We start from the raw sequence: 55242 nt of genomic DNA, 5'->3' as shown, positions 1-55242 counted from the left end.
GGATCGCCTTCCTGCTCGGACACGAGGTGTGGCAGGCGGGTCCGGACCGCTCGCTGAGCGTGGCGCCCGTCGGTTCCGCGGCCGGGACGACCCTGCGGCCGGCGGCGATCGTCGTGGCGACCGGAGCCTACGACCGGGTGGTGCCCTTCCCCGGCTGGGAACTGCCCGGCGTGATCACGGTCGGCGGCGCGCAGGCCCGCTACAAGAGCTTCGGCGAGCTGCCCGGCCGGCGGGTGCTCGTCGCCGGGAGCGGGCCGTTGCTGCTCTCGCTCGGGGTGCTGCTGGGCGACGCGGTGGTGGCCGTGGCGGACGAGGTGGGCCTGCTGCCGTGGCTCCGGCATCTGCCGGCCGTGCTCGGCGCGCCGGCGAAGATCGCCCAGGCGGCCGGCTACCGGTCGCGCCTGCTCCGAAGCCGGGTGCCGGTCTGGAGCGGCTGGCGCCTCGTGTCGGTGTCCGCCGTGGACGGTGGGCTGAAAGCGCTGCTGCGCAAGGGTTCCCGGGAGCGCTCGGTCGAGGTCGACGCGGTCGCGGTCGGCTGGGGGTTCACACCGCAGACGGAGATCGCCGCCGCGCTCGGCTGCACGCTGGGCGTCGACGAGCGGGACGGCAGCGTGATCGTGACGGACCGTCCCGCCGGCGTACACGTGGCCGGGGAGATCACCGGCGTCGGCGGTGCGACCGCGGCCGTGGCCACCGGGACGCTGGCCGGTCTCGCGGCCGCCGCCCACCTCGGCCGGCTGGATTCCCCGACCCATCGGCGCCTGGCCCGGCCGTGGCTGCGGCGGGCGGCCGCGGCGCGTCGGTTTGCCGGCGCGCTGCACGACGTCCACCGGGTACGCCCGGTCGAGCAGGCCGACGAGACCGTCCTGTGCCGCTGCGAGAACGTCACCTACGGCGTGGCCCGCGCGGCGATGGCGCTCGGCGCCGACGACCCCCGCGCCCTCAAGCTGCTCACCCGCGTCGGGATGGGCCGGTGCCAGGGCCGCCTGTGCGGTTCGGCCGCGGCCGGCCTGCTCGGCTGCGACCCCACCCCGTACGCGTACCGGCCCGTCGCGGTGCCCGTACCCCTCCGGCTGCTGCTGGCGGCCGGCCGACCCGAGGAGGACTCATGAGTGCCCGTCCCTGGCACGGCGTACTGGTCGCCGTCGCCACCCCGTTCCGCGAGGACCTGTCGATCGACTTCGACCGACTGCAGGAGCACGTCGCCTGGCTGGCCGCGAACGGCTGCCACGGGATCGTCCCCAACGGGTCGCTCGGCGAGTACCAGACGCTCACCGACGACGAGCGCGCCGACATCGTCACCGCCGTCGTCGAGGCCGCCCCGGCCGGGGTCGCGGTCGTGCCGGGGGTCGGCGCGTACGGCGGGCATCAGGGGCGGCGCTGGGCGGACCAGGCCGCCAAGGCGGGTGCCACCGGCGTCATGTCGCTGCCGCCCAACGCGTACGCGGCTTCACCCGACGAGGTCGTCGCGCACTTCGAGGCCGTCGCGGGGGCCGGGCTGCCGGTGATCGCGTACAACAATCCGTTCGACACGAAGGTCGACCTGACCCCGGAACTGCTGGCCCGGCTGTTCGAGCGGGACCTGATCGTCGGGGTGAAGGAGTTCTCCGGCGACGTACGCCGCCTGCACCGCATCCATGAGCTGGCACCCGGCCTCGACGTGCTGGCCGGGGCGGACGACGTCCTGCTGGAGCTCGTGACGCAGGGCGCGGTCGGCTGGATCGCGGGTTTCCCCAACGCGCTGCCCGAGCAGTCCGTACGCCTCTTCGAGCTGTGCCGCTCGGGCGACCTCGCGCACGCGCTGCCGCTGTACCGGCAGGTGCACGCCGCGTACCGGTGGGATTCGCGGCCGCTGTTCGTGCAGGCGATCAAGCTGGGCATGGAGCTCGCCGGCCGGTACGGCGGACCCTGCCGGCCGCCGCGGCTGCCGCTCACGCCCGAGCTGCACGCGCAGGTGACGGCCGACATGCTCCGGGCCCTCGGAGAAGACCATGTTCAGTAAGCGCGTCTTCGCCGCGGTCGACTCGCACACCGAGGGCATGCCGACTCGGGTGATCACCGGCGGGATCGGGCCGTTCCCCGGCGCCACGATGGCCGAGCGCAGGCTTTACGGCATCAAGGAGCGCGACGACCTGCGCCTGCTGCTGATGCGCGAGCCGCGCGGGCACTCGGCGATGTCCGGCGCGATCCTGCAGCCGCCCACCCGGCCCGACGCCGACTGGGGCGTGCTCTACATCGAGGTCTCCGGCTGGCTGCCGATGTGCGGCCACGGCACCATCGGCGTCGCGACGGTCCTGGTCGAGACCGGCATGGTCGAGGTCACCGAGCCGGTCACCACCATCCGTCTCGACACACCCGCCGGCCTGGTGGTCGCCGCCGTCGAGGTCCGCGACGGCCGCGCGGTCGCCGTGACCCTGCGCAACGTGCCCTCCTTCCTGTACGCGACGGACGTGCCGCTCGCCGTCCCCGGCGTGGGCGACGTCACGGTGGACATCGCGTTCGGCGGCAACTTCTACGCCTTCCTGCCCGCCTCGGCGCTCGGCCTGCCGGTGACCCCGGCCGCCCTGCCGGAGCTGCTCGGCAAGGGGCTGCGGATCATGGACGCGGTCATGGAGCAGGCGCCGCCCCGCCACCCGCTCGACCCGGCGATCGACGACTGCCGGCACGTGATCGCGTACCAGGACGGGACGGACGGCGCCGACGCGAAGGCGGCCACGCTGATCCATCCCGGCTGGGTGGACCGGTCGCCGTGCGGGACCGGGACCAGCGCCCGCATGGCCCAGCTGCACGGACGCGGCCGGCTCGCCCTGGACACCGACTTCGTCAACGAGTCCGTCCTCGGTACGCGTTTCACCGGCCGCCTCGTCGAGGAGACGACGGTGGGAAACCTGTCGGCGGTGGTGCCGACGATCACAGGGCGCGCCTGGATCACGGGGATGGGGCAGTACCTGCTCGACCCGACCGACCCCTTCCCGGCGGGCTTCGCCCTGTGAACCCGGGGCGGTTGAACCCGGGGCGGTGATGCCGGGGCGGTCCGGTGGGAGGATCGGACCGCCCCTTTCCCGCTTCGACGGCCCTCCCGTTTTCGCAGCCCTTCCCGTTTTCGCGGCACGGACCTACCCTGTGCCGGTCAACCATCAATGGGGAGGGAGATCCACTGTGCGGATGGCGGACTGGATCGGATTCACCATGGCCTTGCTCGGCGCCGTCCTGGTGCTGGCCGGCTCCACCCTGATCTTCCTGCACGCGCGCGGGCGTTCAGCCGCGTACGCGCCGGAGGCCGACACGGTCCCGGTCGAGCAGAGCTTCGCCAAGCGCGTGTTCGGCGCCGTGCGTACGCTGCCCGAGGCCGACCGGCTCATCGTCTGGGGTCTCGTGCTGCTGTTCCTCGGCGCGCTCGCGGCCGGCGCGATCCGGTTCGGGTTCGCGTTCGAGCTGGGCACCTTCAACACGAACGTCACCCGGTAAACAACGTTTGCGCAGGTAGGTGGCCACGTGCCGGGGATCGCTGCGGCGAGTCCCGGCACCCCACGCGTTCGGGCGGCGCGTGGGGGATTATTCTGCGTCCGTGGTACGCCCCGCTGATCTTCCCCCGGCTGACGCCGGTCGCACGGGCGCAGAACAACTTCAGCTGGTGAACAGCACAGGAGGCCGCTCGTGACAACCGTCGCACCGAAGCCGATCGCGACCAGGCCCTGGCCGGTCCGTCCGCAGACCAAGGGGTCGGCGTTTTCGCGCATCCTGCGCACGACGGACGCCAAGCAGATCGGGCTCATGTACCTGATCACGTCGTTCGTCTTCTTCATGGTCGGCGGCCTGATGGCCCTGCTCATGCGGGCCGAGCTGGCCCGGCCTGGACTGCAGTTCCTCTCGGCCGAGCAGTACAACCAGCTGTTCACGATGCACGGCACGATCATGCTGCTGTTCTTCGCGACGCCGATCGTGTTCGCCTTCGCCAACTTCATCGTCCCGCTCCAGATCGGCGCGCCGGACGTGAGCTTCCCGCGGCTGAACGCGTTCGCGTACTGGCTCTACCTGTTCGGCGGAACGCTGGCGATGTGCGGCTTCCTCACGCCGGGCGGGGCCGCCGACTTCGGCTGGTTCGCGTACGCGCCGCTGAACGACGCGATCAACTCGCCCGGGCCGGGCGGTGACATGTGGATCGTCGGCCTGGCCATCTCCGGTCTGGGTACGATCCTCGGCGCCGTCAACATGGTCACCACGATCCTGACCCTGCGCGCCCCCGGCATGACGATGTTCCGCATGTCGATCTTCACGTGGAACATCCTCGTGACGTCGCTGCTGGTCCTCATGGTCTTCCCGCTGCTGGCCGCCGCCCTGTTCGCCCTGCTGGCCGACCGCCGCCTCGGCGCGCACGTCTTCGACGCCTCGACCAACGGCCCCATGCTCTGGCAACACCTCTTCTGGTTCTTCGGGCATCCCGAGGTGTACATCGTGGCGTTGCCGTTCTTCGGCATCATCTCCGAGGTCATCCCGGTCTTCAGCCGCAAGCCGATCTTCGGCTACAAGGGCCTGGTGGCCGCGACCCTGATGATCGCCGCGCTGTCGATGAGCGTCTGGGCGCACCATATGTTCGCCACCGGCCAGGTGCTGCTGCCGTTCTTCTCGTTCCTCAGCTTCATGATCGCCGTACCGACGGGCATGAAGTTCTTCAACTGGATCGGGACCATGTGGCGCGGCCAGGTCACCTTCGAGACGCCGATGCTGTTCGCCATCGGCTTCCTGGTGATCTTCCTCTTCGGCGGCCTGTCGGGCGTGCTGCTGGCCAGCCCGCCGATCGACTTCCACGTCTCGGACACGTACTTCGTCGTGGCGCACTTCCACTACGTGCTCTTCGGCACCATCGTGTTCGCCGTGTACTCGGGCGTCTATTTCTGGTTCCCGAAGATGTTCGGCCGGATGCTGGACGACCGCCTGGGCAAGGTGCACTTCTGGCTGACCTTCGTCGGCTTCAACTGGACCTTCCTGGTCCAGCACTGGCTGGGCGCGGAGGGCATGCCCCGCCGGTACGCCGACTACCTTGCCTCGGACGGCTTCACGGGCCTGAACACGTTCTCGACGATCGGCTCGTTCATCCTCGGCCTGTCCACGCTGCCGTTCCTCTACAACGTGTGGAAGTCCTACCGGGTCGGCGAGCTGGTCACGGTCAACGACCCGTGGGGCTACGGCAACTCGCTGGAGTGGGCGACGAGCTGCCCGCCGCCGCTGCGCAACTTCGACACGATGCCGCGCATCCGCTCCGAGCGGCCCGCGTTCGACCTGAAGTACCCGAACCTCGCGGTCGACACCAGCCCGGCCCCCAAGGCCGTCGAAGGTGCTTCCTCGCACTGATCCACCTGTACGCGAAAGGCCGCCCCGGTTCTCCGGGGCGGCCTTTCGCTTGGGTCCTACGTTTCCTGGGGGCTACGCGGCCACCGGCTCCAGTTCCGGCTCGGCCGCCGGCAGCGCGGCGGCGCCGGACCGCCGGTACCACGGCAGCACCACGAGTACGCCGATCCCGGCGACCAGTCCGACGGCCGCGAACGCCCACGCCGGGCCGGCCTGGTCCACCACGAAGCCCGCGAACGGTGCCCCGAGGCTGACGCCGGCGGTCATCGCCGAGCCGAGCAGGCCGAGCGCCTCCCCGCGCGAAGCGGCCGGCACCAGCCGGGACAGCGTCTCGTTGCCGGAGGTGATGCTCGGCGCGCACAGCAGCCCGGTCGGGATCAGGACCAGGCAGAGGACCAGCCAGTTCGACGCGAGGCCGACCGGGACCGTCAGCAGGCCCATGACGCCCACGAGGGTCAGCGAGGACACCGGCTTGCGCATCGCGCCGTAGATCAGGGCGCCGACCAGCGAGTAGACGCACCACAGGGCGATCACCAGGCCGGTCCAGCCGGTGGCGCCGGCTTCGCGCAGCGTACTGACCACGGACAGTTCGGTGCCGCTGAGAATGAAGGTCATGAACACAGCGGTCGCCAGCACGGCCAGCACCGGGCCGCGGAACCACTCGCGCCGCGGCGGAGCCTGCTCGGCCGTGCCCTCGTGATCGGCGCGCATCGGCGGGTTGATCACGAAGACGCCGATCGCCCCGGCGACGATCGCCGCACCCAGCACCCGCAGGCTCAGACCGCTGTCCAGGGTGGTGGCCATGGCGACCGCCACCGCCGGCCCGACCATGAAGGACAGCTCGGTACCCATCGAGTCCAGGGCGAACGCCGGTCGCCGCTGGTCGTCGGGGACCAGCGCCGACACCGACTGCCGGACCAGACCGAAGATCGGCACGGCGAACAGCCCGGCGAACGCCGCGACCACGAGCAGGCCGGCGTATCCGACTTCGGGCGCGATCGCGTACACGAGGATCTGGGCGACACCGGTGATCGCCACGGCCGGACGCGCGCCGTGGCGGTCGAGCACCCGCCCGAGCAGCGGCGACGACACGGCCGCGGCGATCGTGTAGACGGTGGTGACGATGCCGGCCTGGGCGTAGCTGCGGTGCAGCGCGTTGACTGTGTGCAGGGTGAAGCTGATGCCGACGGCGGTCATCGGGATGCGGGCGACGAGCCCCAGCAGCAGGATCGCGCGTACGCCGGGAAGGCGGAGAACGTGTCGGTAAGGTGCGAGGCTCATAGTGGGCCTATCATGCCCGGCCCCTGTGACACGGCGGAAGGTGATTACCATCGCGGTATGGGCCGAGCGCTGATCATCGTGGACGTGCAGAACGACTTCTGTGAGGGCGGTTCGCTGACGGTGACCGGGGGCGCCGCGGTCGCCCGGGACGTGTCGGCGGCACTCGCCGCCGGCGGCCGCTGGGAGCACGTCGTGGCGACCAAGGACTACCACGTCGATCCGGGAATCCACTTCCAGGAATGGCCGGTGCACTGCGTGGCCGGCACCTTCGGCGCGGAGTTCCACCCGGAACTGGAGACCGAGCGGGTCGAGGCGATCTTCCTCAAGGGCGCGCAGGCGGCGGCGTACTCGGGGTTCGAGGGGGTCAGCAGCGGCATCGGGCTCGCCGCCTGGCTACGCGTGCACGACGTGACGGCCGTGGACGTCGTCGGGATCGCCACCGACTACTGCGTCAAGGCGACCGCGCTCGACGCCGCCCGGGAAGGCTTCGACACGACCGTCCTGCTGGACCTGACGGCCGCCGTCGCCCCGGAAACCCGCACCGCAGCCCTGGACGAACTCCGCACCGCCGGCGTGACGATCTCCTGACCTTCGCGCCCCGCCCTGCGTCGGGCTGCCCCATGATCCGGTTTGGATCAGGGTTTCGCACGTAATCATGGGCCATGATTCGGGTGATTTCCCTGATCCAAACCGGATCTTGGGGCGCTCGTGGGCAAGCCTTGCGGGGTCGGGGTCAGATGTAGGTGACCGGGATCGCGGGATCGCCGGCGGACAGCTTCAGCCCCTCCCACGGGATGGAGACGAGGTTCTGCCGCAGGTGCTCCCGTGCGTCCTGCAGATCCGGCAGCTCCGGCACCGTCTTGCCGGCGCGTACCAGGGGGATCTGCAGCCGCCGGTCGTTCGGCTGCGCCACCGGCTCGCCCTTCGACGAGATGATCTCCTCGGTCGCCGTGCCGGTCGGCTTGTGCCGGCGTACGGCGGTCTTGCGGCCGCCCACCGTCGCCTTGTTCTCCGACCGTTTCACGACCGGCCGCCCGTCCACCTCGACCAGCTTGTAGACCAGGCCGGCCGTGGGCGCCCCGGAACCGACCACGACCGCCGTACCCGCGCCGTAGATGTCGACCGGCTCGGCGGCCAGGGCGGCGATCGCGTACTCATCGAGGTCACCGGAGACGATGATCTTCACGTCCTCCGCGCCCAGCTCGTTCAGCTGCTCGCGGGACTGGGCGGCCAGCACCGACAGATCCCCGGAGTCGATCCGGATCGCGCGCAGCGACGGCCCCGCGACCTCGACCGCGTTGCGGATGCCCTGCGCGATGTCGTACGTGTCCACCAACAGGGTGGTCTCGGTGCCGAGCGCGTCCACCTGCGAGGCGAACGCCGTCTTCTCGTCGTCGTGCAAGAGCGTGAACGCGTGCGCCGCCGTTCCCGCCGTGGGTACGCCGTACCGCAGCCCCGCGGCCAGGTTGGAGGTCGACGCGAACCCGGCCAGGTACGCCGACCGGGCCGCCGCCACGGCCGCCTCCTCGTGCGTACGCCGGGAGCCCATCTCGATGATCGGACGGCCGCGGGCCGCCGTCACCATCCGGGCCGCCGCGGCCGCGATCGCGCAGTCGTGGTTCAGCACGCTCAGGATGACGGTCTCGAGCACGACACACTCGGCGAAAGTGCCCGACACGGTCAGGATCGGGGAGCCGGGGAAGAAGAGTTCGCCTTCGGCGTACCCGTCGATGTCACCGGAGAAGGTGTAATCGGCGAGCCAGGCGGCCGTCTGGTCGTCGATGACCCGGCGCTCGCGGAGGAAGGCGATCTCGAGCGGGTCGAACCGGAACCGGGTGATCAGTTCGAGCAGGCGGCCCGTGCCGGCGACGACGCCGTAACGCCGGCCGTGCGGCAGCCTTCGCCCGAACGCCTCGAACACGCACGGGCGGTCCGCGGTGCCGTCCCGCAGGGCGGCAGTGATCATGGTCAGTTCGTACTGATCAGTGAGGAGAGCTGGTGATCCGTGCACGCTCACAGCGTACGGGGAGAACTCGTCCGCCCGGCGGCCATCATCGGGACGGTGAGTTTGCCGGATCGCGTGGCAGGATGGGGGGCATGACCACACCCCAGATCCTGCCGGTGGAGCGGCCGGAGACTGCTGACGAGCCGGCATCAGCCCGGCCGTGGGTCACGATCGTTCACGACGATCCTGTCAATCTGATGACATATGTCGTATTCGTCTTTCAAAAGCTGTTCGGCTTCAGTCGCGAGACGGCCGAGACGCTGATGATGGACGTGCACACCAAGGGTCGCGCGGTCGTGTCAAGTGGAGCCCGGGAGCGCATGGAGTACGACGCGGCCCGCTTGCATACGTACGGCCTCTGGGCGACGGTAGACAAGCAGTGAGCCTGTTCCGCCGAGAGGGCGAGGAGTGCGTCGCCTCGCTCTCGCTCGAAGAGGTGCGCGTGCTGCGCAAGGTGGCGTCCGAGGTCGTCGGCCTGCTCACCGAGGGGTTCGATCACGACGACCCGGTCGTCCTGCGGCTGTTCCCCTCGGTCTACCCGACCGACCCGGTCGAGGCCGCCGAGTTCCGCCGCTTCACGGAGGGCGACCTCAAGACCGGCAAGATCGACCAAGCCGGTGCGGTCCTGGCCGCTCTGCCCCCCGAGGACGAGGCCGACCCGGCCGGCACGGAGATCCGCCTGGACTCCGAATCCGCCGAAGCCTGGCTGCGCGCCATCAACGACGTCCGCCTGGCCATGGGCGTACGGCTGGACGTCAACGAGGAGACGGACCTCGACGAGGAGCTGGACGCGGAACTCAACCGCGACCTGAGTTCGGCGCGAAGCTTCCAGCTCAGCGTCTACGCGTACCTCGGCTACCTCCAGGAAAGCCTTCTCGACGCCATCATGCGCTGAACTCTTCCAAGATCTTTTTAGGCCCGAGCCTTTGTCGCGACTGTCCGACTTGTGTGCCGGGGTGGTGGGCGATTGTCCGGCTTGCCCCCGAGGTGCTCGACGATCTTGCGCGAATGCCCCGAATTTCGTCCGGTGTACCCGGAATGCCCGAACATTCGTGCAAGATCGTCGAGCGTCGGGAGGATCGGGGTCCCCATCCGGGCCTGGCCGGTCTGGGCTTTGTCGCGACTGTCCGTTGTGGCCGGCTCGACGGATCGGCTGGGCGGCTGGGTGGTGATCGTTCGCGGTGGGGATGTAGTTTTCGATCCCGTCCCTCGATCCAGTACGGCTGGGATGTAGGTAAAGGCCGACTTCTTGCATCCCCACCGCTGTAGATCTTGGGCGAGGGGTGCGCTTTGACATCTCGGTCGCTGTGGATCGCGTCTAAGCAGTCCCGCCGACGGCCAACGTCCGGGATGCGGGAACGATCTTCCGCCGGGTGGGCGCCGGGTGCTGATTTCTTGATCGATTGCGGCTGAGGTGTAAATCCAGCCCGATCTGCATGATCGATGACGCGTCAGGTGCAGCAGAAGCCGCTCAACGCGCTCCAGAACCGTAATCGATCATGCGTCGGGTGACGGTTCCATGCCACGGCCGTCAACGATCACCCCGCGGTCGACGATCTTGCGCGAATGTTTGGGCATTCCGGGTACACCGGACGAAATTCGGGGCACTCGCGCAAGATCGTCGAACATCTCAGGTACGAGTCGGACAGTCGCGACAAAGGCCGGGGTGAAGGGTGAAACGGTGACCGGAGATCTTGAACTACCCAGACGTTGATTCCCGGGCGGCCTGTGAGGTACGTGACCTACTCGTCGGCCGGTTCGCCCCGATAGGCTTTTGTCGTGCTGACCATCTCTCGGGCGATCCTGGACGCGATCGTCTCGCATGCCCGTCGGGATCACCCGGACGAGGCCTGCGGCGTGGTCACCGGGCCGGCCGGCTCGGACACGCCGACCCGGCACATCCCGATGGACAACGTCGAGCGCTCGCAGACCTTCTACCGGTTCGACCCGGCGGAGCAGTTGCGGGTGTGGCGGGAGATGGACGATCGCGACGAGGAGCCGGTGGTGATCTACCACTCGCACACCGCGACGGAGGCGTACCCGTCCCGGACCGATGTCTCGTTCGCGGGGGAGCCGGGTGCGCACTACCTTCTCGTCTCGACACGTGAACAGGATGTGACCGAGGTCCGCTCGTTCCGTATCCTGGACGGCGTGGTGACTGAGGAGCCGGTGAAGCTCGTGGGCGTACCCGCCGACGGGGACGCTGTGCAGTCCTACATGTTCGGCCAGAGCCCGGTGGCGGTCGACTACGAGTGTCGTTGACGGACCTTTGTTCGTTCGTCGCTCGTCCCCGCCCACCGTTGACCGCTCACCCGAACCGACCCTGGAGTCTTGATCATGGCTATCGAAGTTCGCATCCCGACCATTCTGCGTACGTACACCGCCGGCGCGAAGACCGTCGACGGCTCCGGTGACACCCTCGCCGACCTGCTGACCGACCTCGACGGCCGGCACTCGGGCCTGCGCGGGCGGCTCATCACGCAGGAGGGCGCGCTGCACAAGTTCGTCAACGTCTACGTCAACGACGAGGACGTGCGCTTCCTCGGGTCGCTGGACGCCAAGCTGAACGACGGCGACACCGTGACGATCCTTCCCGCCGTCGCCGGCGGCGCCCTGGGGCTGCTCGCCGCCGCGGCGATGCTCGGCCGCTAGATCTTCTGCCGCGCCGGTCCCGGGTTCGGGGCCGGCGCGGCTCGTCTTCGCGTACGCGTTCGCGGGAAGGACAGCCGACCATGCGCTACGAATCGCTTCTGGACGCCTGCGGCGACACCCCGATCGTCGGGCTGCCCCGGTTGTCGCCGAGCCCGACCGTGCGGTTGTGGGCGAAGCTGGAGGACCGCAATCCGACCGGCAGTGTGAAGGACCGGGCGGCGCTGTACATGGTCCGGGCCGCCGAGGCGGACGGCACGCTCCGGCCGGGCGCGACGATCCTCGAACCGACCAGCGGCAACACCGGCATCGCGCTGGCCATGGTCGCCAAGCTGCGCGGGTACCGGCTGGTCTGCGTGATGCCCGAGAACGTGTCGGCGGAGCGCGTACAGATGCTGCGGATGTACGGCGCGGAGATCATCTTCTCGCCGGCGGCCGGCGGCTCGAACCAGGCGGTCGCGACGGCGAAGCAGATCTCCGCCGAGCACCCCGACTGGGTGATGCTGTTCCAGTACGGCAATCTGGCCAACGCCCGCGCGCACTACGAGACGACCGGCCCGGAGCTGCTGCGCGACCTGCCCACGGTCACGCATTTCGTGGCCGGCCTGGGCACCACCGGCACGCTCATGGGCACCGGCCGCTACCTGCGCGAGAAGAACCCCGACATCCAGATCATCGCGGCGGAGCCGCGCTACGGCGAGCTCGTCTACGGGCTGCGCAACATCGACGAGGGCTACGTTCCCGAGCTCTACGACGCCTCCGTGCTCACCCGGCGCTTCTCCGTCGGTACGCGGGACGCCGTTCTGCGTACGCGGCAGCTGGTCGAGGTCGAGGGGTTGTTCGTCGGTTTCTCGACCGGGGCCGTCTTCCATGCCGCCCTGGCCGTCGCGCACGAGGCCGCGAAGGCGGGCCGGACGGCGGACGTGGCGTTCCTGGTCGCCGACGGCGGCTGGAAGTACCTGTCGACGGGCGCCTATGGCGGCACGCTGGCCGATGCCGAGGAAGCGCTCGAAGGACAGCTCTGGGCCTAGGGCCCCGGAGGGTCAGAACTGGCCGGCGACGAGGACGAGGTTCGCCAGCAGCAGGGTGGTCGACACGGCCAGCAGCTGCCACGGCAGCCACTTGTGATGGATCGTCGCGAACGACAGCCCGGCGCTGACGGTTCCGGCCGCGCCGAGGACCACGATCGTCGGCACGACCCAGTCCGCGCCCGGCGAGTGCAGCAGCGCGAAGAGCGTACGCAACGCGATCACCAGCCCGAGCATGGCGATCGCGGCCGCCCAGGCGCACACGACGACGAGGCGGCCGCTGTGCGGCGCCGGATCGTCCTCCTCCGGCAGCCGCAGGGCGCGCATCGGATTGCGTACACCGGATTCCCGGGCGGAACGCTCGACGGGCAGCGCGCCGATGGTGAAAGCGGGCGGGTCCGCTTGTGCGATGGGTGTTTCGAGGCTCGTCTCCACGCATGATCCAACGGCGGCCGATTGTGATGCGTAACGCGTGGCAGCCGAGTTGTCCCTGGTCAGGGTGTCGCTTTGACGACATGTTGGAACAGACCTTACTGAGGTCGAGCGTGCGCGGCGTAGGCTCCGAGCCGTGACGGACACACCGATCGGGATCTTCGACTCGGGAGTCGGTGGCCTGACGGTAGCCCGGGCGATTCTGGATCAACTACCGCATGAGCGCCTCCTCTACCTGGGCGACACCGCCCACGTGCCGTACGGCCCGAAGCCGCTGGCGGAGATCCGCCGCTACGCGCTCGCGTGCCTGGACGAGCTGGCCGCTCAGAACGTCAAGTTGCTCGTGATCGCCTGCAACACGGCGGTCGCCGCGTGCCTGGCGGACGTGCGGGAGCGCTACGACTTCCCGGTCGTCGAGGTGATTCGTCCGGCCGTCCGCCGGGCGGCGGCAGCGACCCGCAACGGCCGGATCGGCGTCATCGGTACGCGGGCGACGATCGCCAGCCGGGCCTACGAGGACGCGTTCGTCGCGGCCCCGCATCTGACGGTGACCAGCGTGGCGTGCCCGCAGTTCGTCGACTTCGTGGAACGGGGCATCACGTCGGGCCGCGCCCTGCTCGGCCTGGCGAGCGCGTATCTGGAACCCTTACAGGCGGCCGGCGTCGACACCCTCGTCCTCGGCTGCACGCACTATCCGCTGCTGTCCGGCGTCCTGAGCCTCGTGATGGGCGAGGAGGTGACGCTGGTGTCCAGTGCGGAGGAGACCGCGAAGGACGTCTACCGCGTCCTCGTCGAGCGGGACCTGCTCCGGCCGGACGAGGCGCCGCCCCCGCGTCACGAGCTGCGGGTCACCGGCGACGATGAGCCCTTTCAGCGGCTCGCACGACGCTTCCTCGGCGATTTCCCCGCGGCGACCGGGGGCGATGCTATGAAGGCGATGCTATGAGACTTACGGTATTGGGCTGCGCGGGCAGCTTCCCGGGTCCCGAGTCGGCCTGCTCGGCGTACCTGGTCGAGGCCGACGGGTTCCGCCTGCTGCTCGATTTCGGCTCGGGCTCGCTGTCCGCGCTGCAGCGCTACGCCGGCCTGAAGGCCGTCGACGCCATCGTCCTCAGCCATCTGCACTGCGATCACATGATGGACGCGTGCACCTATGTGGTCGTCCGGCGTTACGCGCCCGACGGCCCGTATCCGCCGCTTCCCGTGTACGCCCCGTCCGGCGCGCCCGAGCGGCTGTCGGCGGCGTACAGCGCCGAGGAGGGGCCGCTGGACGACGTGTACACGTTCTACGGACTACAGCCCGGCAGCTTCCCCATCGGACCGTTCACCGTGACGGTCGACCGCGTGAACCATCCCGTGGAGACCTACGGCGTCCGGCTGGAACACGACGGCCGCGTGCTCGCGTACTCGGGGGACACCGCGGTCTGCGACGCGCTGCTGCGGCTGGCCCAGGGCGCGGACCTGTTCCTGTGCGAGGCCAGCTACCTCGACGGCGTGGACAACCCGCCGGACCTGCACCTGACCGGGCGCGAGGCGGGCGAGGTGGCCACCAAGGCGGGCGTGGGCCGGCTGCTGCTGACACATCTGGTGACCGCCTGGGGCAGCGAGGTCGAGACGCTGGAGAACGCGATGAGCACCTTCCAGGGGCCGGTGGAGATCGCCCGACCGGGTGCGCGGTACGAAGTCTGACCCGGCTTGTAGGGTTTACGCCATGAGCCGACCCGATGGCCGCGCCGCGGACGCCCTGCGCCCGGTGACCTTGACCCGCAATTGGAGCATGCATCCCGAGGGCTCCGTGCTCGTGGAGTTCGGCAACACGCGGGTGCTGTGCACCGCCAGCGTGACCGAGGGAGTGCCGCGCTGGCGCAAAGGCAGCGGCCTCGGCTGGGTCACCAGCGAATACGCGATGCTGCCCCGGGCCACGACGACCCGCTCGGACCGCGAGAGCGTCAAGGGCAAGATCGGCGGCCGGACGCACGAGATCTCCCGGCTCATCGGCCGCAGCCTGCGGGCCTGTATCGAGCTGAAGGCGCTGGGCGAGAACTCGATCGTCATCGACTGCGACGTGCTGCAGGCCGACGGGGGTACGCGTACCGCCGCGATCACCGGGTCCTATGTGGCCCTGTATGACGCCGTCCGCTGGCTGGCCGCCAAGAACGCGCTGGCCAAGAAGCAGACGGTCGAGTCCACACTGCACCGGTCGGTGGCGGCGGTCAGCGTCGGCATCGTCAAGGGCGAGGCGCGGCTGGACCTCTGCTACGAGGAGGACGTCTCGGCCGAGGTGGACATGAACATCGTCTGCACGGGTACCGGGGACTTCGTCGAGGTCCAGGGCACCGGCGAGGACGGCGTGTTCGACCGCAAGCAGCTCAACGCGCTGCTGGATCTGGGCGTCGCGGGGTGCGCCCAGCTGGCCGAGGCGCAGCGGGCGGCGCTCGAACTGCCCTCGCTCTCCCCGACCAGCCTGCTCGCCAAGTTCGGGGGAGACGTACGCCGATGAAGCTCCTGCTCGCCACGCGCAACGCCAAGAAGCTCGACGAGCTGCGCCGGATCCTGGCCGCGTCGCCGCAACTGATCTCAGTGGAACTCGTCGGCCTCGACGACGTCCCCGAGTACGACGAGGTGCCGGAGTCCGGCCTGACGTTCGCCGAGAACGCCCTGATCAAGGCACGGGAAGGCGTACGCCACACGGGGCTGGCCACGGTCGCCGACGACTCGGGCATCGCCGTCGACGCGCTCAACGGCATGCCGGGCGTGTTCAGCGCGCGTTGGTCGGGCCGGTTCGGTGCGGCCGCCCCGCAGGGCAAGGACGTCGCCAACCTGGAGCTGCTGCTCGATCAGGTCAACGATGTGGCCGACGAGAAGCGGGGCGCGCAGTTCGTGTGCGCGGCCGCGTTCGTCCTGCCGCCCGCGGCCGGCAAGACCGATCTGCGCGAGCACCTGGTCAACGGCACGATGAAGGGCAAGCTGCTGCGTAAGCCGCGCGGCGAGGGCGGGTTCGGCTACGACCCGATCTTCATGGCCGAGGGGCAGACCCGCTCCACCGCCGAGATGTCGGCGGAGGAGAAGGACGCGATCAGCCACCGGGGCCAGGCCTTCCGCGCCCTCGCGGCGGTCATCGCGAAGAACCTGCCGCAGACCTGAGCCCGGCCCGGTTCTTCCGGTTGCCGAGCCACACCAGGAACGCGATCAGGCACACCACGAAGATCGCGATCGCCGCGCACACCTTCAGCACGTGCGCGTACCCCTGCCCGCGCGGGTCGACGAACGGGTAGGGGTACCAGTCCGCGATCGGTCCCCTGACCATCGTGTACGCGAGCCAGCCGATCGGGTACGCCGTCCACCACAGCGCGCGCGTGAACGGCAGGAACCGGGCGACCGGCACGAGAACCCAGTCGAGCACCATGACGACCGGGATGATCTTGTGGAGGACGTCGTTGACCCAGGGCAGGCTGAGGCCGACGGCGATGTCCGACAGCAGCAGGGCGAACACGATCCCCGTCGTGGCCATGTAGGTCGTGGCCGCGCCGCGGAAGGCGTCGAACCGGTCCCCGCGTACGCCGATCGCGCCGGCGGCGAGCACCGCGCACGCGATCAGGTTGCTCTGGATCGTGAAGAAGCTGAAGAAGTTGACGACGCTGGCCGTCCGGCTCAGCTGGGTGAGGACCGCCGCCAGGATCGCGAGGGCCGCCGCCGCGCGATACAATCGGACAAAAAGCGCCATACGCGCATTATGGCCTGTCCTGCCCTCCCCAAGATCCCGTTTGGATCAGGGAAATCACCCGAATCTTGGCCCAAGATTACGTGCGAAACCCTGATCCAAACGGGATCTTGGAGGGGTGCGGTGTCGTGGCGCAGGGCCTGTCAGTGGAGCGGGCCGATGTGGGTGGTGATCTCGTCGAGGAGGGCCCGGCCGGCGATCACCGAACGGGCCGACTCCATCACCGGCGCCATGAACACGTCCGGCCCCGGCTGCCCGGCGAACAGGCCGACCATCGCGACCGCGGCCTGCCCGGCCGGCGACGGGACGAGCGGCGTACGCAGCTGGAGTCCGCGTACGGCGGCGAGGAGCTCGACGGCCAGCACGGACGTGAGATTGTCCAGCACGGTACGCAGCTTCTTCGTGGCCGACCAGCCCATCGAGACGTGGTCCTCCTGCATGCCCGAGGTGGGGATGGAGTCGACCGAGGCGGGCGCGGCCAGCCGCCGGTTCTCGGCGACGATCCCGGCCGCGGTGTACTGGGCGATCATGAGGCCGGAGTTGACCCCCGCGTCCGGGGTGAGGAACGGCGGCAGGTCGCGCGAGCGGCACACGTCCAGCAGCCGGTCGACCCGGCGCTCGGAGATCGCGCCCACCTCGGCGGCGGCGATGGCGAGGAAGTCGGCCGCGAAGCCGAGCGGCGCGCCGTGGAAGTTGCCGGTCGACTCCACCCGGCCGTCGGGCAGGACGACGGGGTTGTCCGCGACGCTGACCAGCTCGCGGGCCGCGACGGTACGCGCGAACTCCAGCGTGTCCCGGGCGGCCCCGGCCACCTGTGGAGCGCACCGCATGGAGTACGCGTCCTGGACGGCGTGCACCAGGTCGTCCCGGTGTGAGTCCATGATGGACGAATTCTGCAGCAGTCTGTGCAGGTTGGCGGCGCTGCGGCCCTGACCGGGATGCGGCCGGATCTCGTGGATCGAAGGGTGGAACGGCCGGTCGGTGCCGAGCATCGCCTCGATCGACAGCGCGGCGGTCACGTCCGCCATGGTCAGCAGGTGCCCGAAGTCCTCGACCGCCATGAGCAGCATGCCGAGCATGCCGTCGGTGCCGTTGATGAGGGCCAGGCCCTCCTTGCTGGACAGCTCGATCGGGCTGAGGCCGGCGGCGTGCAGCACGTCGGCGGCGGCCTGGCGGCTGCCGTCCTTGCCGAGCACCCAGCCCTCGCCGAGCAGCACGAGCGCGCAGTGCGCCAGCGGCGCCAGGTCGCCGGACGCGCCGAGCGAGCCGTGCTCCGGCACCCACGGCGTGATGTCGTGGTTGAGCAGGTCCACCAGCGCCTGCGCCACCAGCGGGCGTACGCCGGACCGGCCCAGGGCCAGCGAACGGACCCGCAGCACGATCATCGCCCGGACGACCTCGCGAGGCATCGGCGCACCGACGCCGGCCGCGTGCGAGCGGATGAGCGCGTGCTGCAGTTCGGCCCGCCGCTCCGGCGCGATGAACGTGTTGGCGAGCGCGCCGAAGCCCGTGGACACGCCGTAGACCGGCCGCCCCTCACGCTCGATCCCGTCGACGATCGCCCGGCTGGCGGCCATCGCCGCCACGGCGTCGCCGCCCAGGAACACCTGCGCGTCGCGGCGCGCCACGGCGAGGACGTCCGCGGGGGCGAGGCCCTCCGCGCTGACGGTGACGGTCATCCGACCCACACTCCCTTATGGAGAACCTTGTGAACCAGGGGTACGCCCGGCCGGTAGGCCAGGTGCAGGCTCGACGGTGCGTCGAGGAGAACGAGATCGGCGTACGCGCCGACGCCGAGATGGCCGACGTCGGACCGGCGCAGCGCCCGGGCCCCGCCGGCGGTGGCCGACCAGAGGGCCTCGGCGGGCGTCATGCGCATCTCGCGTACGGCGAGCGCGAGGCAGAACGCCATCGAGGACGTATAGGAGGAACCGGGATTGCAGTCGGTGGCCAGCGCGACCGTGGCCCCGGCGTCGATCAGCCGCCGGGCGTCCGGGTACGGCGACCGGGTGCTGAATTCGGCCCCCGGCAGCAGCGTCGCGACCGTACGCGATCCCGCCAGCATCTCGACGTCCTTGTCGGACAGGTGTGTGCAGTGGTCGGCGCTGGCCGCGTCCAGGGCGACGGCCAGGCCCACGGCGCCGGACTCGGTCAGCTGGTTCGCGTGGATCCGCGGCAGCAGATCCGCCGCCATCCCGGCGCGCAGGATGACCTCGGCCTCGTCGACGTCGAACGCGCCCCGCTCGCAGAAGACGTCGATCCAGGTGGCGTGCGGGGCGCAGCTCTCGGTCATCGCACCGGCGACGAGGCGTACGTAGTCGTCACGGTCGACGTCCGGCGGGACCACGTGCGCTCCGAGGAACGTGGTCTCCTCGGTGAACCCGCTCGCGATACGCAGTGAGCGCGTCTCGTCCGGCACGTTCAGCCCGTAGCCGCTCTTGATCTCCAGGGTGGTCGTGCCCTGGCGGCGCATCTCGGTGACGAGGCGGTCGACGTTGGCGGTCAGCTCCTCGTCGGTGGCCGCCCGGGTCGCCGCCATGGTGGTCCTGATGCCCCCGCCCGTGTACGCCTGCCCGGCCATCCGCGCCGCGAACTCGGCCGCGCGGTCGCCGGCGAAGACGAGGTGGGCGTGGCTGTCGACGAATCCCGGCACCACCGCCCGGCCCTCCGCGTCGAAGACCTCGTCCGTGCACTGCGGCCGCGAGGCCGGGCCGACCCACTGGACGCGGTCGGTCACGAGGATCGCGGCGTCGCGCAGGACGCCGTCCTCCGCGTGGGTGGTCAGCTCGCCGATGTTGGTGATCAGAAGGGAGCGCATGTCGTCACCGGCCTTCCCGGAGTCAGAAGAGCGCGCATATCGCCTCGCTCAGCTCCCGTGCGACGTCGATCCGCGTGTGCCGGCCGTCCGCCACGACCACGTCGCCGTCCACCACGACGTGCCGGACGTCGGCCGCCGACGCGGCCATGAGCACGCCGGCCGGGTCGATCCCGGCCGTGCGTACGGTGTCCAGGGCGACGGTCACCAGGTCGGCGCGCTGCCCGGCGGCCAGCGTCCCGGCGTCGGGCCAGCCGAGCGACAGGTGCCCCTCGGCGGTCGCCGCCCGCAGCAGCTCGGCCGGCTCGAACTGGCCGCGCTCCTGGCGTACGAGGCGTTCGTGCAGCTCGACGGCTCTGGTCTCCTCGATGAGATCGATGACCGCGTGCGAATCGCTGCCGAGCGTCAGCCATGCGCCGGCGTCGGCGAGCGCCCGGGCCGGCCCGATGCCGTCGCCCAGATCCCGTTCCGTGGTCGGGCAGAAGCACGCGTACGAGCCGCGGAGCAGGTCGATGTCGCGCGGCGTCAGATGGGTCGCGTGCACCGCCGTGAAGTGCCCGCCCAGCACGCCGTGCCGGTCGAGCAGTTCGGTCGGCGTACAGCCGTGGGCCTGCAGGCACGCGTAGTTCTCGGCGACCTGCTCCGACACGTGCGCGTGCACCGGCAGCCCGCTGGTCGCCTCCGCGAACTCGCCGAACGCGTCGGCCGGGACGGCGCGTACCGAGTGCAGGGCGGCACCGATCCGGCCGTGCGCCGGCGCCTTCAGGTCGCCGAAGCGCTCGTACCAGTTGTCGAAGGTGCCGTCGCCGAACCGCAGCTGCGTGCCGGCGAGCGGGTCACCATCCACAGTGGCCTGCAAGTAGAGCGTGTCCAGCAATGTGATCCGCACGCCGGCCTCGCCCGCCGCCGCGAGCAGCGCCTCGCCCATCGCGTTCGGGTCGGCGTACCGGACGCCGTCGGGGGCGTGGTGCAGGTAGTGGAACTCGCCCACGCACGTCACCCCGGCCAGCGCCATCTCCGCGAACACCGCGCGCGCCAGCCGGTGGTAGCTCTCCGGGTTCAGCTTCGCCGCGGCCGCGTACATCTGGTCGCGCCAGGTCCAGAAACTGCCCTTTCCCGGCGTACGCCCGCGCAGCACCCGGTGGAACGCATGCGAGTGGGCGTTGGCCAGGCCCGGCAGGGTGAGCCCCGGCAGGTGCCTGATGTGGTCGTCGACCCAGCCCGCCTGCTCGGCCCTCGTGATCCGGCCGTCCTCGATGGCGATGAGCACGTCGCGGGCGACTCCCGACGGCAGCCAGGCGTACTCGCACAGGTAATGAGTCAGCATGCGAGGTCCTCCAGGACGTCGGCGAGGGCGCGTACGCCCTCGATGCAGTCGTCGTCGGAGGCGGTCTCTGCGGGGGAGTGCGAGACGCCGCTGGGATTGCGGACGAACAGCATCGCCGTCGGGACGTGGGCGCTCAGCACCCCGGCGTCGTGCCCGGCCCCCGTCGCCAGCACCGGTACGCCACCCAGCCGCTCCGCGATCCGGTCGCGCAGCGCGACGTCGAAAGCCGTCTCACCACTGAGCGATTCCGGGGTCAGCTGGACTCGCGTACCATCGCGGGTTGCTCTTTCGGAGGCGCGGGCGGTGACGGCGGCGACCAGATCGTCCACAACGGACGCGTCCGCGGCGCGGGCGTCGAGCCAGGCGCTGACGCGGGCCGGAATGGCGTTGGTGGCGTTGGGTTCGACGCTGACGCGGCCGATGGTGGCGTGGGCGCCGCGCAGGCGGGCCTCCTTGTTCGCGGCGAGCACGGTGTACGCGAAGGTCAGCATCGGGTCGTGCCGGTCGGACATGAGCGTGGTGCCGGCGTGGTTGCCCTCGCCGGCGAAGTCGATCCGCCAGCGGCCGTGCGGCCAGATGGCGCTGGCCACGCCGACGGGGACGGTCAGCGCGCGGCCCTGCTCGATGTGCAGCTCCACAAAGGACGAGATCCGGGCGAGGAGGTCGGGCCGGTGCCCCTTCGGTACGCCGCCCGCCGCCTCCGCCAGCGTCACGCCGTCGCGGTCGCGCAGGGCGGCCGCGGCCTCGGGGGCGACCGCGCCGGTGAGCAGCCGGGAGCCGAGGCAGGCGAGCCCGAACCGGGAGCCCTCCTCCTCGGCGAAGACCGCCACGCCGACCGGTCGCGCCGGGCGTACGCCGCGGGCCCGCAGTTCGTCCACGGCCAGCAGGGCGCTGACGATCCCGAGCGGGCCGTCGTACGCCCCGCCGTGCGGGACGGAGTCGAAATGGCTGCCGGTCAGCACGCCGGGCTCGGCGGACGGGTTCCACCAGGCGAAGAGGTTGCCGTTCCCGTCCTCCTCGACGGCGAGGTCTCTTTGCCCGGCCTGGGCCCGGAACCACGTGCGCAGGGCGAGTTCGGGCTCGGTCCAGGCGTACCGGAGATAGCCGGTCGGCTCCTTCCCGATCGCGGCGATCTCGTCCCACAGCGCTCTGAACTCCATCAGCCCTCCCGCATCGGGATGCGGACGTCCTTCTCCTCGGCGACCGTCTCGGCGAGGTCGTAGCCCGCGTCGACGTGCCGGATCACGCCCATCCCCGGGTCGTTGGTGAGGACGCGCTCGATCTTCTGGCCGGCGAGCGGCGTACCGTCGGCGACGCAGACCTGGCCGGCGTGGATCGAGCGGCCGATGCCGACGCCGCCACCGTGGTGGATGCTCACCCAGGACGCGCCGCTGGCCGTATTGACCAGGGCGTTCAGCAGCGGCCAGTCGGCGATCGCGTCCGAACCGTCCAACATGGACTCGGTCTCCCGGTAGGGCGACGCGACGCTGCCGCAGTCGAGGTGATCGCGGCCGATGACCAGGGGGGCCTTCAGGGTCCCGTCGGCGACCATCTCGTTGAAACGTACGCCGGCCTTGTCCCGCTCGCCGTAGCCCAGCCAGCAGATGCGCGCCGGAAGTCCCTGGAAAGCGACCCTTTCGCCGGCCAGCTCGATCCAGCGGCGCAGCGACTCGTTCTCCGGGAAAAGGTCGAGGATCGCGCGGTCGGTGGCGGCGATGTCGGCCGGGTCGCCGGACAGGGCCGCCCAGCGGAACGGACCCTTGCCCTCGCAGAACAACGGCCGGATGTACGCCGGCACGAACCCCGGGAACGCGAACGCGCGCTCGAAACCGCCGAGCTTGGCCTCGCCCCGGATGGAGTTGCCGTAGTCGAACACCTCGGCACCCGCGTCCTGGAAGCCGACCATGGCCTCGACGTGCCTGGCCATGCTCGCCCTTGCCCGGTCGGTGAACTCCTCGGGCTTCTTCGCCGCGTAGTCCGGCGCGTCGCCGAGGTCGATCCCCTCGGGCAGGTAGGACAGCGGGTCGTGGGCGCTCGTCTGGTCGGTGACGATGTCGATCTCGACGCCTCGGCGGAGCAGTTCGGGGAAGACGGTCGCCGCGTTGCCGACGACGCCGACCGACAGCGGCCGCCGCTCCCGCTTGGCCTTCTGCACTCTTTCCACCGCGTCGTCGAGGTCGTCGGCGATCTCGTCGAGGTATCGGGTCTCGGCGCGCCTGCGCAGGCTGTGCTGATTGACGTCCACGATCAGGCAGACGCCGCCGTTCATCGTCACGGCGAGGGGCTGGGCGCCACCCATGCCGCCGCAGCCCGCGGTCAGCGTCAACGTTCCGGCCAGCGTGTTGCCGAACCGCTTGGCGGCGACCGCGGCGAACGTCTCGTACGTGCCCTGCAGAATGCCCTGCGTCCCGATGTAGATCCAGGAACCGGCCGTCATCTGGCCGTACATCGTCAGGCCCAGCTTCTCCAGCCGGCGGAACTCCGGCCAGGTCGCCCAGTCGCCCACGAGATTCGAGTTGGCGAGCAGGACGCGCGGGGCCCACTCGTGCGTACGGAACACGCCGACGGGGCGGCCCGACTGCACGAGCATCGTCTCGTCGTCCTGGAGCGTGTCGAGCGTACGCACGAGGGCGTGGAAGCTGGGCCAGTCCCGGGCCGCCTTGCCGGTGCCGCCGTAGACGACGAGATCGGCCGGGTTCTCGGCCACCTCGGGGTCGAGGTTGTTCATGAGCATCCGCTTGGCGGCTTCCTGCCCCCATCCCGGCGCGGTACGCGTCGCCCCGCGGGCGGCCCGGACGATCTCGGTCATCCCCAACCTTCTTTCGCAGTATTCGCTGTTGCAGTTCACGAACGGGGCGGCTTCCGCCGTCTGAGCCGACGAACAGGACGGCTTTCGTCTCAGCCGACGAACAGGGCGGCTTTCGTCTCAGTTGACGAACAGGGCGCGGCGGGTGGCGTGGGTCTCGAACTCCTCCAGGCGGGTCTGCGTACCGGCCGGGTCGACGTCGGTGATGGCCTGCAACAACACCATCGTCAACACCATCGGGGCGGTATGCAGGTCGAACACCAGATCCGACCCGACACTCGCGGGCAGGACCAGCTCCGCCAGCTCGGCCGCGGGGCTCAGCTTGGAGTCGGTGATCAGCACCGTACGCAGACCCAGCTCCCGGGCCTCCCGCAAAGCGTCCAGCGCTTCGCGCGGATAGCGGGGGAGTACGACGGCCAACAGCGCGGTCGCCCCGGCCTGCCGGCACTGCCCGAGCCGGTCGACGAGCAGGCTGCCGCCCTCGGTCAGGGCCCGGACATCGGGGTGCACCTTGGCCGCGAAGTACCCGAAATAGCTCGCGATGGCCGCCGCGGCCCGCAAGCCCAGCACGGGCAGCGGCCGGGAGACCGCCAGCAACTGTGCCGCCGCGGTGATCGGGGCCGGGTCGAGCAGCTGGTCGGCCAGCCGGTTCAGGTTGGCGACCTCGCCCTTCACCGCCAGCTGGAGATCGTTCTCGGCGGCGGGCGCGGGCGTGCCCCCGGTGGTCAGGTCGCGCAGCCGCCGCCGCAGCGCCGGGAACCCGTCGTAACCGAGCGCCATCGCGAACCGGGTCACCGACGGCTGGCTCACCTGGGCCAGCTCGGCGATCTCCGACGCCGTCAGGTGCGCCGCGCGTACGCCCTGGTCGATCAGGCAACGCGCGATGCGCCGCTGCGTCGGGGTCAGGCGTACGCCGTGCACGAGATCCGTCACGGTGAGCGGCTGCTCTTCATTCACAGCGAGACTGTATGCATACTTTCATTCACCCAGCAACCCCCGTACCTTCTTTCGGCGATCTTGCGCGAATGTTCGGGCCTTTCGGGCGTATGCCGCGAACTTTGGGACATTCGCGCAAGATCGTCGGAAAGAGTGGGGGAGGGGATCCGGGGTTTGTGAGTTTTGCTCCGCTTTGGCGGCTTCTTTCCTAGTCTGGGGGCGAGAACCCACGCACGGGGAAAGGAAGCAAGGCGATGGCCAAGTTCGAGGTCTTCAGGGACGTACGCGGCGAGTACCGCTGGCGGCTGCGCTCGGCGAACGGGCAGATCTTCGCGATCGGCGGTGAGGGTTTCAAGGCGAAGTCGAGCGCGATGAGCGGCATCGAGGCGGTCAAACGCGACGCGGCGATGGCGGAGATCGTCGACAACAGCGACATGCCGGCGGGCAAGCCCGCGATGGCCGGTCAGGGAATGGAGCCGGGCCTCGCCAAGAAGAAGCTCATGCCGCCCCTCCCGCCACCCATGTAGCCCTCCTCCCGGCTCCCTCCTCCTCTTTTCGGCGATCTTGCGCGAATGTCCGGGCCTTTCGGGCATACGCCACGAATTTCGAGACATTCGCGCAAGATCGTCGGGCTTGGGGGCCAGGCGGTGGGGGGCGGGGAGGGACGGGGCGGAGGGGAGCCGGGGCGGAGGCGGGGAGCGGCCGGGCACGGGGGCGTAGGGTCGCGGCGTGGACTTCAGCATGGTCGGCACGCTCGCCGAGAAGATGGGCATCCAGCTGCAGGAGGCTTCGCCGCACCGCGTCGTCGCCACCATGCCGGTCGAGGGCAACGTCCAGCCGTTCGGCCTGCTGCACGGTGGAGCGTCCTGCGTACTGGCGGAGACGCTGGGGAGCATCGGCGCGACCCTGCACGCCCACGAGGTCGGACTCGCGTACGCGGTGGGGGTGGACATCAACGCCACCCATCACCGCGCGCTGCGGTCGGGAACGGTGACCGGGGTGGCCACGCCGTTGCGGCTGGGCCGGGCGGTCGCCACCTACGAGATCGTGCTGACCGACGAGGAGGGCGAGCGGGTCTGCACCGCCCGCCTCACCTGCATGCTCCGCTCAGCCGGCTGAGGCGACAGGTCTCGGCAGGTTGCGGCGACCAGTCTCAGCAGGCGTTGTCGCAGTAGCCCGTGATCGCGTGCGCCTTGCCGGACAGGCTGGACTTCACCTTCAGGATCACCGGGCCGCTGTCTGATGTGGACAGAGTCACCGTCACGATTCCGTCCGCCTCGGTGGTGCTCGTCGACGTGATCCCGTTGGGCGCGTTCTTCCCGCTGTAGTGCGAAGCTATCGACGACGACGAGTAGCGCGCCATCCGCTGCTTGTTGCCCTGCTGCCAGGCGTAGACGAACGCGTTGGCGTAGTCGGCCGCGTTGTTCGCGTACGTGGTGGGGTTGATGAGAGCCTCGGTCACCGCCGTCGGGTGGCCGAGTTGCGACTCGTTGAATCGCAGCTGAGCCTCGTCACCGTTGTTGTTGCGGTAGAGGCATCGAGGCGCACCGCCGTCCGTGTCGCACGAAATGTAGGTCCAGTGCGTGTCGAGGTTCTTCCAATCCTTCAACTGCAGAACCGCGCCCTGGACCGCCAGCTGCTCGACATGCGACGAGCTGCCCGACGCGTACGCGGAAAGAAGCGCCGAACCATAAGCCTTCGCTGTCGTCGGGAAGGTGAGGGTGCTCGGGCCCTTGGACGCGGCGGAGGAGGCCGCGGTCGAGGCCGAGGGCGCGACGGATGCCGCGGTGGAGGCGCTGGGCGACTCGCCCACGGTGGTGGTGACCGAGGGGCTCTGGCTGTCGGCGCTCTGCTTCGAGCAGGCCCCGGCGGCGAGCACGAGGCCGGCCACGGCCACGGTGGTCGCGAGCGTACGCAGGCGGGTCATGGCCGACATGATAGGTATTCGCCTTCGCGTGATGCCCGTGCCGGCCTGTCCGATTCCCGACCCGGCCTCGGCCTTTCCAGCACGCCCGGTGCCACGGCCGCAGTCGACGCTCCTCCGTCAACCGTGGTCGGCTACGTATTCTTGTCTCTCATGGTCACGGTTTCGCCGGTCGATGCCGCCCGCTGGGACGATCTGACATCCTTGTTCGGCGCGAATGGCGCGTACTCCGGATGCTGGTGCATGTGGTGGCGCGTCGCCGGCAGGCAGTTCTCGGCCATGGGCAACGCGGGCAACAAGGCGGCGCTGCGGGAACTCGCGGCCGCCGGCCGACCGCTGGGCCTGCTCGCGTACGCCGACAATGAGCCGGTCGGGTGGGCGAGCGTGGCGCCGCGAGACGATTTTCCGCGACTGCTCAGATCCAACACGCTGAAATTGAGCGAGGACTCCGGCGTCTGGTCGGTCCCGTGCTTCTACATCTCGCGCAAGCACCGCGGTTCCGGGGTGGCGACGGCGCTTCTCGCATCGGCGGTGGAGCACGCGTCCAGTTCCGGCGCCGAAGTCCTGGAGGGCTATCCGGTGGACCTGTCGTCGGGCCGGCAGCCGCCGGCGGCGGAGCTCTACACCGGCACGACAGGACTGTTCGAGTCCGCGGGATTCGCCGTCCACGCGCGACCGCAATCGGGCCGCCGGGTCGTCATGCGCCACTCCCTGCATTAGGAATCAGCACAACCTTTCCGTGGGCGCGACCGCTGCGGAGGTGCTCCACCGCCCGCACGGCCTCGGCCAGCGGATAGGCGGTGTCCACCGCGGGCACGAGCCGCCCGTCGGCCATGGCGTCCGCCAGCTCGGCGAGGTCCCGCGCATTCGTCCGCGACAGCAATCCCGTGAACCGCTGCCCTTTCCGGCTAGACCGAGCGGCCGCCACCATGTTCCGGCTCATGCCGCCGAAGAACGAGGTGCCGCCCTCGCCGCCGACGATGACCAATGTCCCATGTGGATGAAGTGCCCCGCGCAGTACGGACAGCGGCCGATTCCCCGCGATGTCCAGAATGAGGTCGTAGGTGCCGCCGCCGAGATCTTCACCTGGCGCGCTGCGCGTGTAGTCGACGACTTCGTCCGCGCCCAGTCCGCGTACGAATTCCACCTTCCCGGTGCTGCACACGCCGGTCACACGCATCCCGCGCGCCTTGGCCATCTGCACCGCGAAACTCCCCACTCCGCCGCCCGCCCCGATGACCAGCACCGTCGCCGCATCGGGCGCAGCCCGCAGCGCCTGCAGCGCGGTGACTCCGGAGATCGCCGACACGGCCGCCTGCGCGAAACCCACGTTCTCGGGGATCCTCGCCAGCCGCTTCGGCGCGGCCGTGCTGAACTCCGCGAAAGTCCCCTTGCCGGTGCCGAACACCCGGTCACCCGGCCGGAATTCCGTGACCTGGTCGCCGACTGCCGCGACGACGCCGGCGACCTCCATTCCGCGTACCGGTTGGTGCGGCTTGAACAGGCCGAACGCCAGCCGGCCCAGGTACGGCCGTCCGGCCATGACGTGCCAGACGCCCATGTCCACGCCGGCCGCGCGTACCTCAAGGAGAACCTCTCCCGGCCGCGGCACCGGTTTCGGAACGTCGGTCAACTCCAGAACGCGGGCCTCGCCATAGGTCCGCTGCGCGATCGCTTTCATGCCGGATCACCCTCCGCGGGATAGGAAAAGACATCATCGACGCGTACGCCGAAGATGTGTGCGATCTTGAAAGCCATCTCCAGCGAGGGGGAGTATTTCCCCTGCTCGATGGCGATAAGGGTCTGGCGGGTCACGCCGATCCGCTCGGCGAGCTCGGCCTGGGTCATCTCGCCGTGCTCGAAGCGCAGCGCGCGGATCGTGTTCGTGACCAGCGTGGGCTTCACCATGTCTGATAACCCCGCCGGTACGCGAAAATCTTCGCGACCGAGCCGAGCAGCGCGGACAATACGAAGCCGAGATAGATGACGTTGGCGATCCAGAACTGGTCCACACTCAGCATCGCCAGAACGAGTGCGACCACACCGCCGATGACGGTGAACGAGTGTCCGATGTACTCACTCAATCGGTGGATCTCGCGATCCCGCTGATCCTTCCGGTTGTCCCTCGGCGCCGCGATCCCCGCCGCGATCGTCAGCAGGATGTTCGCCACGATCGCCCCGCCCACGGTCCACAGCAGCGGCCCCTGGTACGCCACCTCGGTCAACGGTCCCGGCCGGCTGAGCACGACCGATGTGTAGATCGCGTACGCCGCGGCCGAGACGACCAGCATGATCCATGCCCGTTTCTCTTCCATAGCCATGTCTCGAATGTAAAGAACTCTGGACACTATGTCAAGAATTCCTTACATCATCAACCAAGTGAAGTGTGGTGTTGACTTTGCGAGTTGTCCACAGGGGACGTTTGTTCCATCGACTCTCGGCAACCCCTTCGTTACGCTGTGCGGGTCCATGGATCGGGGAGGTACGCATGGATACTCGTGGAATTCGTGTCGATCTCGGCGGCCTGCGAGCCTTCGCCGACGTCCTCGACGCGGACTCTGCCCAAGGCCTCCGGCCAGGCGTGACCAGAGCCGGTGGCGAACTACAGACCGGCGCCCGTTTCGGAGCCCGATCCCTGAGCGGAGAAGTCGTCGCCGGCTCGTACGCGCTGTCCTACGCGCTCGACCGAGCCCAGAACAACGCCCGCCAGATGGTGGAAGCCGCGGACATCCTCGTCGCCGCCGCCCGAGCAGTCCTCACCCGGTACGCCGCAGCCGACCAGCTGACGAGCCAGGACCTCGCGAAGATCCAGAAGACGCTGCAGGACGCGGCGACGGAGGCGCAGAAGGCGTACGGGCCGGAGGTCCATCTGAACCGGGGAGCGGAGATCTAAATGACCAGCCCATCCTCAAACACATCATCGCCCGCTGGCTCGGCTACGTCGTCGGTTTCGGCTGATGTGGCGGCTGGGAAGCTGCCGGCCAACATGCCACCGCAGCTGGAGATCTCGACATGGTGCACCAACTGGGACGCGTACGACGTCCCACGAATTTGGTCATCTATCAAAGGCGAAGATGATGAAGATTCCTGGAAGCAGGCAGCTGGGTTCGAGAATCTAAGTGAGTTGCTGGCAGACCACCACGATCGCCTTAGTATTCTCCGCGAAAGTCTCGTCCAAAGTTGGGATCCAGCGGTATCAAAGGCAGCGAAGTCGTTTCTGGACTACGTTGACAGGCTTATAGCCCAGATGCGTAGCGACGCCTATGCTCATGCGTCAACAGCTCGCGGATTACACGGAATCCTTGATGCGATTAAGACTGCCAAAACTGAAGTCGCAGTTTCGAAAGCGAAATGGGACGTGGTCACGACAGATCTTTTGCCTGAGTGGTGGGATCACGCTGCGATCAGACTGAATGAAAAGGCCCAAGCTTCTATGGCGGCGATGGATTCCTCTGTAAGCGATCATCGGAAGAAGATCATAGTAGCTACACCGTCTGATCTCTCGCATCGATACTCTGAGGTCGATGGCGATATCGATACCGGCACGGATGTAACTGGTGCAGATGGAAGTGGCGACGGACGGGCTCCGTCAGCGGCCGGCGATGCGCCGCCTCGCAGTATGCCTCGATGGAATCCGCCTCCCGCGGTGCCAGGACGGAATCCTGTGTCAATTCCGCCGGACTCACCACCTTTGAGCGGAGGTCTGACTCCAGTCGTGCCTGATATCGACGGACCACCTTCATCATTGCCAATTCCTCCGGGCAATCCATTCGTGCCAACTGGTGGCGCTTATGTGCTACCGAATTCGACGACAGGCCAACCGGGTACCTTGTATCCGATGCCGCTTCCATCAGCGATGAAGGACGAGGTAGCTGCGGCTAGAGCGCTCGCCGCGAGGGAGGCCTCGGGGCGAGGGGGCGGATATACGCCCATGCCAGTCGGGGGCGGTCTCGGACAGGCCTACCGTGGACAGGATGCACGGCACCCCAAACGTGAGGGTGACGTGCAATGGGCAACTCTTACAGGTGTGCCACCTGTAATTGGCGAGATTGACGCTGAAGAGCAGCGTGCAACTCAGGAAAGCGAACGCATTTCGTCCCTGAATGATGTGTTTGAAGAATGGTACTCTAGCCTGCTGACACCGTGGGACAAGGGCGAAAAGGCAAATTTGTCAGATGGCGAGGATCGAAAATGATTCGAGGAGGCCGATGGAGATGGTGCGCTGCCCTATTCGCATCGTCCCTTGTTGTACTGACTACGCCTAGCTGTGCGAGCGCTTCCGACGATGTTGCAACAGGCCAATGGTACGCCAGCTTTCTGAATCTTGACGCTGCGCAGCAGCTCGCAACTGGCGATGGTGAGCGGGTTGCGCTCATAGATACGGGCGTTGATTACACGCACCCTGCCCTGATGGGGTCTATCGACCCTGGCGCTAATTTCGCCGCGGAGAGAGATGATCATGGCCTTAGTGATTCGGACGGGCATGGTACATCTTTGGCCGGATTAATTGTCGGCCACGGTCGTATTCGTGGCGTTGCGCCTAGGGCCAGAGTGGTCAGCGTACCCAACGGCACTGTTTCGGGACTTCCGGGGCCTAACGTTACCGCCCAAGCGATTGAATGGGTTATCGCTCACGGCATAAAGATTGTCTGCATAGCATCTTCAGTATCGCCGGATCCAATCATGGAGCAGACAATTAGGCATGCGATGGGCGCAGACGTGGTGATCGTCGCAGCCGTGGGAAATGAGTCTGCTAAGGCTGGCGTTGTTTATCCTGCTTCGGCGCCAGGAGTTTTGGCTGTGGGCGGGACAGACCGTGGCGGAAAGCTATCTTCCATTTCGGCAACGGGTCCTGATGTCGGCATCGTCGCACCATCTGATCACATCTCAGTCGCGCGACCGCATAACGCTTACGCCGTGACGACTGGCACGTCGAACTCCTCTGCGATCGTTGCCGGCGCTGTCGCGCTCATCCGAGGCAAGTACCCCCGCCTCTCCGCCCAGCAGGTCATCTCCGCCCTTACCTCCACCGCGATCGACGAAGGCCAGCCCGGCCGTGACTTCGATTATGGCTTCGGCCGGATCGACATCGTCGCCGCGCTGAAGAAGGCCGGCACCATGCAGCCCCAAGCCTCCCCCCAGCCCTCGACCTCTGCCCCCACCTCCACGAGCGTCACCGTGACGGCTACCTCGCCCGACCCGAAGCCGGGCCTCTCCACACCACTCCTAGTCGTGATCATCGCCGCTGGCCTTCTCGCCGCAGCAGTGATCGTCGTCCTGGTCGTGGGACTGGCCCGTCGGCGGTGATCGCCTCAGCGCGCAGTTGCCCAACACCAGCCGACGATGCCCCACGTCCGAACAGCATCGGCGGCGCCAAGGCATTGACCAGATGCCCGATCACCGTCGGAGCCGATACGCACGCGTCGAAGTAGGTATGAGCCGAAGAAGCAGGGACGGGGCCAAAGCCGTCACGGAGTCAAGCCCATACGGCGTTGAGACCGCTGTAGGGAGTAGCAGAACCGGGGATCCGACCAACGCCCGGCATTCCCCACCGAACGAGATGGTCTGGGTGGTGCGGAAGGGGGGACTCGAACCCCCACGCCCGAAGGCACCGGTACCTAAAACCGGGGCGTCTGCCAATTCCGCCACTCCCGCGTCGCCCCAAGGCAGATGGTGGACCGGGGCAAGCGCAGTCTAGACGACGTCACCCCTTGCTCGCCGCCAGCAATTCGCGTAGGAGGTCGTTCAGTCGTTCCACGTCTGCCGGGTCCAGCCGTTCGAGTGCTGCTCGCTGGATGGCAAGTCCTGCGGCGACCGCGTCGTCGATGACCTTGCGGCCGGCCGGGGTGAGTTGTACGCGTAGCCCCCGCCGGTCGGTCGGGTCAGGTGACCGCTCCAGCAGCCCGGCCTTTTCGAGCTTGTCGAGTCGTCCGGTCATGCCGCCGGTGGTGAGCATCAGCGTCTCGGACAGCTGCTTGGGGGAGAGCGTGAACGGCTCGCCGGATCGGCGCAGGGTGGCGAGGACGTCGAACTCCCCGCGGCCGATACCGAAGGGCGCGTACGCCTTCTCCATCTGGTCGCCCATCGCGGCGGCGATCCGGTAGATCCGGCCGTAGACCGACATCGGGATGAGTTCTTCGAGGTCGGGGCGCTCGCGCTGCCATTGGCCCACGATCGCGTCGACGCCGTCAGCTCGCATGGAACACATTATGCACCAGAACCTCGCCACAAGGTAGCTTGACAGTAAGTAGCTTAGCGCTAAGCTATCTGGCATGCGAAGCCAGCGAACCTCCGTTCCGACGCGTCCTCCAGCGACGGGACACCCCACGCGGCCGGCCCCGGCGAAGGTGCCCGAGAACCAGGCCGTGGCCCCCATGAAAGCCGTACCGTCCACGAACGCCGTACCGCCCGCGAAGCAGGCACCCACCAGCAACGCGCCCACGAAACAGGCTCCCACCGGCAACACGCCCACGAAAACCGCGGCCACGAAGCAGGCGGCCACCGGCAGTATCAGCAAGCGGTCTGAGCGCGCCCTCGTCGCCGGTATGTTGATCGACTCTGTGGGCTCCGGCATGTACGTCCCGTTCAGCCTGATCTTCTTCCAGCACGTGACCCACCTTCCGCTGCCGGTGATCGGGGCCGTCCTGACGGTTGCCGGGCTGGTGGGCATGGCGGTGTTGCCGGTCGCTGGTCTGCTGATCGACCGGTGGGGCGCTCATCGGATGCGGCAGTACGTGTACCTGCTGCGGGCGGCCGGGTTCGTCGCGTACCCGCTGGGGGCGACGTTGCCGGTGTTCGCGGTGATCTCGACGGTCACGGTTGCCGGGGAGCGGGCGTTTCCGGCCATTCAGCAGGCGCTGATCGGCGAGATCGCGGAAGGTGCCCGGCGGGATCGGCTCATGGCGCTGACGCGGAGTGTCCGCAATGGAGGGTTGGGGGCGGGTGGGCTCATCGCGGCCGCCATCATCGGCTTCGCCGGGGACACCGGATTCGTGGTGGCGGCCTGGGCCAACGCCCTCAGCTTCCTGATCGCCGCCCTGCTCGCCGTCGGCCTGCCGAACGCCCGGCCGGCCGCGCGTGAAATCCAGCGGGAAGGTCGGAACAAGGTCCTCAGGGACAAGCCCTTCGCCGCTCTCACCGGCGCCAACTTCCTGATCGCCCTCGGCTACTCGGCACTCACTCTTCTCCTGCCGGCGTACGCGGTGAGCAGGCTGCACCTTCCGGCTTCCGTGGCAGGCCCGTTGTTCGCGGTGAACACGGCGCTCTGTGCCTTCGCGGGAGTCCCCGTCGGCCGGTGGGCCCGCCGATACGCCCGGCGTACGCGGGTGGCGGCGGTCGGGGCGCTGCTGTTCGCCGCCTCCTTCGTCGGGTACGCGATTCTGCCGCCCGGCCTGCCGCCGACGATGCTCATGATCGGCCTGGTCGTGCTGCTGGTGTTGTACACGGCCGGGGAACTGGTGCACAGCCCGAGTGCGGGTGCGCTGTCGGTGAGCGCTGCTCCGGAATCCGCGCGGGGGAGGTACCTGGCGACCTATCAGCTGTCCTGGTCGCTCGCGGCGTCGGTCGCGCCGTCCCTGTTCACGGTCTTGCTGGCGGCGGACGGGCGGCTGCCGTGGCTGGTGCTGGCGGTCGTGGTCAGCGGTGGGGCCGGGATGCTGGTCGCCACCGAGCGCCACCTGCCTGATCACGCGGTCTACACCGAACCACCGGTACGCATCGTCGACGTCCCGGCGCAGGACCGGCCTGTGAAGGACGGCCAAGGTCAGGAAATCAGGAACAGCAAGGAACTGGTGGCCGTCCGATGAAGCTGCTGACAACCGCGATCGCCCCGTTGGCCTGGGGATCCACCTATGTCGTCACCACGCAGCTGCTGCCCGCCGATCGGCCGCTGCTGGCCGGTACGCTGCGCGCGTTGCCTGCCGGACTGCTGCTGCTGATGTTCGTGCGGAAGCTCCCCCGTGGATGGTGGTGGGGGCGGGCGGCCGTTCTCGGACTGCTGAACATCGGGGCGTTCTTCCCGCTGCTCTTCCTGGCCGCGTACCGGTTGCCGGGCGGGGTGGCGGCGGTGCTCGGGTCGGTGCAGCCGCTGATCGTCCTCGGGCTGACCTTCGCGCTGACCGCGGCCAAGCCCCGTCTGGTCTCCGTGGCGGCCGGGGTCGTGGGCGTCGCGGGCGTCGCGCTCGTGGTACTCAAGCCGGGCGCCGGGCTCGATCCGCTCGGCGTGGCGGCCGGACTCGCGGGTGCGGCGGCGATGGCGACCGGAACAGTGCTCACGCAACGCTGGGGCCGGCCGCCGGGCGTCGGCGTACTGACCATGACCGCGTGGCAGCTCACCGCGGGCGGTCTGCTCATCGCTCCGGTCGCGCTCGCCGTCGAGGGGTTGCCGCCCGCGCTGTCCGGCACCAACGTTCTCGGGTACGCGTACCTCGCGACCGTCAACACGGCCGTCGCGTACTGGCTGTGGTTCCGGGGGCTCGCGCAGTTGCCGGCCGGGTCGGCGGTGTTCCTCGGACTGCTCAGCCCGCTGGCCGCCGTCGTGCTCGGCTGGGCGGTGCTGGGACAGGCGCTGAGCCCGGTGCAGGTGGCCGGGTTCGCCGTCGCCCTCGGTGCCACGGTGGCCGGGGCGACGGCGGGCGCCGGTCAGTCGATCTTCAGGTCGCGGCGCAGCTTGGCGACGTGACCGGTGGCCTTCACGTTGTAGAAGGCGTTCTCGATCTTGCCGTCCGTGCCGATGACGAAGGTCGACCGGATGACGCCCATGACCGTCTTGCCGTAGTTCTGCTTCTCCCCGAAGGCTCCGTACGCGGTCAGCACGCTCTTGTCCGGGTCCGACAGCAGCGGGAACGTGATCGCGTCCCGCTCGACGAACTTGGCCAGCTTCTCCGGCTTGTCGGGCGAGATCCCCACCACCGTGTAGCCGTGGGCGGTCAGCGACGCCAGGCTGTCCCGGAAGTCGCACGCCTGCGTGGTGCAGCCCGGAGTCATGGCGGCCGGGTACGCGTACAGGATGATCTTCTTGCCCTGCTCGAGGAGCGCGGACAGCGAGAGCGTCGATCCGGTGTCGGTCGTCAGCTCGAAGCCGGGCGCGGGGTCTCCGATGGCGAGTCGCATTCCTCCACCCTAACGGCCTGCGCCGGGACGGTGGCGGAGCGCCCTGAGTTGCGCAGCTTGATCGAGGCGGCGCCGCAGGCGCCCAGGCCGAGCGCGAGCATGAGGCCGACCGCGGTGCGGGCCTCGATGTCGGACCACGGCACCGGCGCGACCGACCGGAAGTAGACGGCGGCGTTGACCAGGCCGCCGAAGGTGGCGAGGCCGGCGCCGGCGAGGGCGACGGCGAACAGGGCCGACGGGCGGCGGCGCAGCGCGAGGACGACCGCGGCGACGGCGGCGAGGCCGGCGACGACGGGCCAGAGTTCGCTGCTGAAGACGCCGCTGACGATCTCCCAGAAGGTACGCGCGCCGGCGTCGAGCTCACGGGCGACGACGTACGCGAGGTCGGCGGCGGCCCCCGCCAGCAGCACGAGCCCGAGCACCCGTACGCCGACCGGGCGCAGCAGCCCGAGCGCGGCGACCGCGGCGGCGACGACGACGGTCAGCGCCCACCAGAGGACGGCGGAGGGCGGCGGGACGTAGTCGAGGGTTCCGTGGATCGCCATGGCGGACAGGTCGTCGGCGAGGCGCAGCGGCACAGCCCAGTCGGAGATGTGGTGCGGCTGCTTCGGGGCGGCGGCGACGGCGTCCGGCGGCTGGGTGCTGGCCCAGCGGGCACGCTTGTCGTGCCAGCGGGCGACCGGCGAGTCGGAGATCTTCTGCCACTGCGGCGGCACCGTCGGGTCGGCGGTGGCCGGGACCGGCAGGCCGCCCTGCAGGTTGACGTTCTCGTAGGTCGCCGGCGAATTGGTGTTCTGGTAGACGCCGTCAGGGCGGACGTCGAGGTAGGGCTCCCCGGCGTAGCCGAGCACCTCGACCACCCGGCCCGACCGGTTCTCCAGCTCCAGGCGGGCACCGGCCTCGATCGCGCGTACGCTCACCCCGGCCAGCGGCGGCGTGATGCCGGTGATCGCCGTCCGGTAGTTCGTCGCGTCGGGGGCGTCCGCGGCGTGCGCGCCGGCGGGGGCGGCGAGCGCGCCGACCAGCACGGCCGTGAGGGCGGCCGTGCCGGCCAGGCGTCGGGCGACCCGGAGGAGGGGGCTCATCGTCGTCTTCCTTCTGGTGCGCTGTCGTCAGCTCGCGGAGGGGGACCCCGAGGCCGGGGCGGCCGCGCCGACGGCCTTCTGGATGTCGGCCAACGTCGGGTTGACCTTGGTGCCGTTGACGAACACCGACGGGGTGCCGCTGACGCCTCGGGCGCTCGCCGCGTCCGTGGTGTGCACCGGCCAGGTCATGTACCGGCCGTCCTGTACGCAGGTCGCGAAGGTGTCGGTCAGACCGACATTCTTACCCGTCGCTATCAGCTCGTCGTCGGAGGGTCCGGCACCGCCCTCGGCCGGCTGGTTGCCGTAGAGCGCGTCGTTGTACGCGAGGAACTTGCCCCCGTCCGACGCGCAGCCGGCCGCGGCCGCCGCCCGGGTCGAGTACTGGTTGGTCGACCGGGAGTCCAGGATGGCGATCGGGTGGATCGTCAGTGTGATCTTGTTATCGGTCGCCATCTGCTCGATCTGGCTGCCCGCCGAGTCGTGCAACTGCTTGCAGTAGGGGCACAGGTAATCCTGGTAGATGTCCACCGCCACCGGTCCGGACCCGGTCACGATCCCGTCCTGGCCGGCGTTGGCGTTCGCCGGGGTGTTCCAGGTCGCGGGCTTGTTGCCGGCGTAGATCGCGTACCCGATCATGCCGCCGATCACCAGGACGGCGACGGTGCCGACGGCGATCCACAGGGTCCGCTTACGGCGCTTCTCGCGAGCGATCTGCTCACGCACCATCCTCGCCGTCTGGCGTTGCTCCTGCGCGCGCTTGCTCATCGAACTCTTCCTCCATGTTCACGGGTGGGCCGAGCACCTTGGCATCCAGGGAGAACCTGCTGGAGGGGTACAGGATCAGGAAGATCGCCAAGGCCAGGAACAGCGTGTCGCGCACGATGTCCCACGTGTAGTTGGGTGCCACTCCGACGGGCAGCTGCCCGCCCTTCGAGAAGCAGCCGCAGTCGATGGACAGGCCACGCGCCCAGGCCGAGGCGATGCCCGAAATGAAGATCACCAGGCCGATCGCGGCCAGCCAGGCGGCGAACCTGGTCACCAGGCCGGCCAGCAGCAGCAGACCGATGACGATCTCCACGAACGGCTGCACCGCCCCGACGACCTGGGCGGCCGGCCAGGACATCAGCTGGTACGCGTTGACCGCCCGCGCGCTTCCCGCCAGGTCTGTGATCTTGGAGAGGCCGGCACCCAGGAAGACCGCCGCCAGCGCGAGGCGTACGAGGAGGGAGATCCAGGGTTGGGCAGCCTGCCACCCCGATGCTTTCCGAGGCACGCTCATGTAGTCGCCGTTCCGCCTTCGAAAGTTCCGTCTACGGTGCGCGGACCTACGCGGCCATGGCGCGGGTCACGTCTTCGACCAACTCCGCACGGGCCCGCGCGACACGGGAGCGGATGGTTCCGACCGGAACGGATTCGACCTCGGCGGCCTCGGCGTACGACAGGCCGAGCAGCTGGGTCAGGACGAACGCGCTGCGCCGCTCCTCGGACAGCCGCCCGATCAGCTCGGCCGAGCCGTGCGCGTCGGCGGGATCGGCCGGCCCCGCGGCCAGCACGACCTCGGCGGCCAGCCGCTGCTGCAGGCGCCGGCGGCGGACGACCTGGCGCAGGTGGTCGGCACAGGTCCGGCGGGCGATGCCGAGCAGCCACGTACGCGCCGACGAGCGTGCCTCGAACGACCCGAGCGCCCGGAACGCCCGCAGGTACGTCTCCTGGGCGAGATCGTCGGCGACGCCGGGATCGACGAGCGCCGCGGCCAGGCGCCACACCTCGACCTGGGTGGCCCGCACGAACGCGGCCTCGGCGACGGGATCGCCCGCCCGCGCCCGCAGCGCCCACTGGGTGATGTCGTCGACCGGTGGCTGCACGATCCGAAGACTAACCGGACCGGGGCGGACGGGAACCACACCCCGCCGATGGACGACTATGGCTGCATGAGCACCACCGCATCGTGCGCCGCCGCCCGTGCCGACCTGTCCGCCCGCCTCGACGGCGAGACCACGCTGCTGTCCGCCGGGGTTCTGGACGCGCACCTGGCCGGCTGTGCCGACTGCGCCGGCTGGCTCGCCGGGGCCGAACGCGTCACCCGGCAGGCGCGGCTGCGGTCGGTCGGCGTACCGGATCTGACGGAACGGATCCTGGCGGCGGTGGCGGCAGATCGGAGCGCCACGGCGACCGAGACCGCCGCGGGCGTACGCCGGGTGCTGCGGCTCGCGGTCGGTATCGCCGCCGCCGTGCAGTTCGTGCTCGCCCTGCCGGTGCTCTTCGGCGTGGGCGTCGACCCCCACGCGTCGCGGGAGATGGCCAGCTTCGACATCGCCGTCGCGGTCGGCTTCGCCCTCGCCGCCTGGCGGCCGGACCGGGCGCGGGCCTTCGTGCCGGTCGCGTTCGTGCTGGCCGGCTGCCTCGCCGTGACCAGCGTGCTCGACCTGTCCGACGGCGCCACCCACATCGCCCACGAGGTGGGCCACCTCGCCGCGCTCGCCCAGGCCGGCCTGCTCTGGGCACTCGGCCGGCGTACAGCGACCATCCATCACGAAGGAGTACCGTCAGTGCGCGTGTCGACCCCCTCAGCTTCATGAGCCGCCTGACCCGTACGCTCGCCGCCCTCGCGGCGGGCGTGCTCGCGTTCCTCCTGCTGCCGGCCGTGCCCGCGGCCGCGCACGCCGCGCTGATCTCCACGAACCCGGCCCAGGGTTCGACCGTGCAGACCGCGCCGGCCGAGGTCACCCTGACGTTCTCCGAGTCGATCACACCGGTCCCGGACAAGATCCGCATCACCGCGCCGGACGGCTCGCGCGCCGACCGCGGGACCGCCACCGCCGTGGGCGCGGTCCTGCACATCCCGCTGCGCTCCGACGCGCCGATCGGCACGTACCTGGTGAGCTACCGGATCATCTCGGCGGACACCCATCCGGTCCCCGGCGGCTTCACGTTCAACATCGGCGCGCCGTCCGCGTCCATTCCCACGCCCGACGTGGGCAAGACCGACTCCCTGGTCGCGGTCGCGATCCCCGTCTTCAAATTCCTCGGGTACGCGGGACTGCTGCTGGTCGTCGGGCCGGCGCTGATCCTGCTGCTGCTCTGGCCGCGGCGGCTGGACCGGCGGGCGCCCAAGCGGCTGCTGTTCACGGGGTTCGGCCTCCTCGGCGTGGCGACCGTGATGGGCATCGTGCTCCAGGCGCCCTACGTGAACGGCAAATCGCTGTGGCAGACGACCGGCTCCGACCTCGGTGACGTGATCAATTCGCAGTACGGCGCGGTGATGCTCGCCCGGCTCGGCGTCCTGGTCGTTGCCGCGATCGTGCTGTCGGCCGCGCTGCGGCGGGCCGAGGCGGACGGCGTACCGGTGAAGAGCGACCTCATCGTGCTGGCCGTGCTCGGCGTCCTGGGCGCGGCGACCTGGCCGCTGGTCGGGCACTCGGCCGCCTCGGTCGTGCCGCCGGTCACCGTCGTGGTCGACGCGATCCACGTCGGCGCCATGGCGGTCTGGCTCGGCGGCCTCGTCATGCTCGCGGTGTTCCTGCTGCGTCAGGCGCAGGAGCGGGAACTCGCCGCGATCATGCCGATCTGGTCGCGCTGGGCCACCCTCGCGGTCAGCGCGCTCCTGCTGGCGGGCATCGTGTCGGCGCTCATCGAGATCTCCAGCCTCGACGCGCTCTTCTCCACCACCTACGGCCGGCTCATCCTGGTCAAGATCGCGCTGGTGGCGGCGGTGCTGGGGTTCGCGTACTTCGCGCGGAAATCGGTGCACGACGCGCCGTCCGGGGCCGTGCTGCGCCGCTCGGTACGCGCCGAGATCGCGATCACCGTCGTGGTCCTCGGGGTCTCGTCGGTGCTCACCCAGACGACACCGGCCCGCACCGCCGACAACGTCCCGGCGGCGAGCCAGAGTTCGGCGTACTTCTCCACGACGGCCACCGCCGACCTGTACACCCTGCAGGTCGACTTCGAGCCGGCCAAGGTCGGCGAGAACACGGTGCACCTGTACGCGTACACGAAGGAAGGCAAGCCGCAGAAGGTCCTGGAGTGGGCGGCCACCGCGGCGCTGCCGAGCGGGGGCATCGAGCCGGTGACGATCCCGTTGCTGCCGCTGACCGACAACCACGCGTCCGGGTCGATCCAATTGCCGACAGCGGGCTCGTGGGACATGAAGTTCACCCTCCGCACGACCGACATCGATCAGGAGTCTGTGACGGTGACCGTGCCCATCGGGTAGTCCGCGCGTTGTCCCCCATGGACGACGATGGGGAGACGGGTCATGCGTGTTCTTCGCGTGCTGGTCGGAATGGTGCTGCTGGGCGTCGCCGTGCCCGTACTGCTGGCCGGGGCCCTGGCCTGGTACGCGTTGCAGCACCGCGACGACGCCGGGGCGTTTCGCGCCCCGCTGGAGACCGTGACCCCGGCGGGGTACGCCGTCGTCGTGCCCGACGTCGACGCCCTGCTGCACCGCGACGTCCCGTTCGCCCGGGCCGGCCGGACGACGGTCACCGTCACGGCCGCCGGCGACCCGCAGCGGCGGCCGCTGTTCGTCGGGCTCACCGGTCCGGACGACGCGGCCGCCCTGCTCGCCGGCTCGTCCTACGCCCGGGTCGACGGGGTGACGCTCGGCCGGGGCCCGCTGGACGTGCGTACGCGACTCGTTCCGTCGGCCGCGTCGGCCGGGCTCGGGGCGCCCGACGCGAAACCGATCTGGCTGCGATCCTCGGTGGGCACGCTCACCTTCGACCCGGCGGACTGGCGCGGGCGGGCGGTCGCGCTCGTCGTGATGGCGCCCGACGGCACGCCGATCGACCAGGTCTCCCTGACCACCTCCGTACGCTTCGGCTGGCTCGACTCGACGGCCTGGGGCCTGCTGATCCTCGGCCCGGTGCTGCTGCTGCTCGGCTTCGTCGTCGTCGCCTGGCCGGCCCGCCAGGTGGTGTACGTGGTGACGGCGGCTTCGTCCGCGGCCGAGCGGGCGGCGACCATGCTGAGCTGGGCGGAACTGCCCACTCAGGAGAATCCGGTCGTCGGCCGGGCCGCTGTGCCGGTCCCCGAACAGCCCGCCGGCCCGGGTCCGGCGGACGCGCCCGGGGCGGGATCGATCGCCCGGCCGGGCGGTAGGACCGATACGCCGGGAGTGCGGTTCGTCGGGGCGTCGCCGTTCGGGGCGCCGGAGGACTGGGCGCCGCCGGCCGGGCTGATCGTGACCGTCATGGACGGCGTCGCCTCGGTCGGCGTACCGGGCTCGGGCGCCGGGGTTGGCTTCGACCTCGGCAACCACCCGATGACCTCCGCCGACGCCTCCGCCCCAGACCCCGCCGACGCTCCCGCCCAGCCGGCAAACACCACACCGGACAGCACCACGCCGAAGGGTGCTCAACCGGCCGACACCACGCCGAAGGTTGCCCAGCCGGACGGAGCGGAGGAGGACGGCCCCGGCGACGAGGCGGTCTGGCCACCGGTCGAAAGCATCCAGATCACCCAGCCCGCCCTCGACCTGCCCACCCAGGAGATGCCGGCCCTGTCGGATCTTCCCCGCGTACCCCTCCAGCTCACCGGCCTGGCCGCCCTGGGCCTCGACCCCCGCGGCTAAAGCGCAATCCGGCAGTCCAACGTCTCCCCGCAAGCCCCTGGCCACAAGCCTGTTAACGGCGAGTGGGTCCGCCGCCGGGCGGACCCACTCTCACCGGGGGAACGGTGTAACGGGCGAAGGCCTCCGAGTCCCGTGTGCGTCGGTGTACGGATTCGTCGGTCTTCGTGGGGGACGGAGCCTTGCGCGGGCCTGCCCCTTTCTGCCCGAAAGTCTAGGCTTCGCCGACGTAACGGACAATAGGTCCACTACCGGGGCGATCTTCCGACTCGCCGTGCACCTCGACCTGATGCTCGTCGGTGACCTGCTCTTCCGTACGCGTACGCCGGGGCAGGAGGGATTCGCCGACGGGGATCAGCATCACCAGGACGAGGGACAGCAGCACAAGGGCGTTACGCAGCAGAAACTCCCGCATTCCCGGTGTCGGCCGCTGGGCGACGCCCCAGTCGATGAACGTGTCCACGCCATAGACGGCGATCAACCATGTCGCGAGTGCGCCGGCGCCGAGCCAGAGCCGTCGGGCCGGGTCGCCGCCGACCATGGCGAGGACGAGGGCGGCGATCGCCGGCACGAACCAGTACATGTGGTGCACCCACGTGATCGGGCTGATCAGGCCGGCCGTGAGCCCCGCGATCGCGAGGCCGGTCAGCTCGTCACCGGCGCGTACGGCGATGGCGGCGCGCCATAGGCCGAGGACCGTGACCACCAGGGCGAGGCCCAGCCACAGCTTCTGGTCCGGCGCGTCCGGCGCGGCGAGCCGGCTCAGCAGTCCGTTGATCGACTGGTTGGCCGTGTAGTCGGTGCGGCCGACGCGCGAGGTGTCCCAGAGCGCCGACAGCCAGAAGTCGCGGCTCGCGTTCGGGGCGACCAGCGCGGCGAGCAGCGTCGCCCCGGCCGCGGTGCCGGCCGCCACGGCGGCTTCCCGGAACCGCCGGGTCACCAGCAGGTACACGATGAACAAGCCGGGCGTCAGCTTGATCGCGGTCGCGAGCCCGATCCCGATCCCCGCGAAGCGGCTGCCGCGGGGCACGAGCACCAGCAGGTCGAGCAGGATCAGCGCGACGAGGAACATGTTGATCTGTCCGAACGCGAGCGTCGTGCGGATCGGCTCGATCAGGAAGACCACGGGCAGCGCGAGGCCCAGCGCGTACCACCGGGGGATGCTCAGGCGCCGCGCGAGCGGTGCGGTGACCCACCAGGTCGTCAGCCCGACGCAGGCGATGGTTCCCAGGGTGACCACGGCGAAGCTGGCGCCGAGGGGCAGCATCCCGAGCGGCGCCAGCAGCAGCGCGGCGAACGGCGGGTAGGTGAAGTAGAGGCTGCCCTGCAGCGCGTCGGGCTGGGCGTAGTCGTAGAGCTCGTGCCCGGCCAGCCAGAACTTCTCCGCGCTGATGTAGATCCGCAGGTCGAACAGGTGCTGCGGATGAAACAGCCAGCGCCAGGCGAACCAGCCGGCGACCAGCGCCACCGCGACCGTGGCGAGCCGCCGGATCAGCGTCGACATGAGCATGCGGCCACCGTAGTCGGAGGCGTCGTAGGCTGTTCCAATGGCTGCTGATCTCCTGGTGTGGGTCGATTGTGAAATGACCGGTCTGTCCCTCGCGTCCGATGCGCTGATCGAGGTCGCGGCGCTGGTCACCGACCCCGAGCTGAACGTACTGGGCGACGGTGTGGACGTGGTGATCCACGCCGAGGACGCCCAGCTCGACGGCATGCTCGACGTCGTCCGCGACATGCACGCGAAATCCGGCCTCACCGACGAGGTACGCCGATCGACCGTCACGGTACGCGAGGCGGAGGACCTGGTGATGGAGTACGTCACCCAGTTCGTGCCGGACATGCGTACGGCGCCCCTGTGCGGGAACTCGATCGCGACGGACCGCGGCTTCCTCGCCCGGGACATGCCGAAGTTCGACAGCCACCTGCACTACCGGATGATCGACGTCTCCTCGATCAAGGAGCTGTGCCGGCGCTGGTACCCGCGGGTGTACTTCGGCCAGCCGCAGAAGGGGCTCGCCCACCGGGCGCTGGCCGACATCAAGGAGAGCATCCGCGAGCTGAAGTACTACCGGCAGACGATCTTCGTGCCGCTGCCCGGCCCGGATGTGGAGACCGCCCGGGAGATCGCCGCCACGCTGTGAGCCAACCCGGTTTACAGGAGGTGCTCCCCGACCGCTATCATTGGTCGGTCGCCGCGCGATGCGCGGCGTCGTGACGGTCGTGTAACGGCGGCCGTGGAGCATGGTGGTCGTAGCTCAGCTGGTAGAGCACCGGGTTGTGGTCCCGGGGGTCGCGGGTTCGAGTCCCGTCGATCACCCCATGTGAAAGGAGCCTCCGCGATCTGCGGAGGCTCCTTTTCTTACTCCCCAAGCCTTCCCGGGCCGGCTATCCCGAGTACGCGGACCAGCTGAGGTTCCAGTCCGTCCAGCCGTTGCCGTCGCGCAGCTTCCGCTCGGTCCCCTTGGTGATCACCGGGTCCCCGACGCTGGTGATCCCGAAGAGCCACTCGGCGTTCTCCGGCGACACGTTGATGCAGCCGTGCGAGACGTTCCGGCTGCCCTGCTGCTCGACCGACCACGGTGCCGAGTGGATGAACTCGCCGCCCCAGGTGAGCCGCTGCGCCCAGTCGATCGGCGTACGGTAGCCGTTCTCCGGGCCCAGTTCGGCGAAGGTGTCGAAGATCGTGTGGGCCAGCTTCTCGATGATCACGGTCGTCCCGCTGGACGAGGGCGTGCTGGGCTTGCCGAGGCTGATCGGCATCGTGCGCAGCAGCCTGCCGTCGCGGGTCACGGTCATCGTCTTGGTGGCGTTGTCGGCGACCAGGACGACGGCCGGCCCGATCGTGACGTCGTCGAGGCGTACGTCGGCAGAACCGTAGTAGCCGTTGCCGAGATCGAGCCCGCCGACCGCCGCGCGTACGCCGATCTGCGTACCGGGTCGCCAGAACTCCTTCGGCCGGTAGTGCAGCTGCGTACCGGACTGCCAGTGCCAGGCGCCCTCCTGGGCGGGGGAGGCCGTCACGGTGAGCCGCTTCTCGACGGCGGCCCGCTTCGCGGCCGGCACCGACCGGCTGAACGTGAACATCAGCGGCATCGCGACGCCCGGCCTCGCCCCGTCGCCGAGGAAGCTCGACAGCCGGATCGTCTTGGCCGGCTTCGCCATCGTGGTGAACGTGTGCCGCGCCGAGACGGGTTTGCCGTCCGTACCGCCGGCCGTGATCGTCACCGTGTACGCGGTCGCGTACGCGAGGGTCTTCGCGGGGACCCAGGACGACAGGTCGGGCCGGTCCTCGCCCGGGATCAGCTCACCGGCCGCCGACCTCAGCTCGACCCGGGCGCCGACCGCGTCCCGCAGCGCGTACGTGATCTCGGCCGCGGCCGGCACGCCCTGCGCGTCGGGGCCGGGCGAGGTGATCGCGACCGAGGGTCCGTCGGCCTTCGGCGGGGTTTCCTGCGTGCGGGTGCAGGCGGCCAGGCCGAATCCGGCGGCGCCGGCGAGGCCGAACCCGGCGAGCAGTCGGCGGCGGTGGATCGGTCGAGCCATGGAACGCGTACCCCCTCAAGATCGAGCCCACCCATGGTGCCGCACAAAAGCCGCCGATCCCATGATCGACGGCTTTTGCGATATAGCTAACGAAATAGCCTACGAAAGAGCCTACGAAATAGCCGACGAAGCGGCCGAGGCGCAGGTCACGAGTGTGTCGGCTCCGGCGCCGCGGCGGCCGCCTGCGACGGGACCGGGGACGGCGACGGCGGCTTCGGCTTCGGCTTCGGATACGGCTCGTACGCGTTCGCCAGCGCGACGTCCGAGGTCACCGGGATCGCGCTGCCGGCGATGAACGTCTTCCAGTCCATGTCCCAGTCCGTCCAGCCGTTGCCCGGGGCCAGCTTCACCTCGGTGCCGCTGACGGTGACCGGCGTACCGACCTTCATGACGGTGAACAGCCAGGCCGCGTTGTCCGGGCCGACGTTCACGCAACCGTGCGAGACGTTGGTGTAGCCCTGGTCGCCGACCGACCACGGCGCCGAGTGGATGAACTCGCCGCCCCAGGTCAGGCGCTGGGCGTAGTCGACCTCGGCCACGTAGCCGCCCGCCGGGTCGTTCCGGGTGTCGAAGGTGGTGTGGTAGTCCTGCTCCATCACGACCATGTGGCCGCTGGAGGAGGGCGTACTCGCCTTGCCGAGGCTCACCGGCATCGTCCGCAGCAGCTGGCCGTTGCGGTAGACCTGCATCTGCTTGGGCGCGTTGGTCACCTTCACCTCGACCCGGTCCTTCGCGATCGAGACGTTGGCGATCTTGTCCTCGTCGCCGTAGTACCCATCGCCGAGCGGCTGCCCCTTCAACGCCAGCCGTACGCTCAGCTTCGTCCCGGTCTGCCAGTAGGTCGCCGGGCGGTACTGGACCTGCGTACCGCTGAACCAGTGCCAGGCGCCGACCTGCGGCGGATCGCTGGTGACGAAGAACCGCTTCTGGACGGCCGCCCGCATCGACACGGGCACGTCCCGCACGAACTCCACCGGCACGGGCATGCCGATGCCGTACTGCTGGCCGCTGAACAGGTAGAAGCCGACGCCCTCCAGGTTCGCTGGCTCGGCCATCGTCGTGAAGCCGACCTTCTGGGTCGTCTTGTGGAACCGGCCGCCGACGGCCGTCACGGTCGCGGTGTAATGCTGCTTGTACTGCAGCGGCACGCTGGGCACCCACGAAGAGGCGTCGGGGCGCAGTACGCCGGGAACCTCCTTGCCGGCGGCGTCCACCACCGACACGCCGTCGACCGAGCCGCCGGTGACCTTCAGCCCGATCTCCGAGCTGACGAGCACGTTGGACGCGTGGTCGGCCGGGGTCACCGAGATCTGGATCGGCGCCTCCGGCGCCGGAGCCGGGCTCTCGGCCGCCTTCGGCTTGCTGCTCGTGCAGGCGGACATCGCCAGCGCGGCGGCCGCGGCGACGGCCACGATCGCAGGTAACTTTCTCATCGTCGCCTCCTCTGTCCCTATCGTGCCGCATGTGGAGGTATCTGTGCGGCTATAACGTGAATGCCGCATTCGGGCATTTTCTGGCGACCGGCGTGTCGCCCCACGCCACCCCGCCCCGCCGCCCGGTGGGCCTGGCTCCTTGATCCCGTTTGGATCAGGTAAATCACCCGAATCAAGGCCCAAGATTCGGGTGAAAACCCTGATCCAAACGGGATCAAGGAGTCGACGGGCGGCGGGCGGCGCGGGTGAAGAGAGGGGGTCGCGCACAATGGACGCCGTGGCCACGTTCCCGGTGACGCCGCCTGAGCGCTACCGCCTCCTCGAACCCGTCGGCGAGGGCGGCAGTTCCGTCGTGTGGCGCGGCTACGACGAGGTGCTGCGCCGGCCGGTCGCGGTCAAGGTGCTCGCCGCCCGGCTGGCCGCGGATCCTGCCGTGCGGCGCGCGGTCCGGCGCGAGGCCCAGCTGGCGGCGCAGCTCGCCCATCCGCACGTCGCCCGCGTCTACGACTACGGCGAGACCGAGGTCGACGGCGAGCCCGTCTGCTTCGTCGTCATGGAGCTGGTCGAGGGGCATTCGCTGGCTCGCGAGCTGGCGGCGGGCCCGCTCCCGGTGCCGCTCGCGCTGCGGATCGCCGGGGAGACCGCCGACGCCCTGGCCGCCGCGCATGCCCTCGGCCTCGTGCACTGCGACGTCACCCCGGCGAACATCCTGCTGGGCGCGGTCGGCGTACAGGTGACGGACTTCGGGATCTCGACGACCGCCGGGTCCGTCCACACGCGACTGCTCGGCACGCCCGGCTTCGTCGCGCCCGAGCGGCGCCAGGGGCAGCCGGCCCTGCCTGCGTCCGATGTGTACAGTCTCGGCCGCGTCGTCCGCGAGATGGTGGGGGATCAACCCCTCCCGGCGCCGGTCGCCCGCCTCGCGGAACGCTGTCTCGCCACCGATCCCGCGGCCCGCCCGACCGCCGCCGAACTCGCCGCCGCGCTGGCCGGGCCGCGCGTACCGCTGGCGGTCCGGTCGTTGCCGGCCGCGATCGCCAACCCCACCCGCCTGCTCACCCCGGTCCGCCGCCCGGTCGGCCGTTGGTTCGCGCTCGCCGCCGTGCTCGTCCTGGTCGCCGCCGCCGCGTTCTACGGCCTTTCCCCCAGGAGTACGCCGGAAGCAGCCGGCCCGACAGCCGGTCCGATCGCGACCGCCGGCCCGAGTCCGGTGCCGCCGCCGGAGCCGTCGTGCACCGTCGCGTACCGGGTGACGTCGGATTGGGAGGGCGGATTCGGGGCGTCGATCGCTGTGCGGACGACGCGGGAATCCCTGTCGGGCTGGACGCTCACGTTCACGTTCACCGGCGACGAGCAGGTGCAGCAGGGCTGGGACGGCGAGTTCAGCCAGTCCGGCCGCACGGTCACCGTACGCGACAAGGGCTACAACGCCTCGGTCGCGCCGGACAAGCAGGTGGGCATGGGATTCAACGGCAGCGTGCACGACCACGCGACCGGGCCGGCGGGGTTCACGCTCAACGGGGAGCCGTGCGTGAACCCCTGATCCGGGCTACTCGGCGGCGCCGACGTACTCCCGCAGGTGCTCGGCCGTCAGGGACTTCGCGGAATCGAGCAGTGCTCTCGGCGTACCGCTGAAGACCACCGTGCCCCCGTCGTGGCCGGCGCCCGGCCCGAGGTCGATGATCCAGTCGGCGTGCGCCATGACGGCCTGGTGGTGCTCGATGACGATGACGGTGTTGCCGGCGTCGACGAGCCGGTCGAGCAGCGTGAGCAACTGCTCGACGTCGGCGAGGTGCAGGCCGGTGGTCGGCTCGTCGAGGACGTAGACGGCGGCCTTGGCCGCCATGTTGATGGCGAGCTTGATCCGCTGGCGCTCGCCGCCCGAGAGGGTGGTGAGCGGCTGGCCGAGGCTGATGTAGCCCAGGCCAACGTCGGCGAGCCGGTCGAGGATGCTCCGGGCGGCCTTCTCGGTGAAGAACTCGCGAGCCTCCGCCACGGGCATTGCGAGGACGTCGGCGATGTTCTTGCCCCGCAACCGGTACGCGAGCACCTCGGCGGTGAACCGCTTGCCCTCGCACTCCTCGCAGACGGTCGCGACGGAGGCCATCATGGCGAGATCGGTGAAGGTCAGGCCGATGCCCTTGCAGACCGGGCAGGCGCCCGCGGAGTTCGCGCTGAACAGGGCCGGTTTGACCCCGTTGGCCTTGGCGAACAGCGTACGGATGGGATCGAGCAGGCCGGTGTAGGTGGCCGGGTTGCTGCGCCGGGAGCCCCGGATCGCGCTCTGGTCGGCGACCACGAGATCGTCGCGGGCCGGCAGGCAGCCGTGGATCAGGGAGCTCTTGCCCGACCCGGCCACCCCCGTCACCACCGTCAGTACGCCGAGCGGCACGTCCACGTCGACGCCCCGCAGGTTGTGCAGCTTCGCCCCGCGGATCTCGATCTGCCCGGACGGCGTACGCGGACGGTCGCGCAGCCGCGCCTTGTAGCCGAGGTGCCGCCCGGTCAGCGTGCCCGACTCCCGCAGGCCCGCGAGGTCGCCGGTGTAGCAGATCCGGCCGCCGTCGCGCCCCGCACCCGGCCCGAGGTCGACGACATGGTCGGCGATCACGATCGTCTCTGGCTTGTGCTCGACGACGAGAACCGTGTTCCCCTTGTCCCGCAACCGGATCAGCAGATCGTTCATCCGCCGGATGTCGTGCGGGTGCAGCCCGACCGTCGGCTCGTCGAAGATGTAGGTCACGTCGGTGAGGCTGGAACCCAAGTGGCGCACCATTTTCACCCGCTGCGCCTCGCCGCCGGAGAGCGTACCGGACTCGCGGTCCAGGCTCAGGTAGCCCAGGCCGATCTCGACCAGCGAGTCCAGGGTCTCCAGCAGCGTCGCGACCAGCGGCCGCACCCCCGGCCCGTCGATCGACCGGACCACCTCGGCCAGGTCGCTGATCTGCATCGCCGAGCAGTCCGCGATCGAGTACCCGCCGATCTTCGAGGCCAGGGCAGCCGGGTTGAGCCGCGTACCGCCGCACGCCGGGCAGGTCGCGAAGGTGGCCACGCGCTCGATGAACGCCTTGACGTGCGCCTGCGAGGGTTCCTTGTCCTTGCTGAGGAACACCCGCTGCACCTTGACGGCGAGCCCCTCGTAGGTGGTGTTGATCCCCTTCGTCTTCACCTTGGTCGGCGGCTTGTGCATGAAGTCCGCCCACTCCTGCTCGGTGTAGTCCTTGAGCTTCTTGTCCGGGTCGAGGAAGCCGGACTCCGCGAACGACTGCCAGTACCAGCTGTCCACCTGGAAGCTCGGGGCCAGGATCGCGCCCTCGTTGAGCGACTTCTCCCTGTCCACCAACGCGTCTTCGTCCAGCGCCGAGACCCGGCCCAGCCCTTCGCACTTCGGGCACATCCCGGCCGGATCGTTGAAGCTGAAGGCGCGCTGCGTACCGGCCGCCGGGGCGCCGAGCCGGCTGAAGATGATCCGCAGCATCGTGTACGCGTCCGTCGCCGTCCCCACCGTCGAGCGGGCGTTGGCGCCCATCCGTTCCTGGTCGACGACGATCGCGGCGCTCAGATTGCGCAGCTCCTCCACGTCGGGGCGGGGGATGTTCGGCATGAACAGCTGCACGAAGGCGGTGTAGGTCTCATTGATCAGGCGCTGCGACTCGGCCGCGATGGTGCCGAAGACGAGCGACGACTTCCCCGAACCCGAGACGCCGGTGAAGACCGTCAGCCGCCGCTTCGGAATGTCGAGCGAGACGTCCTGGAGGTTGTTCTCCCGGGCCCCGCGTACCTCGATCACGTCGTGGGTGTCCGCTGCGCGAAGATTCATGTCTCCATTGTTTCATTGAAGCTCCTGTAGGCTCTTGGCCGCGAAGGAGCGCTGGCCTGGGCTTTGTGGCGGGCGGAAAGTCTCAAATCGACAGGTAGACTGGCCGGGTGCGGATCGCCGACCTCGCCCGCCAAGCCGGCCTCTCGGTCCAGCAGATCCGCAATTACGTGGACGAGGGCCTGCTGCCGCCGGTCGACCGCACCCCGAGCGGCTACCGGATCTTCACGCCGAGGCACGCCGCGGCGCTCACCACCGTCCGCGCTCTGGCCGAAGGGCACGGATGGGAGCGGACGCGTACGGTCATGCGGGCCGTCCACGCCGCCGACCTGGACAAGGCGCTGGCCGCGATCGACGCCGGGCACGCGGAGCTCGACCGCGAACGCGCCGGGATCGCCGCCGTCCTCGGCGCTTTCGACTCCCTGGTCTCCCTGCCGTCCGACCGTCCGGGCCGACCGCTGCGCATCGGCGCGGTGGCACGGCAACTGGGCGTACGCCCATCGGCCCTGCGCCTGTGGGAGGAGCGCGGACTGCTGCGGCCGGTCCGGCAGCCGGGGACGGCGTACCGCCTCTACGATCCGGCCGAGGTACGCAACGCGCGCATCGTGGTGCTGCTCCGCAAGGGCAACTATCCGCTGTCCATCGTCGAAGCGGTCATGACGGAACTGCGCACGACCGGGAGCCCGGGCCGCGTACGCGCGGAGCTGTACCGCCGCGAGCAGGAGGTACGCCGCCGCAGCCTGGCGCTCCTGCGCGGAACGGCCGCCCTCGCCGCCTACCTGCCCGGCGAGATCGGGCCGTGACGATCCCGCCGACGGTGCTTCAGGAATCGGGCTGGTCGCGGTGCTTTTCGAGTTCGGACAGGACCCAGCGGGCCCAGTCGGCTTGGAGCTGGAAGTAGCGCAGGCCGAACTCGGCGGCGAACCGGGCGTAGCCCGGGCCGGCGTCCGCCGGCGTGTGCTTCTCGATGTCGCTGATCGCCTGGCGCAGTTCGGCGACCTCCTGCTCACTGGCCGCCGCCATGTTCTCGGTCAGTACGCGGGTGTCCGCGAGGTCCAATGAGGACAGCATGAACAGCCGGAGCACGAACTCGTTGCGGGGCGGGGTGTCGCCGACCGGGCTGAACATCCAGCGGCGCAGTTCGGCGCGGCCCTCGTCGGTGATGCCGTAGGTCTTGCTGCCGCGGGCGCCCTCGTCGACGACCCCGACGAGGCCGTCGCCCATCATCCGCTTCAGTTCGGGATAGATCTGGCTGTGGCCGGCGCTCCAGGCGTAGCCGGACAGCGTCTGGTCGAACCGTTTGGTCAGGTCGTACCCGGTCTGCGGGCTGTCCGCGAGCAGTCCCAGTAGAGCGTGGCGCAGCGACATGGCTTCCTCCTGGTCCGTAGCGTACCTGACGACTTTGACATGTTGGTGTTGACATGTCGAACACGACATGTCAGTCTCGTCATATGCAGAACGACATCCCGAGCTACACGGCTCCGGTGCCCGACGAGATCAGCGCGGTCGACCTGACCGTGACCGGGACGCTGCCGGCCGAGCTGGCCGGCCGGTACTTCCGCAACGGGCCCAACCCCCGGCCGGGCGAGCGCGCGCCGCACTGGTTCATCGGCGCCGGCATGCTGCACGGCGTACGCATCGCGGACGGGCGGGCCGAGTGGTACCGCAACCGCTGGGTGCGCTACGCGGAGCACGAGGGCCCGGCCAACACGTCGGTGCTGTCCCACGCCGGCCGCCTGTACGCGCTGGTCGAGACGCAGCCGCCGGTGGAGATCGACCGGGAGCTGGCGACCGTCGGCCGGTGCGACTTCGACGGCCGGCTGACCACGGCGATGACCGCGCATCCGAAGACCGACCCGGACACCGGTGAGCTGTTCTTCTTCGGCTACGGCGCGCGGGCGCCCTTCCTCACCTACCACCGGCTGTCGGCCGACGGGAAGCTCGTCGAGAGCCGGGAGATCGAGGTGCCCGGGCCGACGATGATGCACGACTTCGCGATGACGCGGAACCACATCGTGTGGCTGGACCTGCCCGTCGTCTTCGATCTCGACCTGGTCGGCAAGACGATGCCCTACCGGTGGAGCGACGCGTACGGGGCGCGGATCGGGGTCATGCCGAAGGCGGGCGGGCCCGTCCGGTGGTACGACGTGGAGCCCTGCTACGTCTTCCACGTCGGCAACGCCAGCGAGGACGCCGAGGGCCGGGTGGTCCTGGACGCCGTCCGCTACGACCGCGCCGCCTGGATGGGCACCTGGACGGAGATCGGCGGCCGGGCCGAGGAGTCGGCGCGGAGCACCAGCCGCCTGTACCGCTGGACGCTCGACCCCGCCGCCGGCGTACGCGAGGAGCAGCTCGACGACCGGCGGATCGAGTTCCCCACCCTCAACGACGCGTTCGTGGGCAAGAACCACCGATACCTGTACGCGGTCAGCGCCGACACGGTCGTCAAGTACGACGGCCGCGGCGGAGCGCAGACGGCCGACTCCCTCGGTGCCGGCTGGCACGTCGGGGAGGCGGTGTTCGTCGCCGGCCGCAACGGTACGGCCGAAGACGACGGCTGGCTGATATCGATCGCGACGCACGACCGTCCGGAGACCCCGTCGCGGCTGCTCGTGCACGACGCCACCGACCTCGCCGCGGGTCCTGTCGCGACGGTGCACCTGCCGCGGCGCGTACCGGCGGGGTTCCACGGGGCGTGGATCGCCGACGGCGACGACACCATGATCGGAAATACTGAGCGCACGGAAATCCTGGGGGAGAAGCGATGAACAAGAATTCGGTCGGACCCGCTGCCATCCTGATGTCGCTGCTGTGGGACGTCGGCCTGTCGCTGGGCGCGTACTTCGTGGCGCACTGGCTCGGCGCGGACGACTACGTGGCCCTGCTGGCAGGCTCGGTCGTCGCCCTGCTGCGCGTCCTCTACGTGGCGGTACGCGCCCGCCGGTTCGACGTGTTCGCCGGCGTCATGGTGGGTGTGTTCGCCATCGGCCTGCTGCTCTCGTTCCTCACCGGCGATGCCAAGTTCCTGCTGGTCAAGGAATCCTTCGCGACTTTCGCGGCGGGGGCGGCGTTCCTGGTCAGCCTGGTCGTCGGCAAGCCGCTGATCTACCACGCGGCGCTGCGGATGAAGGAGGGCCGGCCCGAGGAGATCGCGGACTTCGAGAACAAGTGGGCGACGGTCCCCGCGTTCCGGCGCAACTTCCGGCTCATGTCGGGGGTGTGGGGTGTCGCTCTGGTCGCCGACGCGGTCGTGCGTATCCCGGTCGTCCTGCTGCTGCCGACCTCCGCGGCCGTCACAGCGTCGAGCGTGATGTTCATCGGGGTCATGGTGCTGACGTCGATCTGGAACGGCTGGTTCGTCCGGCGGATCCAGGCCCGCGCCGCGGCCCAGGAGCAGGCCGGACGGGTGTCGGTCAGCGCCTGACCGGATCGGCGGAGGAACGAAGGCGCCCGGCGATCGGGGGCCTTCGTTTCGTGCCGGGCACGGGCAGGCGGGGCGGGTCGATCCGCCAGACGGCCCAGTACGGCTTGCCGGTGCCCACGAGGTGGAAGCCGTACTTCGCGCCGTTCCAGTACGCCGGAGTGCCCGGCGCGTAGTAGCCGACGACGACCCGGGTCCCGGCCGACGGGCGGTCGGCGAAGGTCGCGACGGGCGACCAGTTCACCTCGCGCTGGACGTTGCGCAGTTCCCACCAGACCACACCCGAGTGCACCGCGACGGTGTCGCCGGGGCGTACGCCGAGGTCGGCCAGGGGCGGCTGCGGCAGGCTCGCGTTCATCATCGGTACGCTGATCAGCCGGGCGGTCGCCGGGATCATGACGGCCTGGACGGCGATCACGAGTCCCAGCACCACACCGATGTACGCCGGCCGCCGCCGGCCGCGCAGCAGCCAGACCGCGGCGACCGTGCCGATCGCGCCGAGGCCGAGGGCCGTCGCCCGCAGCGGCCGCAGCGTCGTCCAGCCGTCGGTGAGCAGGCTGAGCTCGGGGGAGTCGAACGGATAGAACCCCGGAAGCATCGACCCGGTACGCATCCGCCACGCCACCAGGGCGCCGCCGCCGACCACGAGCAGCACCGCGCCGGCGAGGACGCCGAAATGGCGGCGTACCGGGGGTGTGATCGCGGCGATGCCGGCCAGCATCCAGAACGGCCCGAACACGTGCACGTAGCGGGCATAGGCGAGGTAGTTCATCCGGTTCGCCCCGACACTCTGCAGCACACCCGCGCTGAGCAGGGCGATCCCGACCGTGGCGAGCGCCGCGACCAGCATGACCGCCATCGCGGTCCGGTCGCGGTGGCGCCACATCGGTATGGCCGCCATCCCCAGGGCCGTCAGGCCGAAGCCGGCGACCGCGAGGTACCAGAGCTGGCCGGTCGCCGACAGTCCCGTCGCCGCCAGCCCGGCCG

The 55242-nt window shown here is 69.8% G+C and carries 57 protein-coding genes and 2 tRNA genes (2 of these 59 only partly in view); 32 read left to right on the top strand and 27 right to left on the bottom strand.

Annotated elements, in window-relative coordinates; all coding sequences use genetic code 11:
• The 5 genes from G401_RS0120675 to ctaD all read left to right on the top strand — a co-directional run.
• A protein-coding gene (locus G401_RS0120675) for an FAD/NAD(P)-dependent oxidoreductase (protein WP_051366917.1) crosses the window boundary here: on the top strand, positions 1-1112 show its 3' portion. 271 nt of this gene lie to the left of the window's left edge; only the last 1112 of its 1383 coding nucleotides appear in the window; its start codon lies beyond the left edge, outside the window; its stop codon occupies positions 1110-1112.
• The gene (locus G401_RS0120670; RefSeq protein ID WP_027343997.1) at positions 1109-2002 is read left to right on the top strand and encodes a dihydrodipicolinate synthase family protein; all 894 of its coding nucleotides are present in this window, start codon (positions 1109-1111) and stop codon (positions 2000-2002) included. Before G401_RS0120675 ends, G401_RS0120670 begins: the two co-directional genes overlap by 4 nt.
• Entirely contained in the window at positions 1992-2993 is a 1002-nt protein-coding gene (locus G401_RS0120665; RefSeq protein WP_027343996.1) for a proline racemase family protein, read from the top strand. The genes G401_RS0120670 and G401_RS0120665 overlap by 11 nt, the downstream gene beginning before the upstream one ends.
• A gap of 172 nt (positions 2994-3165) precedes the next feature.
• Positions 3166-3468, top strand: coding sequence for a hypothetical protein (locus G401_RS0120660; protein ID WP_027343995.1), 303 nt, complete (start codon positions 3166-3168; stop codon positions 3466-3468).
• Between the two features lie 189 nt (positions 3469-3657).
• Positions 3658-5352, top strand: coding sequence for an aa3-type cytochrome oxidase subunit I (gene ctaD, locus G401_RS0120655; RefSeq protein ID WP_027343994.1), 1695 nt, complete (start codon positions 3658-3660; stop codon positions 5350-5352).
• 72 nt (positions 5353-5424) lie between these two features.
• Here the strand turns inward: ctaD and G401_RS0120650 are convergent, their stop codons facing one another.
• Positions 5425-6630 carry an MFS transporter gene (locus tag G401_RS0120650; protein WP_027343993.1) on the bottom strand — a complete coding sequence of 402 codons (1206 nt, stop codon included), beginning with the start codon at positions 6628-6630 and terminating at the stop codon, positions 5425-5427.
• 57 nt (positions 6631-6687) lie between these two features.
• Here G401_RS0120650 and G401_RS0120645 point away from each other — a divergent pair, with 57 nt between their 5' ends.
• Complete coding sequence (locus G401_RS0120645; RefSeq protein WP_027343992.1) at positions 6688-7218, top strand: isochorismatase family protein; 531 nt, start codon at positions 6688-6690, stop codon at positions 7216-7218.
• A 145-nt stretch (positions 7219-7363) separates the two neighbouring features.
• On the opposite strand, the gene G401_RS0120640 is transcribed toward G401_RS0120645, so the two are convergent.
• Positions 7364-8641, bottom strand: a complete 1278-nt coding sequence (locus tag G401_RS0120640) for a nicotinate phosphoribosyltransferase (protein ID WP_407636895.1) — start codon at positions 8639-8641, stop codon at positions 7364-7366.
• An 86-nt stretch (positions 8642-8727) separates the two neighbouring features.
• Between G401_RS0120640 and clpS the strand changes: the two genes are divergently transcribed.
• From clpS to G401_RS0120615, 5 genes are all read left to right on the top strand, one after another.
• Positions 8728-9018, top strand: a complete 291-nt coding sequence (clpS, locus tag G401_RS0120635; protein ID WP_027344009.1) for an ATP-dependent Clp protease adapter ClpS — start codon at positions 8728-8730, stop codon at positions 9016-9018.
• Complete coding sequence (locus tag G401_RS0120630; RefSeq protein WP_027343990.1) at positions 8994-9530, top strand: DUF2017 family protein; 537 nt, start codon at positions 8994-8996, stop codon at positions 9528-9530. The genes clpS and G401_RS0120630 overlap by 25 nt, the downstream gene beginning before the upstream one ends.
• An 884-nt stretch (positions 9531-10414) precedes the next feature.
• Positions 10415-10897, top strand: coding sequence for a Mov34/MPN/PAD-1 family protein (locus G401_RS0120625; RefSeq protein ID WP_027343989.1), 483 nt, complete (start codon positions 10415-10417; stop codon positions 10895-10897).
• Positions 10898-10972: 75 nt separating this feature from the next.
• Positions 10973-11287 carry a MoaD/ThiS family protein gene (locus G401_RS0120620; protein ID WP_027343988.1) on the top strand — a complete coding sequence of 105 codons (315 nt, stop codon included), beginning with the start codon at positions 10973-10975 and terminating at the stop codon, positions 11285-11287.
• An 80-nt stretch (positions 11288-11367) separates the two neighbouring features.
• Complete coding sequence (locus tag G401_RS0120615; protein ID WP_027343987.1) at positions 11368-12315, top strand: PLP-dependent cysteine synthase family protein; 948 nt, start codon at positions 11368-11370, stop codon at positions 12313-12315.
• Positions 12316-12327: 12 nt separating this feature from the next.
• Here the strand turns inward: G401_RS0120615 and G401_RS0120610 are convergent, their stop codons facing one another.
• On the bottom strand, positions 12328-12747 hold the full coding sequence (locus tag G401_RS0120610; protein WP_027343986.1) for a hypothetical protein: 420 nt from the start codon (positions 12745-12747) through the stop codon (positions 12328-12330).
• A gap of 133 nt (positions 12748-12880) precedes the next feature.
• Between G401_RS0120610 and murI the strand changes: the two genes are divergently transcribed.
• The 4 genes from murI to rdgB are packed head-to-tail and all read left to right on the top strand — an operon-like array spanning position 12881 to position 15888.
• Positions 12881-13690, top strand: a complete 810-nt coding sequence (murI, locus tag G401_RS47160; RefSeq protein WP_034592370.1) for a glutamate racemase — start codon at positions 12881-12883, stop codon at positions 13688-13690.
• Positions 13687-14433: an MBL fold metallo-hydrolase gene (locus tag G401_RS0120600; protein WP_027343985.1), complete on the top strand. Its 747-nt coding sequence runs from the start codon at positions 13687-13689 to the stop codon at positions 14431-14433. Before murI ends, G401_RS0120600 begins: the two co-directional genes overlap by 4 nt.
• A gap of 22 nt (positions 14434-14455) precedes the next feature.
• Entirely contained in the window at positions 14456-15244 is a 789-nt protein-coding gene (gene rph / locus G401_RS0120595) for a ribonuclease PH (protein ID WP_027343984.1), read from the top strand.
• Positions 15241-15888 carry an RdgB/HAM1 family non-canonical purine NTP pyrophosphatase gene (gene rdgB / locus G401_RS0120590; protein WP_027343983.1) on the top strand — a complete coding sequence of 216 codons (648 nt, stop codon included), beginning with the start codon at positions 15241-15243 and terminating at the stop codon, positions 15886-15888. The genes rph and rdgB overlap by 4 nt, the downstream gene beginning before the upstream one ends.
• Here rdgB and G401_RS47155 read toward each other — a convergent pair.
• The 7 genes from G401_RS47155 to G401_RS0120555 all read right to left on the bottom strand — a co-directional run bounded on the left by G401_RS47155 (position 15860) and on the right by G401_RS0120555 (position 24370).
• On the bottom strand, positions 15860-16468 hold the full coding sequence (locus G401_RS47155) for a Pr6Pr family membrane protein (RefSeq protein WP_064741810.1): 609 nt from the start codon (positions 16466-16468) through the stop codon (positions 15860-15862). The genes rdgB and G401_RS47155 overlap by 29 nt on opposite strands.
• 140 nt (positions 16469-16608) lie before the next feature.
• Positions 16609-18144, bottom strand: a complete 1536-nt coding sequence (gene hutH, locus G401_RS0120580) for a histidine ammonia-lyase (protein WP_027343982.1) — start codon at positions 18142-18144, stop codon at positions 16609-16611.
• Positions 18141-19283: an imidazolonepropionase gene (gene hutI / locus G401_RS0120575; RefSeq protein ID WP_027343981.1), complete on the bottom strand. Its 1143-nt coding sequence runs from the start codon at positions 19281-19283 to the stop codon at positions 18141-18143. Before hutI ends, hutH begins: the two co-directional genes overlap by 4 nt.
• A 22-nt stretch (positions 19284-19305) precedes the next feature.
• Positions 19306-20604, bottom strand: a complete 1299-nt coding sequence (locus G401_RS0120570; protein ID WP_027343980.1) for a formimidoylglutamate deiminase — start codon at positions 20602-20604, stop codon at positions 19306-19308.
• A complete protein-coding gene (locus G401_RS0120565) occupies positions 20601-21767 on the bottom strand; it encodes an allantoate amidohydrolase (protein WP_051366915.1) in 1167 nt (388 codons plus the stop codon). Before G401_RS0120565 ends, G401_RS0120570 begins: the two co-directional genes overlap by 4 nt.
• Positions 21767-23416: a urocanate hydratase gene (gene hutU, locus G401_RS0120560; protein ID WP_027343979.1), complete on the bottom strand. Its 1650-nt coding sequence runs from the start codon at positions 23414-23416 to the stop codon at positions 21767-21769. Before hutU ends, G401_RS0120565 begins: the two co-directional genes overlap by 1 nt.
• Before the next feature lie 117 nt (positions 23417-23533).
• Entirely contained in the window at positions 23534-24370 is an 837-nt protein-coding gene (locus G401_RS0120555; RefSeq protein WP_027343978.1) for a MurR/RpiR family transcriptional regulator, read from the bottom strand.
• A gap of 233 nt (positions 24371-24603) precedes the next feature.
• On the opposite strand from G401_RS0120555, the gene G401_RS47150 reads away from it, so the two are divergent.
• Positions 24604-24876 (top strand): YegP family protein, encoded by a 273-nt coding sequence (locus G401_RS47150; protein ID WP_034592365.1) that lies wholly within the window; start codon positions 24604-24606, stop codon positions 24874-24876.
• Between the two features lie 202 nt (positions 24877-25078).
• Positions 25079-25468, top strand: a complete 390-nt coding sequence (locus G401_RS0120545) for a hotdog fold thioesterase (RefSeq protein ID WP_027343977.1) — start codon at positions 25079-25081, stop codon at positions 25466-25468.
• A gap of 34 nt (positions 25469-25502) precedes the next feature.
• Here the strand turns inward: G401_RS0120545 and G401_RS0120540 are convergent, their stop codons facing one another.
• Positions 25503-26276, bottom strand: a complete 774-nt coding sequence (locus tag G401_RS0120540; RefSeq protein WP_157545983.1) for a hypothetical protein — start codon at positions 26274-26276, stop codon at positions 25503-25505.
• A gap of 150 nt (positions 26277-26426) precedes the next feature.
• Between G401_RS0120540 and G401_RS0120535 the strand changes: the two genes are divergently transcribed.
• A complete protein-coding gene (locus G401_RS0120535; RefSeq protein WP_034592363.1) occupies positions 26427-26993 on the top strand; it encodes a GNAT family N-acetyltransferase in 567 nt (188 codons plus the stop codon).
• On the opposite strand, the gene G401_RS0120530 is transcribed toward G401_RS0120535, so the two are convergent.
• The 3 genes from G401_RS0120530 to G401_RS0120520 are packed head-to-tail and all read right to left on the bottom strand — an operon-like array spanning position 26971 to position 28594.
• Positions 26971-27954, bottom strand: coding sequence for an NAD(P)-dependent alcohol dehydrogenase (locus G401_RS0120530; protein WP_027343974.1), 984 nt, complete (start codon positions 27952-27954; stop codon positions 26971-26973). The two genes, G401_RS0120535 and G401_RS0120530, sit on opposite strands and share 23 nt — an antisense overlap.
• Complete coding sequence (locus tag G401_RS0120525; RefSeq protein ID WP_027343973.1) at positions 27951-28181, bottom strand: helix-turn-helix transcriptional regulator; 231 nt, start codon at positions 28179-28181, stop codon at positions 27951-27953. The genes G401_RS0120530 and G401_RS0120525 overlap by 4 nt, the downstream gene beginning before the upstream one ends.
• Positions 28175-28594, bottom strand: coding sequence for a hypothetical protein (locus G401_RS0120520; RefSeq protein WP_027343972.1), 420 nt, complete (start codon positions 28592-28594; stop codon positions 28175-28177). Before G401_RS0120520 ends, G401_RS0120525 begins: the two co-directional genes overlap by 7 nt.
• Before the next feature lie 167 nt (positions 28595-28761).
• Between G401_RS0120520 and G401_RS0120515 the strand changes: the two genes are divergently transcribed.
• Genes G401_RS0120515 through G401_RS54885 form a run of 3 tightly spaced genes read left to right on the top strand, consistent with a single transcriptional unit; the run spans position 28762 to position 31580 of the window.
• Positions 28762-29166, top strand: a complete 405-nt coding sequence (locus tag G401_RS0120515; protein ID WP_157545980.1) for a hypothetical protein — start codon at positions 28762-28764, stop codon at positions 29164-29166.
• A complete protein-coding gene (locus G401_RS55995; protein ID WP_157545977.1) occupies positions 29167-30468 on the top strand; it encodes a hypothetical protein in 1302 nt (433 codons plus the stop codon).
• A complete protein-coding gene (locus tag G401_RS54885; protein ID WP_084557412.1) occupies positions 30465-31580 on the top strand; it encodes a S8 family peptidase in 1116 nt (371 codons plus the stop codon). Before G401_RS55995 ends, G401_RS54885 begins: the two co-directional genes overlap by 4 nt.
• Positions 31581-31843: 263 nt before the next feature.
• On the opposite strand, the gene G401_RS0120500 is transcribed toward G401_RS54885, so the two are convergent.
• Together G401_RS0120500 and G401_RS0120495 are read right to left on the bottom strand one after the other, a co-directional pair.
• Positions 31844-31928 (bottom strand) — tRNA-Leu (locus G401_RS0120500).
• A gap of 49 nt (positions 31929-31977) precedes the next feature.
• Positions 31978-32472, bottom strand: coding sequence for a MarR family winged helix-turn-helix transcriptional regulator (locus G401_RS0120495; protein WP_211240789.1), 495 nt, complete (start codon positions 32470-32472; stop codon positions 31978-31980).
• A 175-nt stretch (positions 32473-32647) separates the two neighbouring features.
• Here G401_RS0120495 and G401_RS47140 point away from each other — a divergent pair, with 175 nt between their 5' ends.
• Together G401_RS47140 and G401_RS0120485 are read left to right on the top strand one after the other, a co-directional pair.
• Positions 32648-34078, top strand: coding sequence for an MFS transporter (locus tag G401_RS47140; protein ID WP_084557428.1), 1431 nt, complete (start codon positions 32648-32650; stop codon positions 34076-34078).
• Positions 34075-34953 (top strand): EamA family transporter, encoded by an 879-nt coding sequence (locus G401_RS0120485; protein WP_027343969.1) that lies wholly within the window; start codon positions 34075-34077, stop codon positions 34951-34953. Before G401_RS47140 ends, G401_RS0120485 begins: the two co-directional genes overlap by 4 nt.
• Here G401_RS0120485 and bcp read toward each other — a convergent pair.
• From bcp to G401_RS0120460, 5 genes are read right to left on the bottom strand one after another with little or no spacing between them, the layout of a single operon-like run.
• Positions 34914-35384, bottom strand: a complete 471-nt coding sequence (gene bcp, locus G401_RS0120480; protein WP_027343968.1) for a thioredoxin-dependent thiol peroxidase — start codon at positions 35382-35384, stop codon at positions 34914-34916. The genes G401_RS0120485 and bcp overlap by 40 nt on opposite strands.
• Entirely contained in the window at positions 35342-36469 is a 1128-nt protein-coding gene (locus G401_RS47135) for a hypothetical protein (RefSeq protein ID WP_051366912.1), read from the bottom strand. Before G401_RS47135 ends, bcp begins: the two co-directional genes overlap by 43 nt.
• 27 nt (positions 36470-36496) lie before the next feature.
• Complete coding sequence (locus tag G401_RS0120470; protein WP_027343967.1) at positions 36497-37234, bottom strand: DsbA family protein; 738 nt, start codon at positions 37232-37234, stop codon at positions 36497-36499.
• On the bottom strand, positions 37185-37748 hold the full coding sequence (locus G401_RS47130; protein ID WP_051366911.1) for a DoxX family protein: 564 nt from the start codon (positions 37746-37748) through the stop codon (positions 37185-37187). The genes G401_RS0120470 and G401_RS47130 overlap by 50 nt, the downstream gene beginning before the upstream one ends.
• A gap of 46 nt (positions 37749-37794) precedes the next feature.
• The gene (locus G401_RS0120460) at positions 37795-38334 is read right to left on the bottom strand and encodes a sigma-70 family RNA polymerase sigma factor (protein WP_027343966.1); all 540 of its coding nucleotides are present in this window, start codon (positions 38332-38334) and stop codon (positions 37795-37797) included.
• Positions 38335-38400: 66 nt separating this feature from the next.
• Between G401_RS0120460 and G401_RS53020 the strand changes: the two genes are divergently transcribed.
• Genes G401_RS53020 through G401_RS53015 form a run of 3 tightly spaced genes read left to right on the top strand, consistent with a single transcriptional unit; the run spans position 38401 to position 42044 of the window.
• Positions 38401-39048, top strand: a complete 648-nt coding sequence (locus G401_RS53020) for a zf-HC2 domain-containing protein (RefSeq protein ID WP_169734222.1) — start codon at positions 38401-38403, stop codon at positions 39046-39048.
• Positions 39045-40685 carry a copper resistance CopC/CopD family protein gene (locus G401_RS0120450; protein WP_027343965.1) on the top strand — a complete coding sequence of 547 codons (1641 nt, stop codon included), beginning with the start codon at positions 39045-39047 and terminating at the stop codon, positions 40683-40685. Before G401_RS53020 ends, G401_RS0120450 begins: the two co-directional genes overlap by 4 nt.
• 42 nt (positions 40686-40727) lie before the next feature.
• The gene (locus tag G401_RS53015; RefSeq protein ID WP_157545974.1) at positions 40728-42044 is read left to right on the top strand and encodes a hypothetical protein; all 1317 of its coding nucleotides are present in this window, start codon (positions 40728-40730) and stop codon (positions 42042-42044) included.
• A gap of 211 nt (positions 42045-42255) precedes the next feature.
• Here G401_RS53015 and G401_RS47115 read toward each other — a convergent pair whose 3' ends face one another.
• Positions 42256-43551, bottom strand: a complete 1296-nt coding sequence (locus G401_RS47115; protein ID WP_064741808.1) for a glycosyltransferase 87 family protein — start codon at positions 43549-43551, stop codon at positions 42256-42258.
• A gap of 37 nt (positions 43552-43588) precedes the next feature.
• Here G401_RS47115 and orn point away from each other — a divergent pair, with 37 nt between their 5' ends.
• Together orn and G401_RS0120430 are read left to right on the top strand one after the other, a co-directional pair.
• On the top strand, positions 43589-44182 hold the full coding sequence (orn, locus tag G401_RS0120435; RefSeq protein ID WP_084557411.1) for an oligoribonuclease: 594 nt from the start codon (positions 43589-43591) through the stop codon (positions 44180-44182).
• 103 nt (positions 44183-44285) lie between these two features.
• Positions 44286-44361, top strand: a tRNA-His gene (locus G401_RS0120430).
• Positions 44362-44426: 65 nt separating this feature from the next.
• Here G401_RS0120430 and G401_RS47110 read toward each other — a convergent pair.
• Together G401_RS47110 and G401_RS0120420 are read right to left on the bottom strand one after the other, a co-directional pair.
• Positions 44427-45584 carry a L,D-transpeptidase gene (locus G401_RS47110; RefSeq protein ID WP_051366908.1) on the bottom strand — a complete coding sequence of 386 codons (1158 nt, stop codon included), beginning with the start codon at positions 45582-45584 and terminating at the stop codon, positions 44427-44429.
• A gap of 146 nt (positions 45585-45730) precedes the next feature.
• Positions 45731-47017 (bottom strand): L,D-transpeptidase, encoded by a 1287-nt coding sequence (locus G401_RS0120420; protein WP_027343963.1) that lies wholly within the window; start codon positions 47015-47017, stop codon positions 45731-45733.
• A 277-nt stretch (positions 47018-47294) separates the two neighbouring features.
• On the opposite strand from G401_RS0120420, the gene G401_RS53010 reads away from it, so the two are divergent.
• Positions 47295-48560, top strand: a complete 1266-nt coding sequence (locus G401_RS53010; protein ID WP_169734221.1) for a protein kinase domain-containing protein — start codon at positions 47295-47297, stop codon at positions 48558-48560.
• A 6-nt stretch (positions 48561-48566) separates the two neighbouring features.
• On the opposite strand, the gene G401_RS0120410 is transcribed toward G401_RS53010, so the two are convergent.
• A complete protein-coding gene (locus tag G401_RS0120410; RefSeq protein WP_027343962.1) occupies positions 48567-50837 on the bottom strand; it encodes an ATP-binding cassette domain-containing protein in 2271 nt (756 codons plus the stop codon).
• Between the two features lie 107 nt (positions 50838-50944).
• Between G401_RS0120410 and G401_RS0120405 the strand changes: the two genes are divergently transcribed.
• Complete coding sequence (locus tag G401_RS0120405) at positions 50945-51637, top strand: MerR family transcriptional regulator (RefSeq protein ID WP_027343961.1); 693 nt, start codon at positions 50945-50947, stop codon at positions 51635-51637.
• A gap of 19 nt (positions 51638-51656) precedes the next feature.
• On the opposite strand, the gene G401_RS0120400 is transcribed toward G401_RS0120405, so the two are convergent.
• On the bottom strand, positions 51657-52202 hold the full coding sequence (locus G401_RS0120400; RefSeq protein ID WP_027343960.1) for a PadR family transcriptional regulator: 546 nt from the start codon (positions 52200-52202) through the stop codon (positions 51657-51659).
• Positions 52203-52285: 83 nt separating this feature from the next.
• On the opposite strand from G401_RS0120400, the gene G401_RS47100 reads away from it, so the two are divergent.
• Positions 52286-53602 (top strand): carotenoid oxygenase family protein, encoded by a 1317-nt coding sequence (locus G401_RS47100; protein ID WP_051366906.1) that lies wholly within the window; start codon positions 52286-52288, stop codon positions 53600-53602.
• The gene (locus G401_RS47095; protein ID WP_051366905.1) at positions 53599-54258 is read left to right on the top strand and encodes a VC0807 family protein; all 660 of its coding nucleotides are present in this window, start codon (positions 53599-53601) and stop codon (positions 54256-54258) included. Before G401_RS47100 ends, G401_RS47095 begins: the two co-directional genes overlap by 4 nt.
• Here the strand turns inward: G401_RS47095 and G401_RS53005 are convergent.
• Positions 54248-55242: the 3' portion of a hypothetical protein gene (locus G401_RS53005; RefSeq protein ID WP_051366904.1), read on the bottom strand. It continues 673 nt past the right edge of the window; the window shows 995 of its 1668 coding nt (coding positions 674-1668); the start codon falls outside the window, past its right edge; the stop codon is at positions 54248-54250. The genes G401_RS47095 and G401_RS53005 overlap by 11 nt on opposite strands.

It is taken from the genome of Hamadaea tsunoensis DSM 44101 (assembly GCF_000428945.1).
GTDB classification, from domain to species: domain Bacteria; phylum Actinomycetota; class Actinomycetes; order Mycobacteriales; family Micromonosporaceae; genus Hamadaea; species Hamadaea tsunoensis.
Note: the sequence above shows the minus strand (reverse complement) of the source record. Positions and strands in the feature narration are given on the sequence as shown.

What these genes read in the sequence shown, in the direction of transcription:
- orn (WP_084557411.1), top strand. Translation starts at nt 43,589, where the DNA reads ATGGCTGCTGATCTCCTGGTGTGGGTCGATTGTGAAATGACCGGTCTG.
- rph (WP_027343984.1), top strand. Translation starts at nt 14,456, where the DNA reads ATGAGCCGACCCGATGGCCGCGCCGCGGACGCCCTGCGCCCGGTGACC.
- G401_RS0120485 (WP_027343969.1), top strand. Translation starts at nt 34,075, where the DNA reads ATGAAGCTGCTGACAACCGCGATCGCCCCGTTGGCCTGGGGATCCACC.
- G401_RS47110 (WP_051366908.1), bottom strand. Translation starts at nt 45,584, where the DNA reads ATGGCTCGACCGATCCACCGCCGCCGACTGCTCGCCGGGTTCGGCCTC.
- hutI (WP_027343981.1), bottom strand. Translation starts at nt 19,283, where the DNA reads ATGCGCTCCCTTCTGATCACCAACATCGGCGAGCTGACCACCCACGCG.
- hutH (WP_027343982.1), bottom strand. Translation starts at nt 18,144, where the DNA reads ATGACCGTCACCGTCAGCGCGGAGGGCCTCGCCCCCGCGGACGTCCTC.
- G401_RS55995 (WP_157545977.1), top strand. Translation starts at nt 29,167, where the DNA reads ATGACCAGCCCATCCTCAAACACATCATCGCCCGCTGGCTCGGCTACG.
- G401_RS0120565 (WP_051366915.1), bottom strand. Translation starts at nt 21,767, where the DNA reads ATGGAGTTCAGAGCGCTGTGGGACGAGATCGCCGCGATCGGGAAGGAG.
- G401_RS47130 (WP_051366911.1), bottom strand. Translation starts at nt 37,748, where the DNA reads ATGAGCGTGCCTCGGAAAGCATCGGGGTGGCAGGCTGCCCAACCCTGG.
- G401_RS0120540 (WP_157545983.1), bottom strand. Translation starts at nt 26,276, where the DNA reads ATGACCCGCCTGCGTACGCTCGCGACCACCGTGGCCGTGGCCGGCCTC.
- hutU (WP_027343979.1), bottom strand. Translation starts at nt 23,416, where the DNA reads ATGACCGAGATCGTCCGGGCCGCCCGCGGGGCGACGCGTACCGCGCCG.
- G401_RS47140 (WP_084557428.1), top strand. Translation starts at nt 32,648, where the DNA reads ATGAAAGCCGTACCGTCCACGAACGCCGTACCGCCCGCGAAGCAGGCA.
- G401_RS47155 (WP_064741810.1), bottom strand. Translation starts at nt 16,468, where the DNA reads ATGGCGCTTTTTGTCCGATTGTATCGCGCGGCGGCGGCCCTCGCGATC.
- bcp (WP_027343968.1), bottom strand. Translation starts at nt 35,384, where the DNA reads ATGCGACTCGCCATCGGAGACCCCGCGCCCGGCTTCGAGCTGACGACC.
- G401_RS0120420 (WP_027343963.1), bottom strand. Translation starts at nt 47,017, where the DNA reads ATGAGAAAGTTACCTGCGATCGTGGCCGTCGCCGCGGCCGCCGCGCTG.
- G401_RS47135 (WP_051366912.1), bottom strand. Translation starts at nt 36,469, where the DNA reads ATGAGCCCCCTCCTCCGGGTCGCCCGACGCCTGGCCGGCACGGCCGCC.
- G401_RS0120495 (WP_211240789.1), bottom strand. Translation starts at nt 32,472, where the DNA reads ATGCGAGCTGACGGCGTCGACGCGATCGTGGGCCAATGGCAGCGCGAG.
- G401_RS0120410 (WP_027343962.1), bottom strand. Translation starts at nt 50,837, where the DNA reads ATGAATCTTCGCGCAGCGGACACCCACGACGTGATCGAGGTACGCGGG.
- G401_RS0120615 (WP_027343987.1), top strand. Translation starts at nt 11,368, where the DNA reads ATGCGCTACGAATCGCTTCTGGACGCCTGCGGCGACACCCCGATCGTC.
- G401_RS0120535 (WP_034592363.1), top strand. Translation starts at nt 26,427, where the DNA reads ATGGTCACGGTTTCGCCGGTCGATGCCGCCCGCTGGGACGATCTGACA.
- G401_RS0120650 (WP_027343993.1), bottom strand. Translation starts at nt 6,630, where the DNA reads ATGAGCCTCGCACCTTACCGACACGTTCTCCGCCTTCCCGGCGTACGC.
- clpS (WP_027344009.1), top strand. Translation starts at nt 8,728, where the DNA reads ATGACCACACCCCAGATCCTGCCGGTGGAGCGGCCGGAGACTGCTGAC.
- G401_RS0120530 (WP_027343974.1), bottom strand. Translation starts at nt 27,954, where the DNA reads ATGAAAGCGATCGCGCAGCGGACCTATGGCGAGGCCCGCGTTCTGGAG.
- G401_RS0120520 (WP_027343972.1), bottom strand. Translation starts at nt 28,594, where the DNA reads ATGGCTATGGAAGAGAAACGGGCATGGATCATGCTGGTCGTCTCGGCC.
- G401_RS0120525 (WP_027343973.1), bottom strand. Translation starts at nt 28,181, where the DNA reads ATGGTGAAGCCCACGCTGGTCACGAACACGATCCGCGCGCTGCGCTTC.
- G401_RS0120620 (WP_027343988.1), top strand. Translation starts at nt 10,973, where the DNA reads ATGGCTATCGAAGTTCGCATCCCGACCATTCTGCGTACGTACACCGCC.
- rdgB (WP_027343983.1), top strand. Translation starts at nt 15,241, where the DNA reads ATGAAGCTCCTGCTCGCCACGCGCAACGCCAAGAAGCTCGACGAGCTG.
- G401_RS53015 (WP_157545974.1), top strand. Translation starts at nt 40,728, where the DNA reads ATGCGTGTTCTTCGCGTGCTGGTCGGAATGGTGCTGCTGGGCGTCGCC.
- G401_RS54885 (WP_084557412.1), top strand. Translation starts at nt 30,465, where the DNA reads ATGATTCGAGGAGGCCGATGGAGATGGTGCGCTGCCCTATTCGCATCG.
- G401_RS0120665 (WP_027343996.1), top strand. Translation starts at nt 1,992, where the DNA reads ATGTTCAGTAAGCGCGTCTTCGCCGCGGTCGACTCGCACACCGAGGGC.
- G401_RS0120660 (WP_027343995.1), top strand. Translation starts at nt 3,166, where the DNA reads ATGGCGGACTGGATCGGATTCACCATGGCCTTGCTCGGCGCCGTCCTG.
- G401_RS0120470 (WP_027343967.1), bottom strand. Translation starts at nt 37,234, where the DNA reads ATGAGCAAGCGCGCGCAGGAGCAACGCCAGACGGCGAGGATGGTGCGT.
- G401_RS0120670 (WP_027343997.1), top strand. Translation starts at nt 1,109, where the DNA reads ATGAGTGCCCGTCCCTGGCACGGCGTACTGGTCGCCGTCGCCACCCCG.
- G401_RS0120600 (WP_027343985.1), top strand. Translation starts at nt 13,687, where the DNA reads ATGAGACTTACGGTATTGGGCTGCGCGGGCAGCTTCCCGGGTCCCGAG.
- G401_RS53020 (WP_169734222.1), top strand. Translation starts at nt 38,401, where the DNA reads ATGAGCACCACCGCATCGTGCGCCGCCGCCCGTGCCGACCTGTCCGCC.
- G401_RS0120400 (WP_027343960.1), bottom strand. Translation starts at nt 52,202, where the DNA reads ATGTCGCTGCGCCACGCTCTACTGGGACTGCTCGCGGACAGCCCGCAG.
- G401_RS0120645 (WP_027343992.1), top strand. Translation starts at nt 6,688, where the DNA reads ATGGGCCGAGCGCTGATCATCGTGGACGTGCAGAACGACTTCTGTGAG.
- G401_RS0120450 (WP_027343965.1), top strand. Translation starts at nt 39,045, where the DNA reads ATGAGCCGCCTGACCCGTACGCTCGCCGCCCTCGCGGCGGGCGTGCTC.
- G401_RS47150 (WP_034592365.1), top strand. Translation starts at nt 24,604, where the DNA reads ATGGCCAAGTTCGAGGTCTTCAGGGACGTACGCGGCGAGTACCGCTGG.
- G401_RS47100 (WP_051366906.1), top strand. Translation starts at nt 52,286, where the DNA reads ATGCAGAACGACATCCCGAGCTACACGGCTCCGGTGCCCGACGAGATC.
- G401_RS47095 (WP_051366905.1), top strand. Translation starts at nt 53,599, where the DNA reads ATGAACAAGAATTCGGTCGGACCCGCTGCCATCCTGATGTCGCTGCTG.
- G401_RS47115 (WP_064741808.1), bottom strand. Translation starts at nt 43,551, where the DNA reads ATGCTCATGTCGACGCTGATCCGGCGGCTCGCCACGGTCGCGGTGGCG.
- G401_RS0120515 (WP_157545980.1), top strand. Translation starts at nt 28,762, where the DNA reads ATGGATACTCGTGGAATTCGTGTCGATCTCGGCGGCCTGCGAGCCTTC.